The following is a 54,967-nucleotide window of genomic DNA, read 5'->3' as shown; positions in this document are numbered from 1 at the left end:
CCACGCCCACCCGCGGCGCTTACCACATCAGGTCGTCGGGAACTTGATAGGCGGCGTATGGATCGTCGGCATCCGGTTCTTCGGTGCGGATGTTGAGCTGCACCACGCGCTTCGGGTCACGCTCCTGGATCTTCAGCGCCGCTTCGCGCGGAATGACCTCGTAGCCGCCGCCGTGCCGCACGATCGCCAGCGAGCCACTGGCCAGCTTTTCACGCATCAGCTTGTTGACCGAAAGGCGCTTGACCTTCTTGTCGTCGACGAAATTGTAGTAGTCCTCAGTGGTCAGCTTCGGCAGGCGGCTGGTCTCGATCAGCTGTTTGATCTGCGCGGCGCGGGCCTTCTGCTCCGCCTTCTCCTGCTGCTGACGGTTGAGTTCCTGGTCGCGGGCGAGCTTCTCGGCCTGGGCCTGCAACGCGGCCTGGCGCTGGGAGTCGTCCTTCTCGACCTGCCCCTTTTTCTCCAGGCGCTGCTGCTTCTGCTTCTGCTTGACGGCCTGCTTGGCCTGCTTTTCGTTGACCAGCCCGGCTTTGAGCAGCTGGTCACGGAGGGAAAGACTCATGTTTCGGCTCGTCTTTTGGGTGAATTCAAATGGGCGCGGTGGCTGCGAATCCTCGCGGCGCCGAGCGGCATTGTGGTGGATGCGCAAGACGACATCCACCTCTGCGCGCCGTCTTCAGCCGCAGGACGGCGACCGCTCGGCCTTCTTGGCTTCGCCCCAGAGGGCGTCCAGCTCTTCGAGGTCGCAATTCTCGATGGGTCGTCCCGCGTCCCGCAAGGCCTGTTCGATGAAGCGGAAGCGCCGCTCGAACTTGCCGTTGGCCGCACGCAGGGCGTTTTCCGGATCGACCTTGAGATGGCGCGCCAGGTTGACCACCACGAACAGCAGGTCGCCCAGCTCTTCGGCGATGGCCTGCGGATCGTTTTCGCTCATCGCCTCCAGCACTTCGTCCAGTTCTTCGCGCACCTTGTCCACCACCGGCAGCGCCTCGGGCCAGTCGAAGCCCACCTGGGCGGCGCGCTTCTGCAGCTTCGCCGCGCGACTGAGCGCCGGCAATGCGCTGGGAACGTCATCGAGAAGAGACAGCTGCTCGGGCGCGGCGGCTTTCTCGGCGCGCTCCTCGGCCTTGATCTCCTCCCAGCGCCGCTTGATCGCCGCCTCATCGAGCCGCGGAAGTTCCGGCGAGCCGTACAGGTCACCATCCGGAAAGACATGCGGGTGTCGGCGCACCAGCTTGCGGGTAATGGCATCGACCACCGTGGCGAAGTCGAAGCGCCCCTCCTCCCGGGCCAATTGGCTGTAGTAGACGACCTGGAACAGCAGATCGCCCAGTTCGCCGGGGAGATGCTCGAAGTCGCGACTTTCGATGGCATCGGCCACCTCGTAGGCCTCCTCCAGCGTGTGCGGGACGATACTCGCGTAGTCCTGTTGCAGATCCCAGGGGCACCCGTGCTGCGGATCGCGCAGCCGGGCCATCAGGTGTAGCAGGTCGGGGAGTTGGTACATGGGATTCCTCAAGGAGACTTGGCTATCGACGGTCGCTCAGCACCGGGCGTCGCGAGCGAAGAGCCGGCCCGGCGAACGCCTACCGAAAAGCGGAGTTGGCTATTGCCAATGCGCATTTTTCGGTAGGCCTTCAACTACACCGGATCGAGCGCAGCCGTTCGGAATGATCAGGAAGCGCGCTGACGCTTGGCCTCGATGATATTCGGCAGCTGCGAAATACGGCTGAGCAGGCGCCCCAGGGCATTCAACCCCGGGATCTCGATGGTCAGCGTCATCTGTGCGGTGCTGTCTTCCTTGTTCGAACGGGTGTTCATCGACAGCACGTTGATGCGTTCATTGAGCAGCATCTGCGAGATATCACGCAGCAGACCGGCACGGTCGTACGCGCGGATCATGATCTCGACCGGATAGGTCTTCTCCGGCACCGGGCCCCAGCTGACCTGGATGATCCGCTCCGGCTCGCGACCGGCCAGCTGCAGCACCGACGGGCAGTCTTGGCGGTGGATGCTGACACCGCGGCCCTGAGTGATGTAGCCGACGATCGGGTCGCCCGGCAGCGGCTGGCAGCAGCCAGCCATCTGCGTCAGCAGGTTGCCGACGCCCTGGATCTGCACATCGCCACGCTTGCCGGGCTTGTGTGGCGCGGAACGCCGCGGGATCAGCTCCAGCTGATCGTAACCGCGCTCCGGCTCGACCAGCTGCTGGGCCATGTTGACCAGATGCGCCAGGCGCAGGTCGCCGGCACCAAGGGCGGCGAACATGTCCTCGGCGTTCTTCAGGTTGGCCTTTTCGGCCAGCTTGTCGAAATCCACCGGCGGCAGGTCCAGGCGGCTCAGCTCGCGTTCCAGCAGCGCCTTGCCGGCGGCGACGTTCTGGTCGCGCGCCTGCAGCTTGAACCAGTGAACGATCTTTGCCCGCGAACGTGACGTGGTGATGTAACCCAGGTTGGGGTTCAGCCAGTCGCGGCTCGGCGAGCCGTGCTTGCTGGTGATGATCTCCACCTGCTCACCGGTCTGCAGGCTGTAGTTGAGCGGGACGATGCGGCCGTTGACCTTCGCCCCGCGGCAGTTGTGGCCGATCTCGGTGTGCACCCGGTAGGCGAAATCCAGCGGTGTCGCGCCCTTGGGCAGGTCGATGGCATGGCCATCCGGAGTGAACACATAGACGCGATCAGGCTCGATGTCGACGCGCAACTGGTCGGCCAGGCCGCCGATATCGCCCAGCTCTTCGTGCCATTCGAGTACCTGACGCAGCCAGGCGATCTTTTCCTCGTAGTGGTCCGAACCGGAATTGACGTCGGTGCCCTTGTAGCGCCAGTGCGCGCAGACCCCCAGTTCGGCCTCCTCGTGCATGGCGTGGGTGCGGATCTGCACCTCCAGCACCTTGCCCTCGGGGCCGATCACCGCGGTATGCAGCGAGCGATAGCCATTCTCCTTGGGGTTGGCGATGTAATCGTCGAATTCCTTGGGAATGTGCCGCCACAGGGTGTGCACGATACCCAGCGCGGTGTAGCAGTCACGCACTTCCGGAACCAGCACACGAACGGCGCGAACGTCGTAGATCTGGCTGAACTGCAGGCCCTTCTTCTGCATTTTTCGCCAGATGGAATAGATGTGCTTGGCGCGTCCGTCGATTTCCGGCTGAATGCCGGCCGCGGTCAGTTCGTCCTTGAGCTGCTGGACGACATTGGTGATGTACTGCTCGCGGTCGAGGCGACGCTCGTGCAGCAGCTGGGCGATCTGCTTGTACTGCTCCGGCTCGAGGTAGCGGAAGGACAGATCCTCCAGCTCCCACTTGATGTGGCCGATGCCCAGGCGGTGGGCCAGCGGTGCGTAGATGTCGAAGACCTCGCGGGCGACACGCTGGCGCTTCTCGTCGTCGGCCAGCTTCACCGCGCGGATGGCGCAGGTGCGCTCGGCCAGCTTGATCAGCGCGACGCGGACGTCGTCGACCATGGCCACCAGCATCTTGCGCAGGTTTTCCACCTGCGCCTGGGACCCGAGCACCAGCGATTCGCGCGGGTTGAGGCTGGCGCTGATCGCCGCCATGCGCAGCACACCTTCGATGAGCTTGGCCACCACCGGCCCGAAGCGCTGGTGCACATCGGCCAGCTGAATCTTGCCCTCACGCACGCCGCGGTAGATGACCGCAGCGACCAGGCTGTCCTGATCCAGTTTGAGGTCAGCGAGGATCTCGGCGATCTCCAGGCCGATCTGATAGCTGGAGGTGCCTTCGCTCCAGAGGTTCTGCGCGGCATTGGCCTGCTGTTCCGCTTCGCGGGCGAACTCGCAGGCCTCCTTCAGCGCCGCACGGTCGAGTGCCGGGTCCATCCCCAACACATGATCGAGCCAGCCATCCAGGTTGATGCTGCCGTCCGTATTGATCGGCTGAACCGCTCTGACCTGTACCATCTACCTTCCCTTCTGCGCAGCATCTGCGCCATGAACGCCGGCATTCTGCGTGCCGGTCGGTTGAACCACAGGCCAGTCGCCTGTCAAAAAATACTGCGCCGAGCGTCAATCCCGCTCGAACAACGCCATGGCCTCGGCGTGGGCCGTCTGCGGGAACATGTCCAGCAGCCCGGCACGCTTGAGGCGGAAGCCCTGGCTGGCCAACTCGCGCGCATCGCGCGCCAGGGTGGCCGGATTGCATGAAACATAGACCACGCGGCGCGCCTGGAGCTGCGTCATCTGCCGGACGATCTCCAGCGCACCGTCACGGGGCGGATCAAGTAGCACAGCATCGAACCCGCTGCGCGCCCAGGGTGCGTCGGCAAGCGGCTTCGACAAGTCCGCCCGATAAAAGTGCACCTGTTCGAGGCCGTTGCGCTGCGCGTTGTCCTGCGCCCGCGCCACCATCGCCTCGACACCTTCCACCCCCACCACCTGCGCGCCCTGACGCGCCAGCGGCAGGCTGAAATTGCCCAGCCCGCAGAACAGGTCCAGCACCCGCTCCCCCGCGCTGGCGCCCAACCAGCTCAGCGCCTGGGCGACCATCGCCTCATTCACCGGCGCATTGACCTGAACGAAATCTCCCGGCCGCCAGGCCAGCTCCAGGTCCCAGGCCTCAAGGCGGTAGCCCAGCGCCTGCCCGGGCACATCGGCTTGCGGATCGCCCTCGCCCTGCAACCAGAGCTGTGCCTGATGGGCGCGGGCAAAGGCCCGCAGGCGCACCAGGTCGATCTCCGGCAGCGGCGCGGTATGGCGGATCAGCACGGCCTCGGCGGTGCCGCTGAACAGCTCCACATGGCCGATGGCCTGCGGCTTTGTCAGCCCGTGCAAGGCCTCGAGCAACCCCGGCAGCAGCGTCTGCAAGGGCTGTACCAGAACCGGGCACTGGTCGATGGCGACGATGTCCTGGCTGGCCGTGGCACGAAAGCCCACCTCCAGGCGCTTGTCCCTGGTGTGCCAGCGCACCGCCAACCGGGCTCGACGTCGATAGCCGAAAGCCGGACCGGTCAACGGCTCGGCCCAGCGTTCCGGCTCGAGCTCGGCCAGGCGAGCGAGCTGCTCGCCCAGGGTGCGTTGCTTGAGTGCCAGCTGATCGTCGATGGCGGCATGCTGCAGGGTGCAGCCGCCACAACGGCGAGCGAAGGGGCATGGCTCGTGCTGGCGCACCGCACTGGGTTCGAACACCCGCTCACAGCGGGCATCGACGATCTGGCTGCGCGCGTTCAACACGCGCGCTTCGACGGTTTCACCAGGCAATGCGCCTTCGACGAACCAGGTGCGCCCCTCGACGAAGGCGATGCCACGGCCGTCATGGGCAAGCCGCTCGATGCTCAGCCGTTGCTTCTTGCCAACCGGCACCTGGGGCTTGCGCTCGCCGCCGCTGGGTTGAAAGCGCAGAGCGCCGCTACGTTTGGCCATCAGCGGCCCCCTGCGTTATGGGAATGCCGGCCAGCAAGCCGTTCAATTGGGTGCGTCATAAACGCCGGTCGACAGATAGCGGTCACCGCGATCGCAGATGATCGCCACGATCACCGCGTTCTCCACCTCCTGCGACAGACGCAGAGCCGCGGCCACCGCGCCGCCGGAGGACACACCGCAGAAGATGCCCTCCTCGCGCGCCAGGCGGCGCATGGTTTGCTCAGCCTCGTCCTGGGACATGTCGACGACGCGATCGACCCGCTCGGCCTGATAGATCTTCGGCAGGTATTCCTGCGGCCAACGTCGGATGCCGGGGATCGCCGCGCCTTCCATCGGCTGCAAGCCGACGATCTGCACCGCCGGGTTCTGCTCCTTGAGGTAGCGGGACACGCCCATGATGGTGCCGGTGGTGCCCATCGAGCTGACGAAATGGGTGATACCGCCAGCGGTCTGCTGCCAGATCTCCGGGCCGGTGCTGCTGTAGTGGGCTTCCGGGTTGTCGCCGTTGGCGAACTGATCGAGCACCTTGCCGCGCCCCTCGGCCTGCATCTGCAGCGCCAGGTCGCGGGCGCCTTCCATGCCCTGCTCCTTTGTCACCAGGATCAGCTCGGCGCCATAGGCGGTCATCGCCGCCTTGCGCTCGGCGCTGGAGTTGTCCGGCATGATCAGGATCATCCGATAGCCCTTGATCGCGGCCGCCATGGCCAGGGCGATACCGGTGTTGCCGGAGGTCGCCTCGATCAGCGTATCGCCCGGCTGGATATCACCGCGCAGCTCCGCCCGGTTGATCATCGACAGTGCCGGGCGGTCCTTGACCGAGCCGGCCGGGTTGTTGCCCTCGAGCTTGACCAGGATGGTGTTGCTGGTCTTACCCGGCATCCGCTGCAGGCGAACCAGCGGGGTGTTGCCGATGCAGTCGGCAATGGTCGGATAGTGTGTAGTCATGGCGTCGCACGGCATCTGAGAAGGTCGACATGATACCGGCAACACTCGACGACGGGCAGACGTATCGGCCACGCGGCGTCGCGCCCGCAACAGACGAACCCGCTCAGGGTCGCGCCAGGATCTTCGGCGCCGCCTCGATGATCTGCCGCGACAGATGTTCCATTCGCGGCGATTGCACCTTCCAGGTATGCCAGTAGAGCGCGATCTCCAGCGGTTCGTCGGCGGCCAGATCGACCACCTCGCCAGCGCGTAGCGCCTCATGCAGCAACAGTTCGGGAACCATGCCGTAGCCCAGGCCGTAGCGGATCGCGCTGAAGTGGGGCTCGGCACCCGGTACGTAATGACAGGGATAGGCACCTTCGGGCAGGCCGAAGCGACGCAGCAGGAACGACGACTGCAGGGTGTCCTTGCGCGTGTAGGCCACCACCGGCGCCTTGCGCGCGGCGTTGCGGGTCAGCCCGTTGGCGAAGTGCTTCTGGCGAAACTCGCTGGAGGCCACCAGGCGGTAGCGCATGCTGCCCAGCGGGCTGGCGCTGCAGCCGCGCATCGGTTTGGGCTCGGTGCTGATGCAGCCGATCGCCAGGCCGGTCTCCAGCAGGCTGTATGTGTGATCCTGGTCCTCCACCGTCAGGTCCAGCAGCACCCGCTCGCGGATCAGCACCTCGGCGAGGGCCGGGAAGAACCAGGTACCCAGGCTGTCGGCATTGAGCGCCGCGACCACCACCAGCGGGGCATCGCTGCGTTCGGCCAGATCGGCCAGCAGGTCGGCTTCCAGCAACGAGGCACGTTTGAGGTACTGCAGCAGACGCTGCCCAGTTTCGGTGGGCCGACATGGCCGGCTGCGCACCACCAGCGCGCTGCCGAGCGCGCTCTCCAGCGCGCGAACCCGCTGCGAGATGGCCGGCGGGGTCAGGTGCAGACGCTGCGCTGCCTGCTCGAAGCTGCCGGTACGGATGACGCTGCGAAACGCCTCGGTCTGCTTTGGGTCGAGATTCATGCCGTCCGCCAGATAAGAAAATGTTTGTATGGCCTAAAAATACTTAGCCACGTCAAATAACGCCATGCTTGCCCCATAATCGCGCACATCGAGCTGCCCCGCCCCAACCGCGGGCAGCGTAGCCTCGGAGAGTCGTCGTGGAACTGCTGCACACCATCTACCTGATCGCCATCACGGCTGAAGCCATGTCCGGAGCCATCATGGGCATGCGCCGCGGCATGGACCTGTTCGGCATCTGCCTGCTCGGCACGGTGACGGCACTGGGTGGCGGGACGGCGCGCGACGTACTGCTCGGCCACTACCCGGTCGGCTGGATCGCCCACCCGGAGTACCTCACCTTCACCATCGGCGCGGCGATCGTCACCGGCTTCATCGCGCGCCACCTGCATCACCTGCGCATGGTCTTCCTGCTGGTGGACGGTCTGGGCCTGGTGGCATTCACCGTGATCGGCTGCGATGTCGCCATGGGCATGGGCGCGCATCCGTCCATCGTGGTACTGGCCGGCGTGATCACCGGCATCTTCGGCGGCCTGATGCGCGACGTGCTCTGCAACCAGGTGCCGATGGTGCTGCAACGCGAGCTGTATGCCACCGTGGCGCTGTTCACCGGGGTGTTCTATGTCGGCATGCTCTGGCTGGAGATCAACACCACCCTGGCCACCCTCGCCGCGCTGGGCAGTGGCTTCCTGTTCCGCGTGCTGGCGATGACTTTCAGCTGGAAGCTGCCGGACTTCAACGGCAAGGACATCCGCGGCCTGGAATGATCGAAGGTGCGGCGACCGGGCTTGATCGCACCAGCAGATTCGCCACGTCCGAGCCGCTACACTAGCGCGCTCGCAATCCCGGATCGGTGAATGGATGTGCTGAAAGACCTAGGAATTCGTGGCCGCGTGCTGATGCTTACGCTGCTGCCCAGCACCCTGCTGGCAGTGGTACTCGGCGCCTACTTCACCTGGATGCAATTGTCGGAAATGCGCCTCCAGCTCGACGAGCGTGGCCAACTGATTGCCGAGCAGCTCGCGCCGCTGGCCGCCCCGGCGATGAACCTGGGCTACGACAAACGCCTGCAGCGCATTCTGACCCAGGTGCTGGACCAGGCCGACGTTCGCGCAGTGACCATCCTCGACCCCGAGCGCGTGCAGCGGGTGCATGCCGGGCCGCGCATGCTGACCCCGCCACCACCGGGCGATCCGGAAGGGCTGACCCGCGTCAGCAGCATGGACCATACGCGCATCCTGATGCCGGTGCTCAGCCGTCACCTCAACCTAGCCGACGAAGCCCGCGGGCCGGAAGAAAAGCTCATCGGCTGGCTGGAGCTGGAACTGTCACACCACAACACCCTGCTGCGCGGCTATCGCAGCCTGCTGACCAGCCTGTTCCTGGTCGGCACGGGGCTGATCATCACCGCGCTGCTCGCGCTGCGCATGAGCCGCGCCATCAGCCTGCCGCTGCAGCGCGTCAAGGCCGCGGTCGCCCAGCTCAAGGACGGCCATCTGGAAACCCGCCTGCCGCCGTTGGGCAGCCATGAAATGGATGAGCTGGCGTCCGGCATCAACCGCATGGCCGAGGCGCTGCTCAGCGCCCGCGAAGAACTGCAGCAGAGCATCGACCAGGCCACCGAGGACGTGCAGCAGAATCTCGAAACCATCGAGATCCAGAACATCGAGCTGGACCTGGCACGCAAGGAGGCGCTGGAGGCCAGCCGTATCAAGTCCGAGTTCCTGGCCAACATGAGCCACGAGATTCGCACCCCTCTCAATGGCATCCTCGGCTTCACCCAGCTGCTGCAGAAGAGCGACCTGACGCCGCGCCAGCAGGACTACCTGGGCACCATCGAGAAATCCGCCGACAGCCTGCTCGGGATCATCAACGAGATTCTCGACTTCTCCAAGATCGAGGCCGGCAAGCTGGTGCTGGATACCATTCCGTTCAACCTGCGCGACCTGATCGAGGACACCCTGACCATCCTCGCACCGGCGGCGCATACCAAGCAGCTGGAGCTGGTCAGCCTGGTCTATCGCGACACGCCGCTGTCGCTGGTCGGCGACCCGCTGCGCCTCAAGCAGGTGCTGACCAACCTGATCAGCAACGCCATCAAGTTCACCAACGAAGGCACCATCGCCGTGCGCGCCATGGTCGAGGACGACAATGCCGAGCGCGCCCAGCTGCGCATCAGCGTGCAGGACACCGGCATCGGCCTGACCGATCAGGACCTGCGCGCGCTGTTCCAGGCCTTCAGCCAGGCGGACAACTCCATGTCGCGCCAGCCCGGCGGCACCGGCCTCGGCCTGGTCATCTCCAAGCGGCTTATCGAGCAGATGGGTGGCGAGATCGGTGTCGACAGCATCCCGGACGAGGGCTCCGAGTTCTGGATCAGCCTCAGCCTGCCCAAGGCCCGCGATGATGCCGAAGACCTGCCCCACCCCGCCCTCCAGGGACGCCGTATCGCCCTGCTGGAGCAGCACCCACTGGCTCGTCAGGCCCTGCAGCACCAGCTGCACAGCCTTGGCCTCGAGGTGCAGACCTTCGACACGCTCGACCAGATGCAGAGCACCATCAGCGCCCGCCGCCAGAGCAGTGAACTGATCGATCTGGCCGTGCTCGGTGTTACCAACCGAGAGATCGAGCCGCAGGCGCTCAGCCGCCGACTGGCGGAGATCGAGGCGCTCGGCTGCAAATGCGTGGTTCTCTGCCCGACTACCGAACAGGCCAGCTATCACGATGCGCTGCCCGAAGCGCACAGCTACACCCAGCTGCAGGGCAAGCCGGCCTGCACACGCAAGCTGCAGCGCGTGCTGGTGGAGCTGGTGCGGCCCAACCAGGCCTACGCCGAGCCCGCCGCTGCCGCGCCCAGCCGCGCCGCCCAGGTGCTCTGCGTCGACGACAATCCGGCCAACCTCCTGCTGGTCAAGACTCTGCTCGGCGACATGGGTGCCGACGTGGTGGCGGTGGACAACGGCCCTGCCGCGCTGGAGGCGGTCAAGCAGCATGCGTTCGACCTGATCCTGATGGACGTGCAAATGCCCGGCATGGACGGCCGACAGGCCACCGAAGCCATTCGCCACTGGGAGCACACCAACAACAGCGCGCCGTTACCGATCATCGCGCTCACGGCTCATGCACTGGCGAACGAGAAACGCTCGCTGCTGCAGAGCGGCATGGACGACTACCTGACCAAGCCGATCAGCGACCGGCAGCTCGCCCAGGTGGTGCTGAAGTGGACCGGCCTGGCCCTGCGCAGCCAGCCGCAGCGTGCAGCGGAGCCGCCGCAGCAGGCTGAACCGAGCCTGAAAGTGCTGGATGAGGAAGAAGGCCTGCGCCTGGCGGCAGGCAAGGCCGATCTCGCCGATGACATGCTCGGCATGCTGCTGCAGTCACTGGAAGGCGACCGCCGAACCATTCGCGAAGCCCGCCAGGCAGGGGATCGCCAGGCGCTGATCGAGCGCGTGCACCGCCTGCATGGCGCCACCCGTTATTGCGGCGTGCCGCAGTTGCGCAACGCCTGTCAGCAGAGCGAGACCCTGCTCAAGCAGAACCATCCGGACAGCGAGGCCGCGCTCGACGAGCTGGACGCCGCCATCAGCCGCCTGGAGCAGGAAATCCAGGTCGACAGCTGATCGACCGCGCCGGGTGCCTCATCTGCGCCCGGCGACGCCCATCGCGTTGCACCGTTCTTTCAGGAACCAGCATGAACGACCACCCCGCTTCCGACGCCTTCCAGCATGCCGAACTCGACTGGGACGAGAACGGCCTGCCGCAGTCCCGCCAGTACGGCGACGTGTACTTCTCCCGCGCCAGCGGCATGGCCGAGACCGAACATGTGTTCCTCACGCAGAACGATCTGCCCCAACGTTTCGCCGCGCTACAGGACAACCAGCGCCTGGTGATTGGTGAGACCGGCTTCGGTACCGGGCTGAACTTTCTTTGTGCATGGCATCTGTTCGAGCGCGTAGCCCACCCGCAGGCGCGGCTGCACTTCATCAGCGTCGAAAAGCACCCGCTGACCCGCGAGGACCTGCAGCGCGCACTGGCGCTGTGGCCGGAGCTGCGAGAGCAGTCCGAGCAACTGCTGCAACAGTACGTGGCGCTGAACCCGGGCTATCAGCGTTTCGTCTTCGCTGGCGGCCGCGTTGTGCTGACCCTGCTGATCGGCGACGTGCTCGAATGCCTGTCGAGCCTGGATGCGCAGGTCGATGCCTGGTTCCTCGACGGCTTTGCCCCGGCGAAGAATCCGCAGATGTGGCAACCGATGCTGTTCGCCGAGCTGGCCAGGCTTTCCGCGCCCGGCGCAACGCTGGGCACGTTCACCAGCGCCGGCTTTGTGCGGCGCGGCCTGATCGAGGCCGGCTTCGACATGCAGCGGGTGCCCGGCTACGGCCACAAGCGCGAGATTCTGCGCGGGCGCCTGCGAGCCGCCAACGTCAGCATTTCGGACAAGCCCTGGTTCGCTCGCCCGGGCTATACGACGGCCGAACGCCACGCGGTAATCGTCGGCGCCGGCCTGGCCGGCTGCGCGACGGCTGCATCGCTGGCCGCCCGCGGCTGGAAGGTGACGGTCCTCGAGCGCCACGCCGCGGCGGCACAGGAAGGCTCGGGCAACCCGCAAGGCGTGCTCTACCTCAAGCTTTCTGCCCACGGCACCGCACTGTCGCGGCTGGTGGTCAGCGGCTTCAGCTACACGCGCCGGTTGCTGAGCAATCTGCAAGCAGGCCAGGACTGGCAGGCGTGCGGCGTACTGCAACTGATCTACGACGAAAAGGAGCGCGAACGCCAGGCCGAGCTGGCGGCAGCCTTCCCGGCCTCGCTGGTCCATCCGCTGTCGCGCGAAGCCGCTGAGGCGCTGGCCGGAGTGGCCCTGGCCGAGGGCGGATTGTTCTACCCCGAAGCCGGCTGGGCCAACCCACCGGCGCTATGCCAATGGCTGCTGCAGCGACCGGGAATCGAGCTGCACAGGCATCATGAAGCGCTCGAACTGCGCCGTAATGGGCGATCCTGGCAGGTGCTGGGCGGCCAAGCGTTGTTGGCCGAAGCGCCCGTGGTGGTCCTGACCGGCGCGGCGGACGCCGCGCGCTTCAGCCAGAGCGCCTGGCTGCCGCTCAAGCGTATTCGCGGGCAGATTTCCTGCCTGCCGGCGAACACCCAGAGCGGCCAGCTGCGCACCGTGCTGTGCGCCAAGGGCTACGTCGCGCCACCCCGAGATGGCACGCACACGCTGGGTGCCAGCTTCAACTTCCAGCAGACCGACGATACCCCCAGCGTCGCCGAACACCAGGCGAATCTGGAAATGCTCGAGCAGATTTCAGCGGATCTGTACCAGCGTCTGCAGGCGGACCCGCAACGTACCGAGGAGCTGCACGGGCGCGTGGCATTTCGCTGTACCAGCCCGGACTATCTGCCGCTGATCGGGCCACTGGCCGAGCCCGAGGCCTTCGCCGAAACCTATGCGGCGTTGGGCAAGAACGCCCGTCAGTCGCTACACGCGCCCTGCCCGTGGCTCGACGGGCTCTACGTCAATACTGCACATGGCTCGCGCGGAATGATCAGCGCCCCGCTGTCCGGCGAGCTGCTGGCCGCTTGGCTGGACGACGAACCGTTGCCGTTGCCTCGGGACGTCGTCGAAGCCTGCCACCCCAATCGTTTCCTGCTACGCAAGCTGATTCGCGGCACCTGAGACGCTCCGATGCCCGAGCCGCTGCCTACCGCAGGCTGTGACTTGCATCGTGCGTCGCCCGCACGGATACTCCCCCCACTATATTTCACATCCTGGGAGGAATCATGAAATCACTGTCTTTGCTGACGCTCGGCTGGTTTGCATTGCAGGCCCACGCCGCGCCTGACGTCGATACCGAGCAGCTGCGCGGCGAGGCTGCCAGCCTGATTCCACCGTTCCAGCAGCAGTTGCTTGGCACGGTCAAGCAGGCGATGGCAGACGGTGGCCCGGCGGAAGCCGTCAAGGCATGCCGTCTTCTCGCGCCGGAAATCGCCAGCCAGCATAGCCAGGCGCCCTGGAAGGTAGGCCGCACCGCGCTGAAGCTGCGCAATCCGGACAACGCGCCAGACACCTGGGAGCGCTCGGTGCTGGAGCAGTTCGCCAAGCGTTCGGCTGCAGGTGAACCGATCGAACAGCTCAAGCATGGTGAGATAGTGGCAGGCGAGTACCGCTACATGCAGGCGATCGGCACCGCTGAGGCCTGCCTGGGTTGTCACGGCGAAAAGTTCAAGCCGGAGCTGGTGGAGCTGATCGACCGGCACTACCCGCAGGATCAGGCCCGCGGGTTTCGCGAGGGCGATCTGCGCGGCGCCTTCACCCTCAGCCGTGCCCTGCCACGCTGATAGGCCTTACACTCCGTCGGCGGGTGCGTGGCACCGCTGCGACCCGCCGTTCATCCAAGGAACGCTCGCCAGCGCGAGCGTACCAACGATGGACGATGGAACGCTGACGACGGAGCACGCATGCAAACCGATACGGTCCCTACCATTCCCCTGGCATCCGGCAGCCTTGCCTGATGGACGTTCTACTGCTGGAAGCACTGGGAATCGGCCTCATTCTCGGCCTGTTGCTTGGCCTCACCGGCGCCGGTGGCTCGTTGGTCGCCCTGCCCCTGCTACTCAGCCTGCACCTGCCATTGCGCGATGCCATCGGCGTCAGCCTCGGTGCGGTGGCCATGTCCGCACTCATCGGCGCGATTCCGCGGGCGCGGCTCGGCCAGGTCGCCTGGCGCCCGGTCATGCTGCTGGCTGTCTGCGGCTTGCCGGGCAACGCTGCCGGTCAATGGCTCGGGCAGTTCATACCGGAGCGCGCACTGATCATCGGTTTCTGCCTGTTGGTGCTGTGGTCCGCCTGGCGCATGTGGCGCGGCGCCAACCTGCCGGCCAAGGAGAACGTCGAGGATCGACAGCTGGCGCTGCTGGGCATCGGCGTTGGCGTTGGCCTGCTCTCCGGGCTGATGGGTGTCGGCGGCGGCTTTCTCATCGTCCCGGCACTGCTCTGGTTCACCTCGCTATCGCTGCTCAGCGCCATGGCCACCTCGATGGCGGTGATCGCCGTCGTCAGCGGCGGTGGTTTCCTGCTCTACCTTACCGATGCCGAGCCACCACTACCGCTGCTCGGCGGCCTGGCGCTGGGCGGTGCCTTCGGTGTGCTGGCCGGTAACCGCCTGGCGCAATACCTCAACAGCAGTCTGCTGCAGCGCCTGTTCGCGCTCATGTTGGTCACCGTCAGCCTGTCGCTGGGGATTCAAAAGCTGGTGCTGGGTCACTGACGATCAGGGTCGTCCCAGAACGGCCGGTTCGCTTCCCATTCGATGTCGGCACGGCTGCGGCCGATGTCCTTGAGCATGTCGTCACCGAGCGCGGCCAGCTGGCGCCGTTGGCGTGCCAGTTCGTTCCAGCGCTGCAGCTTGTGCCAGGCCTGCAGCAGCAATCCCGGCGCGGGTGCCCGAAGTGCCTTCGGCAGGTGGAAAGATTGCAAAGCGACTTTGTGCATGTTCATCACGACGCCCTCCAGTTGGATTGGCGTCAGTCTCGCGCCCGGATTAAGATCAATCCAACGAATGTTCCTGATGCCTTGCATCTCGAGGATTGATGAATGGCCAACTACCCGAATATCGACACCGAGCTGCTGCGCAGCTTCGTGGCCATCGCTGACCACGGCGGTTTCACCCGTGCCGCGGCCGCGGTGAACCGCACCCAGTCGGCGGTGAGCATGCAGATGAAACGCCTGGAAGAGGATGTGTTGCAGCGTCCGCTATTCGAGCGCAATGGTCGGCAGGTCAGGTTTACTGCCGAGGGCCAGATACTGCTGGGCTACGCGCGGCGCATTCTCAAACTGCACGGCGAAGTCATGACCACCCTGCGCCAGCCACACATGGTCGGCGCGGTGCGCATCGGCACGCCGGACGATTACGTCATGCGTTTTCTACCCGGCATTCTTTCGCGCTTCGCCCAGGCGTATCCGCTGGTGCAGGTCGAGGTGCATTGCGAGCCATCGACCCAGTTGTTGCAGCGACGGGATCTGGACCTGAGCATCGTCACCCGCGAACCGGGAACCGAGATTGGCCAGTTGCTGCGCCAGGAGCACGTCGTCTGGGCCGCCGCCCCGGGCTTCGACCTGCATGAGCATCGCCCCCTGCCGCTGGCAACGTTCAATACCGATTGCTTCTGTCGCGCCTGGGTATGCAACGCGCTGGATGCGCGGGAAATCGAGTACCGGATCGCCTATAGCAGCCCGAGCCTGTCGGCGATCATGGCGATCGTGGGTGCAGGATTGGCGCTGACCGCACAGCTGCAAAGCCTGATTCCTGCCGATCTGCAGATACTCGGTGAAAAGGAGGGCCTGCCGCGCCTGCCTCAGACCAGCATCGTGCTGCTGCGCAACCCGCAGCAGCAGTCGCCGGTCAGCGAAACGCTCGCCGGCTACATCGCCGATGGCTTTCGCCTGTAACGACAACGCCGGTCATGGGCGACCGGCCGCCATCTCGTCGAACACTTCCGGCACCAGCGCCGCATCGCCCTTGTCCGCCAGGTGCTGGCGCTGCGTCTCCTGCGGATCGTCGAGGATCGCCAGCAAGCGCGAGCCGCGCTCGGTCAGGACGAAATTCTCGCCATTGCCGCCCTCCTCCTCGGGCCGCGAAACGATGAAGCCACCTTCGAATAGCAGACTTTCGTAATCGGCCGCTTCGGCACGCAGGCTGTCAAGATTCGGCATCGGCTGACCTTCACTTTCCATCTGCGTCGCATGTTCTTCGGCGTAGTGGCGCGGCTTGAAACTGTCATTGGCGCCGCGTTGAACTTCATGCAACAGGCGCTGGATAAGGCCCCAGTTATAGCTCATGGTCGTTCTCCCTCAGCAGATGTTCGCCTCGCGAATGAGGCGCCTACTGATTGGGACCGTTCACCATGGCGACCGGTTCGTTGTCTGAACTAAAGCGGCTGTGCTGCGATCCACCGTTCAGACCGATTGAACGAGGAGCGAGCCATGAAACTGCTGATGATTGCCCTGACCGCCGCCGCGCTGGCCAGCCCGACTGCGCACGCAGCGTGCACCCCGGACGAAGTGAATGCCAAGGCCGAACAGCTGGCTGAGCGCGTCAACCAGCTCACCGAGAGCAATCCGGAGCGCGCCAAGGAGATAAATGAGGAGATTCGCCAGATGGAAGCCAAGCGCACCGCCGACCAGTTGGGCGACGAGTGCGAGGCCTATGACAAGCGCCTGAAGCAGATCGAGGAAGCGGAACGCGAGGCAGATATGCCGGCTGACGCTCAGCGCTGAGGCTGAAGGCCGACGGTTACTCGGCCGTCGGCTTCTTGCGCTTGAGCGGTGCCATTCCATCCTGGCTCACCACCGGCGATGGTGACTCGCGCTTGGCGCCGTTCGGGCGCTTGCCGGCAGGCTTGGACTTCTTCTCTACGCCCTTTTTCTTGTCGATCTTTTTCTTCTTGCTGCCAGCGGCCTTGCCCGAAGCCTTGAGGTTCTTCGGCCCCTGATAGGTGCCTTTCAGCCCCTTGATCACCCGCTTCTCGAAGCGCTGCTTGAGGTAGCGCTCGATGCTCGACATCAGGTTCCAGTCGTTATGGCAGATCAGCGAGATCGCCAGGCCCTCGGCGCCGGCGCGTCCAGTACGGCCGATGCGGTGCACGTACTCGTCACCCGAACGCGGCATGTCGAAGTTGATCACCAGGTCCATGCCCTCGATATCCAGGCCGCGCGCAGCCACATCGGTGGCCACCAGCACCTTCACACCGCCCTGTTTGAGCCGCTCGATGGCGAGCTTGCGCTCCTTCTGGTCCTTCTCCCCGTGCAACACGAAGACCTTGATGTCACCTGCCACCAGATGACCGTACAGACGATCGGCCTGGGCGCGGGTGTTGGTGAAGATGACCGCCTTCTGATAGGTCTCGTTGGCCAGCAGCCAATGCACCAACTTTTCCTTATGCGCCGGATCGTCGGCGGTGATGATCTGCTGCCGGGTCGACTCGTTCAGCTCGCTGACGCGGTTGAGCTGAAGGTGCAGCGGATCATTCAGCACCTTGGCGACCATCTCGCGCAGCCCGGCGCCCCCACTGGTGGCAGAGAACAGCAGCGTCTGCTGACGCTTTTCGCATTCGCCTACCAGACGCTGCATGTCTTCGGCAAAACCCATGTCGAGCATGCGATCAGCCTCGTCGATCACCAGAACCTCGACATCCTTGAGGATCAGGTTGCCCGCGTTCAGATGCTCGATCAGCCGGCCCGGCGTGCCGATCAGCACGTCCGGCACCTTGCGCAGCATCGCGGCCTGGACCTTGAAGTCCTCACCACCGGTGATCAGGCCGGACTTGATGAAGGTGAACTGCGAGAAGCGCTCGACTTCCTTGAGGGTCTGCTGGGCCAGTTCGCGGGTCGGCAACAGGATCAGCGCGCGCACGTCGACCCGCGGCTGGGCATCGCCGATCAGACGGTTGAGCATCGGCAGCACGAACGCAGCCGTCTTGCCACTGCCGGTCTGGGCCGTTACACGCAGATCGCGCCCTTCCAGCGCCGGCGGAATCGCCGCCACCTGCACCGGGGTCGGCTCGACGAATTTGAGTTCGGCGACGGCCTTGAGCAGGCGTTCGTGCAGGGCGAATTGGTCAAACAAGGGAGCTACCTCGGAGGTCGAAAAGAACGATGGCATAGGTTACCCGGTCTGCCCGGCAAAGGCGCGTTCTGTAACAGCCGGCATGTTTTCTCTGGCAAACACAGGCTAAGCTGACAAAGCGAAGCGGCTTAATGCCCAGGAGGTTCGCATGAACTCGATGAAGCGGATCGCGCTGCTGGCCGGCGCGCTTTCACTGGCACTCTCCACGGTGACGGCGGCGCAGCCGAACAACGATCACCCCGGCAACAGTAAGTACAAGGCTCAGCGCGGCCAGGGGCAGGCGCCGGCGCAGCAATATCATCACCAGGGGCCGTCCGTGGATATCGGCGCGGTTCGCATCACGCTGCGCAACCACCGCGAGCTGCTCATGCCGCCATCGTCCCTGCCCCCTGGCATCCAGAAGAACCTGGCGCGCGGCAAACCACTACCGCCGGGCATCGCCAAGAACCTGGACAATCGCCTGCTCGGCCATCTGCCACGCTACGAAGGCTATGAATGGAAGCAGCTGGGGCGTGACGTGATCCTGGTGGCCATCGCCACGGGCATCGTTTACGAAATCCTGGAGAACGTACTGGATTGATCCCGTACGGCTGGCGCCTTGGCGGCCGAGCTACTTCGGTTCGCAGGTCAGTTTGATGCGCAACCGGATCACGTCGCGCTTGAACTTCGACGTCAGCGCCTTGCGCTCACCGGGTTGCAGCTCCGTGCGCCGGGTACGCGGTGCCTCCGGACCGTTCCGGAACACGGCAGTGCAAACGGCTGCCATTTCCCCGTAGTTGTGCAGCAGAAGGCCGGCGAGATCGCGATCGATGACCTGCGGCGTCACGGTGACTTCGGCGCCGTTGAGCTGCTGGTCGATGTCCACGGGATAGGAGGCGGCGCTGGCCGCAGAAGGCAGCAGGGCAAAGAGTAGGTAACCGATTGTTTTCATTTTGACTGGGCTCCTCTACAGAGTGGCCAGCCTAACAGACCTTGCTAAAGGAACCGAAGGAATGAAAGTGCCCCGTGTGACCCTCGATCAGTGGCGCACCCTGCAGGCGGTCATTGATCACGGCGGCTTCGCCCAGGCGGCCGAAGCGCTGCATCGGTCGCAGTCGTCGGTCAGCTACACCGTGGCACGCATGCAGGAACAACTGGGCGTGCCGCTATTGCGCATAGACGGGCGCAAGGCAGTGCTGACCGAGGCAGGAGAAGTGCTGCTGCGCCGGTCGCGACAGCTGGTCACACAGGCCAGTCAGCTGGAAGAACTGGCGCACCACATGGAACAAGGCTGGGAAGCCGAGGTGCGCCTGGTTGTCGATGCCGCCTACCCCAGCGCCAAGCTGATCCAGGCCCTCACCGAGTTCATGCCGAAGAGCCGCGGCTGCCGGGTGCGCCTGCGCGAGGAAGTGCTCTCCGGGGTCGAGGAAGTGCTCAAGGACGGCACCGCGGACCTCGCCATCAGCGGCCTGGACATCACCGGCTATCTGGGCAGCGAGCTCAGTACCGTGGAGTTCGTCGCCGTGGCACACGCCAACCATGCCCTTCACCAGCTCGGACGCAAGCTCAGCGTGCAGGACCTGCAGAGCCAGATGCAGATCGTGGTGCGTGATACGGGCCTGCGCCAACCTCGTGATGCCGGATGGCTGGGTGCCGAACAGCGCTGGACGGTGGGCAGCCTGGCGACGTCCGTAGCCTTCGTCAGCAGCGGTCTGGGCTTCGCCTGGCTGCCCCGGCATCTGATCGGGCGCGAACTGGCCGAGGGCATACTCAAGCCGCTGCCACTGGTCCAAGGCAGTATTCGCCGGCCACTGTTCTATCTCTACACTAACCACGACAGACCGCTCGGGCCGGCTACCCGGATTCTCATCGAGCTGATCAAGACGTACGATGCTGGCCAGGCCACTCCACTGGCCGGCTGACAGCTTCCCCAACATCAGGAAAGACATCATGTTGAAACGCATTGCCCTCGCCGCCTGTACCGTACTGCTGGCCGGCAACCTGCTCGCTGCCGAAAATCCTCGCGTGCTGCTGACCACCAGCCTGGGTGAGATCGAACTGGAGCTCGAGGCGGAAAAGGCGCCGGTCAGCGTCGAGAACTTCCTCGGCTACGTCGATAGCGGTTTCTATGACGGCACCGTGTTCCACCGCGTCATCCCTGGCTTCATGGTCCAGGGTGGCGGCTTCGGCGAAGGCCTGAACCAGAAGCCGACCAAGGCCCCGATCAAGAACGAGGCGGACAATGGGCTGCACAACGTGCGCGGCACCGTCGCAATGGCCCGGACCCAGAACGTGAATTCGGCTACCAGCCAGTTCTTCATCAACCATCGCGACAACGATTTCCTCGATCACGGTGGCCGCGACTTTGGCTACGCGGTGTTCGCCAAGGTCGTACGCGGCATGGAGGTGGTCGACCAGATCGCCCAGGTGCCCACCGGCAACCGCGCCATGATGCAGAACGTGCCACTGACTCCGGTGAAGATCATCACCGCGAAGAAGCTCTGATCCCCGAAGGGCCGGTTCACCGGCCCTTCGCATTTACGGCGGCGCGTACCCCGCTGCCGCCAACGTGCGAAACCCTCAACCGACAGGAGATCGCGATATGACTACCCCGCAAAGCCCGCTGAACACACCGGAAGGCGAAGCCCAGCTGCTGCAGGACCTGCTCAGCGCCGAACGCGCGGGCGCCAAGGTTGCCGGCGAATCGCTGCAACAGGCCACGGACCCGGAACAGCGGCAGCTACTGGAGCAGATCCGCCAGGGCGAGATCGAGAGCTGCAAACTGTTGCTCAACTGTCTGCAGCATCTGGGCGTGGAGCCCAACAAGGACACCGGCGCCTTCTACGGCAAGGCGATGGCCATCGAGTCGCTGGACGACCGTCTGCCGTTCGTCGACAAGGGGCAGCAATGGGTGATCCGCAAGCTGCGCGAGTACCTGCCGGGTTGCCAGGACCCCCTGCTGCGCAGCGAATTGCAGCGCATGCTGGATATCCACGAGGAAAACAGCGCCGCGTCCCACGCCTGACGCAAGTGGCTAGCTGCCGGCCTGCCGGTACGGCAGCGCCTGCCGCGCCGCCTCGGCATAGGCCAGCACACCGACGCGCTCCTGCTGCAGAAAATCCGTCACCGCGGCTCGCAAACCGGGGTGCTGCAGGTAATGCCAGGAGCGCGTGATCACCGGTTCGAAGCCACGAATGAGCTTGTGCTCGCCCTGCGCGCCGGCATCGAAGCGCTGCAGGCCGTCCGCGATGGCCTGGTCGATGCCCTGGTAAAAACAGGTCTCGAAGTGCAGACGGTCAAACTCCGCCAGGCAGCCCCAGTAACGGCCGTATAGCCCGCTGTCGTCACGCAGGCTGAAAGCCATCGCCACCGGGCGCGCACCCTGCTGGGCCAACACCACCCGAATCGCCTGCGGCATGCGTTCGGCCAGCAGGCTGAAGAAGGCGCGGGAGAGGTACGGTGCCTGCCCGCGCACCTGATAGGTATTGGCATAGCACGCGTAGACGAAATCCCATTCCGCCTCGCTGAGCTGATGGCCTTCGCGCCAGTCGAAGACGATGCCCTGCCCCGCCACCTGCTCGCGTTCCTTGCGCAGCTGCTTGCGCTTGCGTGAGGTCAGCGCATCGAGAAAGTCCTGAAAGTCCCGATAGCCCCAGTTATGCCAGTGAAACTGACAACCGATGCGCTCCAGCCAACCCTCCCGGCCAGCCAGCAGCTGATCGGCCTGTGGCTCGGTGAAGTTCACATGGACTCCGGACATTTCCTGGGCATCCAGCTGCTCGGTGAGCCCATCGAGCAGCGCTGCCGCCGCCTCGACATCGCCGAGCAGACGCTGGCCTGCGACCGGTGTGAAGGGTACGGCGCACAGCAGCTTGGGGTAATAGCGGATGCCGGCCCGCTGGCAGGCATCCGCCCACGCCCAATCGAACACGTACTCGCCGTACGAATGAAACTTGCGATACAGCGGCAAGGCTGCCTGCAACGCGCCCTGCGGGTCGCGCAGCAGGAGATGGGCAGGTTGCCAGCCGCTACGCCCACCCACGCTGCCGCTGTCTTCCAGCGCGCAGAGGAAGGCGTGACGAAGGAAGGGCTGATCATCGCTCAGCAGCGCATCCCATTCGGCGGGAGGCAGTTCGGCGAGGCGGTACAGGGTCTGGATAGGCATGCGCGCAGTCTGGCCTGTCCCGCAGGCGAAAAAAAAGGTTCATCGCGCTTTCCCGGGGAAGGCGGCCTTGATTTTCAGAAAGAAGTATTCCGAGTCCCGAAATCCATAGGCCATGCGCTTGATCACCTTGATGCGGTTGTTAACACCCTCAAGGACGCTGGTATGCATGTGGAAGTGAGCACTGGCAAGGATGCCTCGGGCGTATTTGCGCAGGTTGCGAGCGAAGCGTTGCAGCGGCGCGAGGCCGCTCTCGCGAGCATGTCGCAGCCAGGTTCGCCAGCGTCGCCAACCCTCTCGTACGCTGGGGGCGTACCAGACATCCTTCAAGGCATCCTTGAGTACATAGACCGTAGCCAGCGGCTGGTTCGCTGCGAGCAGTTCCTGTAGCTGCACGGCCTGTCCGTCCTTCAGGTTGTCGCGATTTCGCAGCAGCAGCCAACGACTCTGCTTGACCGCCTTTCGTGCCGGCTTGTCTTCGCGCAGGAGGTTGGCCTGGTCGACCCGGATACGGTCGATCACATCCCGGCCGTAGCGCGCGACGACGTGAAACAGGTCGTACACCACTTCGGCCTGCGGGCAATGTTGCTTTACCTCCAGGCCGAAAGCCGTGTTCATGTCCATGGCCACCGCCTCAATCTGCTGGCAGTGCTCGCCGAGCAATTCAAAGAACGGGCGGATCGCCTCACGGCTGTTGCCGTGGCCGACCCACAGCACCCGTGTTCGCTCGGCATCCATGATGACCGTGGCATAGCGATGCCCCTTGTGCAGGGCGAACTCGTCCATCACCAACCGGCGGACACCGCTTGAATCGAAGGTGCCTACCTCGGCTTCCAGGCGTCGTTTATCGAGCGTCTTGAGGGTGTGCCAGTGCAGGCCGGTGAGCCGGCTGACGTGGCTGATCGGCAGCAGCCGCAGCAGGCTTTCGAGCCAGACCCGTAACCGCCGGGTCAGGCGAGATGCAGGCTCCAGCCAGTCGATCCGCTCGGTCACCCGACCACAGTTCAGGCAATCGACTCGGCGCACGGGTAGTTGAAGCAGGACGCGCTGATCGAACAGATCGCGATCACGCACCAGACGAATCCGGCGCTCGTGAATCAACGGGCTGAGCTGACCACAACGCCCGCACCTGGGCACTGAACCGGCTTGAGGCTCAAGCTCAATCAGAAGGGAGTTGTTGGCAGATGAACGGCAGGCAACGACGTCATAGCCTGGCCAGAACGAGGCAAGATCAATAGGATGCACGGCGACAGCAGGGACAGGTGAAGGGTGTGTTTGGCGACTGCCAATTTACCTGCTTCCCTGACTGTCAACTCGCTCTTCCCCCAGAGTCCGCGAAGAACCAAAAAAAGCCCCGCCAGGGCGGGGCTCAATGGAGCATCACGGATGAGGTGATGTTTTAGAACACGTACTGTGCGCGCAGACTGATGGCATCGCCATCGTCGTCGCCATTTGCGTTTACCACGTCATCTACACTTGTCTTGAGATAGTTAGCAGAAATCTTTACTGCTTCGTTGGCGTACCAGTTCACACCAACAGTGTGGGTCTTGGCGCCGGCTTTAGCGCTGTCCAGCGCACCGACATAACCGCTCGGTAAAACACCGGTTTTATCGACGGTGATGTCCTCGAAGCGGTAGAACACTTCCCAGGCGCCGGTGCGCTTGTTTTCCGGCTTGATCTTGTCGAACTTGCCGCCATCGAGCTTGTAGGAGCGCGACTCACCGGTGAGGGTGTATGCCAGCTGGACGTTGTAGCCGGTGGCTTCGAGGTCTTCGAAACCTTCCATGGCGTCGACGGTACGGGTCCGGTATTCGCCCTGCACCGAGAACGGGCCGATCATGTAGGCCGCCTCCAGGCCCCAGACCTGATCGGTGCCGTCGGTGCGAGTGCCGCCGAAGGTGGCGCGGTTGCCGTTGGCACTGTCTTCGGTGGTGCCACGCACGGACAGGCGCGGACGAATGCGTTCCAGGTAACCTTCTTCCAGGTCACGCTGACCGAAGCTCGCGCCCAAGTGCAGCACCTGGTCCTTCTCGACGATCGGGGCGATCACGCCACGCAGCACGAAGCTGGTGTTGTTGGCGCCATCTTCGTCCTCGAGCATGTCGACGCCGTCGCCACCATCCTGACGATAGGCACCGGCCTCGCCGTGGAACATGCCGACAGTGGTACGCACGCGGATGCCTTCGCCGTCTTCGCTGTTCACCCAGGGCGCCAGGTCATAGAGCGCCGAGCGCTCGATCGCAGTGATCCACTTGGAGCTGGTCGCCCATTCCAGGCCGAAGGTCGGCCTGATGCGGCCAACCGAAATCTGAACCGGCTCCCAGCCGTTGTAATGAATGGCCAGCTCGCGCCAATTGCTGGAATCGTCGCCAAAGTTGCGCTGGAAGGTGTAGCCCCAATCGGTGAAGGCAACACCGGAAATCTCCAGACGCGCACGACGTAAGTAGGTCTCATCTGCGCGCTCGCCGTTCTGGGTGTAGAAACCATCGAAGCTGTCGGCATCAGCCTGCAGACGGCCATTGATCTTGAACGAGAACTCCTTGTCGGTGGTTCCGACCTCCAGGCCGCCCTTGGTCTTGATAACGAGATCGGCGCCGTCGGTGGTGACGGTACCGGCGAAAGCCTGGGCGGAAACGGCCAGAGCCAGGGCGCTGGCAGCGAAACCGGCGAAGTGCTTACGGATCATCAAAATTCCCCTTTATGTTTAGCGTCGGAAACACACGAGATGGGCTCTTTGTGTTGGGGGCAATCTTGGCGACGGCGTATGTCAGCCAAATGACTGATATGTAAATCTTTTGTGACAGCGGAACTTTCCGGGGAGCCGCATCGCAGAGCGGCTGCGGCACGTTTTCATCAGCTGCGGGCGTTGCGCTCGCTAGGCCGCCGGGCTCCGGCGACCAGTTTGTCGACCGCCTTCGCGGCGGCGACCATGCCGAAGGTGGCGGTGACCATGGTCACCGCGCCGAAGCCACCGGCGCAGTCGAGCTTGACGCCCTCGCCGACGAAGCTCTTGCTCTGGCACACGCCGCCGTCCGGCTTCGGGTAGCGCAACTGTTCGGTGGAGAACACACAGGGCACGCTGTAGGTGCGCCCCGGCGTGCGTGAGAAGTTGTATTCGCGACGCAGCAGCGAGCGCACCTTTGCCGCCAGCGGATCGTTGAAGGTCTTGTTCAGATCAGTGACCTGGATTTGTGTCGGATCGACCTGCCCGCCGGCGCCGCCGGTGGTGATGATCTGGATCTTGCGGCGCTTGCACCAGGCGATCAGCGCCGCCTTGGCCGGCACGCTGTCGATGCAGTCGATGACGCAGTCCATGTCTTCGGTGATGTACTCGGCCATGGTTTCGCGGGTGACGAAGTCGGGCACGGCATGAACCCGACATGCCGGGTTGATGGCACGGATGCGCGCGGCCATTTCGTCCACCTTCGGCTTGCCCACCGCACCGTCCAGCGCATGGATCTGCCGGTTGGTATTGGTGATGCACACATCGTCCAGGTCGAACAGGCTGATCTCACCGACCCCGCTGCGTGCCAGCGCCTCGGCCGCCCAGGAGCCGACGCCGCCGATGCCGACCACCGCCACATGCGCAGCCGTGAGCCGCTCGAGCCCGATACGGCCATACAGGCGGGCAATACCGCCGAAACGCTGTTCATCGATAGACATGCCGACTCCCCGGAGAAAAACCTGGCGATTATAAGACCTCACCGCGTGCCGACCACTGCATCCGGCCGTCACCGCCACCCCGGCTTTGCTTTAATATGACGCCCTTTCCCCCGCCGTACCGGAGCCGTGATGACCGCCCCCGCCCTCTCCCCGACCCTCGCACTGGCCTGCGAGCTAATCAACCGCCCCTCCGTGACGCCGCTGGACGAAGGCTGCCAGCAGCTGATGAGCCAGCGCCTGGCGGCTTGCGGCTTCGCCATCGAGCCGATGCACATCGAGGACGTGGAGAACTTCTGGGCCATTCGCGGCAACGAAGGCCCGGTGCTGTGCTTCGCCGGCCATACCGACGTGGTCCCTACCGGCCCGCTGCAGGCCTGGCAGAACCCGCCGTTCAGTGCGCGCATCGACGAGCAGGGCATGCTCCACGGCCGCGGCGCGGCAGACATGAAAGGCAGCCTGGCCGCCATGGTCGTGGCAGTGGAGCGCTTCACTACCGATCATCCGAATCACAAGGGACAGATCGCCTTCCTGATCACCAGCGATGAGGAAGGCCCGGCGCACCACGGGACCAAGGCGGTGGTCGAACGCCTGCGCGAGCGTGGCCAGCGCCTGGACTGGTGCATCGTCGGCGAACCCTCGAGCACCAGTCTGGTGGGCGACGTGGTGAAGAATGGTCGCCGCGGCTCGCTGGGCGGCACGCTCACCGTTCGCGGTCAGCAGGGCCATGTGGCCTACCCTCATCTGGCGAAGAACCCGATCCACCTGGCCGCGCCGGCACTGGCCGAGCTGGCTGCCGAACACTGGGACGATGGCAATGCGTTCTTCCCGCCGACCAGCTTCCAGATCTCCAACCTGAACGCCGGCACCGGCGCCACCAACGTCATCCCCGGCACGCTGGAAGCGGTATTCAACTTCCGCTTCTCCACCGAGTCGACCGTCGAAGGCTTGCAGCAACGCACCGCGGCGATCCTCGACAAGCACGGTCTGGACTGGAGCGTCGACTGGGCGCTGTCCGGCCTGCCGTTCCTCACCGAGCCGGGTGACCTGCTCGACGGCGTGGCCAAGGCGATCCGCAGCGTCACCGGCCGCGAAACCACGCCGTCCACCAGCGGCGGCACTTCGGACGGACGCTTTATCGCCACCCTGGGTACCCAGGTGGTCGAGCTCGGCCCGGTCAATGCCACCATCCACCAGGTCGACGAGCACATCCTGGCCAGCGATCTCGATGTGCTGACCGACATCTACTACCAGACCCTGGTGAACCTGCTGGCATGCTGATCTGCCCGATCTGCCAGGCGCCGCTCAGCGCGGTGGAAAACGGCGTGGCCTGCCCGGCCAACCACCGTTTCGACCGCGCGCGCCAGGGCTACCTGAACCTGCTGCCCGTGCAGCACAAGAACAGCCGCGATCCGGGCGACAACCAGGCGATGGTCGAGGCGCGCCGGCGCTTTCTCGATGGCGGTCACTATGCGCCGCTGGCCCGACGCCTCGCCGAGCTGGCCGCCGAGCGCACGCCGCAACGCTGGCTGGACATCGGCTGTGGCGAGGGCTACTACACAGCCCAACTGGCCGCCGCGCTGCCGGATGCAGAAGGCTATGCACTGGACATCTCCCGCGAGGCGATCAAGCGCGCCTGCAAACGCGCCCCGCAACTCGAGTGGCTGGTGGCGAGCATGGCCCGCGTGCCGCTGGCCGATGCCAGCTGCGACCTGCTGGCCAGCGTGTTCAGCCCGCTGGACTGGCAGGACGCGCGACGCCTGCTCCCGCCCGGCGGCGGACTGCTGCGCATGGGGCCGACCCGCGAGCACCTCTGGGAGCTGCGCGCGCGGCTCTACGACGAGGTACGCGACTACGACGACGAAAAACACCTGTCGCTCATTCCGGACGGCATGCGCCTGACCCACAGCGAAACAATCAGCTATGAACTGCAGCTGGACGACGCCCAGGCCCGCGCCGACCTCCTGGCGATGACCCCGCACGGCTGGCGCGCCAGCGCCGAGCGGCGCGCCGCCGTCATCGACACGCCGCTGGCGGTGCGGGTTGCGATACGCTACGACTGGATCGAACGAATTTCCTAAGGCAAACGCCTCGATAGCATGCGAGGCAGGCCAAGGCACAACACAGAAGGCAGTCGCCCATGCGTCAACCCGATATCGAGATCTACCTCAGGGATGCCAGCCAGGAAGCCATCGGCGAGTGGCTGGCCGAGGCCATCGGCCCCTGCTCCGCCTGGCAGCAGAAAGGCCAGACCTTCAAGTGCAACGCCGCCGGGATTCCCGTGACCTGGCTGCCCAAGGCGGTCGGCAAATGGCACTGCCTGCTCTTGGAAAGCGACGCCACGCCCTGGACCGATGACCTGGCCTGTGCACGCGCGGCGCATCAGGCGCTGGGCGTGGAAATCCGTTGCGCCCCGGGCGGCTGGCAGGAAGAGGAAGCCGAGGAAGAGGCCGACCGCTGGATACGCGTCAGTGCCGACGGCGAAGAAGAGATCGTCTGGCGCACGGGTTGATCGCACCTGGGTCGTGAAACACCCACCAGGAACCAGCAGATTGGCCCTTGGTGGCCTGCCGCGGAGCGTCGCCAGGCTCAAAAAACAAAGCCCGTCATCAGGACGGGCTTCGTTGTTCTGCGACCGGAGTCAGAGGCCGGCGACGTCCTCGGCCTGCAGGCCCTTCTGGCCCTGGATCACCGAGAATTCCACCTGCTGCCCCTCGGCCAGCGAGCGATGGCCGTCGCCACGAATGGCGCGGTAATGCACGAACACGTCGGCGCCATTACCCCGCTGAATGAATCCATAGCCTTTTGCATCGTTGAACCACTTGACGGTCCCGGTTTCGCGCTCAGCCATTACCACTTCTCCAACTCGCTTTTTGTTATTCCTCGGAAGAGGGTTTCCACAGCCTGACCCTCGTGCATTCGTCAGCTTGCGAATGCGACTCGAAAGCAGCCGTCGCCGGAGTATAAGCCAAGGATTTCTGCTGTCAGCCCCTTTTCCGCCTCGCGTCGTCTGCCCTGCACGGCAGCCATGGCTGCCGTGCAGGGCCAGCATCAGGCGCTACGGCGGCGCCGCCACAGCCACAGCGCGAGCACGCCCAGCGTCAGTACCAGCGGTACCAGGGCGATATTGACGAATTTCAGTGTGCGCCCCAGCGCCTCGATATCGGCGTTGAGCTGGTAGCGTACCTCGCGCAGCTCTTTGCGGATGCGCACCTTTTCCTGGAGGAACTGGCGCAACGCCTGCTCCTGCTCGCCGGAGAGCTCCAATGCCTGTTCGGGGTCCGGGCTCTGCAGCTCGGCCAGCTTCTGCTCGGTATCGGCCAGGCGCTGTTGCAGCACCTCCTCCTTCTCGCGGAAGCGGTTCTCGGCCTGTCGCTGCAGCGCTTCGACCACCACGAACGGCCGGGTGAAGCGCCCGCGCGAGCGCACGCTGATCAGCGCATCGGTCCCGGAGAGGTTGTCCAGCGCATTGATCACGAAGGCGCCATTGTCGGCCCAGGGCTGGGGCACGCGCTGACCGAAAAAGTCCTGCACCTGCACCCACATGCGGTCAGCCAGCATGTCGGTATCAGCCACCGCGATGACGTTGATGTTCTGGCTCTCCTGGATGCCCTTCTCGCGCCCTTCGATACCATTGGGGAATGCCGTCTTGGCCGGGCCCTGAATGCGCGCTGCCAGGGTATAGCGCTCGCCGGTGGGCTCGAAGCCGAGCAGCAGGGTCTCCGGGTTATCCAGTGTGGCGAAGCGTTCGGCATCCACCGGCATGGCGTATTCGGAGCTGCGCATCAGCGGGGTGAAACGCGTGGTCGCCCCTTCCAGCGGCTCGAGAATGCCGGCACTGCCAAGCGTGATGTTCTCCAGCGCGGCGATGCTCACGTCATCCTGGTCCAGCGCGGCGCGCGGCAGGCTCAGCCAACCGGCATGCCGCACCGGCCGACGCTCGGCGCCCATGCCCACCGACATGCCGTAAGCGGCATCGGCGACCGCCTTCTTCGGCACCATACGCACGCCCCAGGCCTTGAACAGCGGTTCCAGATCGGAGACACGCTCCTCGCCGAACTCGCCCGGGCCGATGCCCATGCCCGGATCGATCTCGCTATGTGGATCGAGGAACACCAGGAGCTTGCCGCCGCGCAGGACGAACTGGTCGATGGCGAACAGCGTCTGCTCGGGCAGATCCTTCGGATGGATCAGCAGCAGCACCGATACATTGGTGGGGATCAGATCGACATCGCGCTGCAGGCTCTCGATATGGAACAGCTGGCGGACCTCCTCCAGCACCATCCACGGCGGCGTCGCCTGCTGCGTGCGCATGTCGAAGCCCCCGGTCAGCTGCAGGCCGGAAAGCACACCCACCACCGGCAGCTCGGCAGTCGCCAGGCTCTGCACCAGGCGGCTGACCTCGTACTCGAGAAACTCCTCCTGATCCAGCGGGAAGAACGGGATGATCTGCGTGTTCCCCTCGGCATTGGTGCCGGCCAGCCCGAAGTAGACCTTGTCACCGCCCTGGTTGAGCGGTACCGCCTGCAGGCCGAACTCGGCGGCGCGGTCTTCTTCCTCGGAGAACGGCTGCGGATCGATCACGTGCAGCTTGAGCTTGCCGCCAGAGGCGCGCTGATAGGCACGCAACATCTCCTCGACCCGACGCGCGTAGTTGCGCAGCGCGACCAGGTCCTTGGCGGTCTCGTCCGAATAGAAGAAATGCAGCTCGATGGGTGACTGCAGCCCCTCGAGGATGCGCTCGGTACCCTCGGAAATGGTGTAGAGCTTCTGCTCGGTCAGGTCCAGCCGGGCATTGGTCAGCAGCGTGCCGGTCAGCCCGTTGAACAGCAGGAATGCCAGCGCGATCAGCAGCAGCCCGGCACCGGAATAGATGACTCGTTTCATGGTGACTCCTCAGGCGGCTTTCTTCAGGTCGACGACCACGGCAGTGGCCGCCAGCCAGGCGACGATCAGCGTGACGAAATACAGCAGGTCACGCAGGTCGATCACGCCCTTGCTGATGGAGTCGAAACGGATCAGGAAGCTCAGCGAAGCCACCGCGTCGATCAGCCACTGCGGCGCCCAGGCGAGAGCGTCGAGCACCATCGGCAGACCGCTGACGATGAACAGGAAACACACCGCCACCGAGAGGATGAAGGCGATCACCTGGTTTTTCGCCAGCGCCGACATGCACGAGCCAATGGCCAGGAAGGCGCCGGCCAGCAGCCAGCTGCCGAGATAGCCGGCGACGATCACGCCATTGTCAGGCTCACCCAGGTAATTGACGGTGATGACCATCGGGAACGTCAGCAGCAGCGCGATCCCGGCAAAAACCCAGGCGGCGAGGAACTTACCGGCTACCGCCTCGAAACGGGTGATCGGCAGCGTCATCAAGAGCTCGATGGAACCGGACTTGCGCTCCTCGGCCCACAGGCGCATGGCGATAGCGGGTACCAGGAACAGGTAGAGCCAGGTATGAAAGCTGAAGAAGGGCGTCAGGTCCGCCTGGCCGCGCTCGTAGAAACCGCCCAGGTAGAAGGTGAATACCCCGGACAGCACCAGGAAGATCACGACGAACACATAGGCGAGCGGCGTGGCGAAATAGCTGCCCAGCTCGCGCTTGAAGATGACCGGCAACTGGCTCATAGCGCTTCCCCTCGCGTCAGGTTACGGAACACCTCATCCAGCCGGCCGCGCTCCACGTCCAGCTCGGTGACGGCCCAGCCCTGCTGGGCGATCAGCGCGTTGACCTGCGGGAAGATCACGTGCCCGGGCTGCGCCAGTACGGTCAGGCTGTGCTCGCGCTCGTTGCGCTCGACGCCGGCGACACCCGGCAAGGCCGCCAGGGCGACTTCGTCCAGCGGCGCATCACTGACCAGCGTGACCGCCTGGTGATGCTTCGAGCGGCTTTCCAGCTCCAGCGGCGTGCCATCGGCCACCAGCCGGCCATTGGCGATCACCACCGCGCGGGTGCAGACCGCACTCACCTCTTCGAGAATATGGGTGGAAATGATGACGATCTTGTCCTGCGCCAGCCCCTGGATCAGCTGGCGCACCTGATGCTTCTGGTTCGGATCGAGCCCGTCGGTGGGCTCGTCGAGGATCAGCACGTCAGGGTCGTGCAGGATCGCCTGGGCCAGACCGACACGCCGCTTGAAGCCCTTGGACAGCGTCTCGATGCTCTGCCCCAGCACCTTCTGCAATTCCACCTGGGCGACAGCTGCATCGACCCGCTGACGCTTGTCCGCACCGCGAAAACCGCGCACTTCGGCGATGAACTCGAGAAAGCCACGCACCGTCATGTCGCCATAGCAAGGTGCGCCTTCGGGCAGATAGCCGATCAGCCGCTGGGCCTGGAGGGTCTGGGTGCGGATGTCGTGACCGAGGATGCGGGCAGTGCCGGATGTCGGCGCGAGAAAGCCGGTCAGCATCTTCATCGTGGTGGACTTGCCGGCCCCATTGGGGCCGAGGAACCCCAGCACCTCTCCGCGCTGGACCTGGAACGACAGGTCGTCGACCGCGGTGTGCTGGGCAAAACGCTTGGTCAGGTTGCTTATTTCGATCATGGGCTCTCACCAGTGCGCACAAGGCCTGGCGTGCCGCCGCGCGACCCGAGCCAGGCCCTGCAAAAATGCCGGCGGAACTATAAGAACAGCTACTGGACGAATGCAACCACGCGGCTTGGCGGCAACGTTTGCCGGACGTTGCCGCCAAGCCTCCAAGCGATGCAATGGACCCCGCACAGGGCTTGGAGTACGTTCTCGAATCCATGGAAAGCGGCGATCGATCTGCCTGATCACGCCGCCTCTCAAGGTGGTTACCGACACATGTCCCTACGCTTCGGAGAAATTCCTGCCTCACTGGCGCCAATGGAGCTGTTGCTGCTCGCCGATCCTTCGCCGAGCAAGGTGCGCTCGTATCTGGCGGACTCGACGTGCTTCGCCGCATCGCTCGACGGGACGGTCGTCGGCATCGGTGTCGTGCGGCCGATCGGCGAAGGCGCGCATGAGCTGATGAATATCGCGGTACGACCCACCCGGCAGAAAGCGGGCCACGGCACGGCACTGCTGGAATGGATCATCGAGCACTACCGCAGGCTGGGCACCGGCCGGCTCGAAGTAGGCACGGGGTCGTTCGGCTATCAACTGGCGTTCTATCAACGCCAGGGCTTTCGCGTAACGCGAATAGAACGTGACTTCTTCGTCGAGCATTACCCCGAGCCGATCATCGAGGACGGGATCCGCCACATGGACATGCTGCGCCTCACGCTCAGCTATTCAGGTGATTCCGGTTAGCCGCGGCCAAGTCGCCGCCCTTGCTGCAAAAGGAGCGGCGAGCAACAGCCTCCTCCTTTGATCCGAGAACACTGCAATGCCGAACCCGATCGAATTCGAAACCGAACGCCTGTTCATGCGGCAATGGCGCCCGAGCGACCGGGCGCCCTTTGCCGAACTGAACGCAGACCCGCGGGTCATGGACTATTTCCCTGCTCCGCTCGAGCGCGACGAGAGCGATGCGCTGGCCGATCGCTGCCAGGCGCTGATCGAGCAGCGAGGATGGGGTTTCTGGGCCGTGGAGCTGAAGGCATCCGCCGAGTTCATCGGCTTTCTCGGCCTGCATGTACCAATCGCCGAGCTGCCCTTTTCGCCCTGCGTGGAGATCGGCTGGCGCCTGGCCTTCCAGCACTGGCACAGAGGTTTGGCAACGGAGGCAGCGCGCGGTGCGCTCGAGGTGGGCTTCGACAGGCTGGATTTGGCGGAAATCGTCTCTTTCACCACGCTCGGCAATCAGCGTTCGCGCGCGGTCATGCAACGAATCGGCATGCGCGAGGCGAGCCGCTTCGAGCATCCGAGCATACCCATCGGTCATCCACTTCGCGCACACTGCCTGTACCGTCTTTCGCAGGTGGACATCGGGCGCAGCGGATTGCAGGCGACTGAGCCCCGTCCGAACACGCTCCCACCTACAACCTGGTCCTGGTCATGCCCGTCCTGTTGCTCTCCCTGTTACTGCTCGCTGCTCCCGGCTTCGCCCATGCGGAGGACGGGGCAATTGCCCGTCTGTTCGAACGCGCGGGGGTCGAGGGGGCACTGGTCATCGAGTCCGTCGCCACGGGCCAGCGCTTCGTCCACAACGATGAACGCGCCGGCACGGCTTTTCCCGCAGCGTCCACGTTCAAGGTGCTGAACACCCTGATCTCACTGGAGGAAGGCGCCATCACCGGGGCGGACGAGATCATCCCCTGGGACGGCACCCGTTACGAGATCGAGGACTGGAACCGCGACCAGACCTTGAAGAGCGCATTCAGGGTCAGCTGCGTCTGGTGCTACCAGAGGCTGGCCCGGCGGGTGGGCACGGCGGCCTATCTGCGCCACATCCGCCAGGCGCATTACGGGCAGCTGCACGAACCTGTCATCGTCACCGAGTTCTGGCTCGATGGCTCGCTGCGGGTCAGCGCCGAACAACAGGTGGGCCTGCTGCGCCAGGTGGTCACGCGCAGCCTGCCGTACCGGGCGAACAGCTACGACATCCTCAGGACCATCATGCGCGTCGACAGCACGCCGGCTTATCGCCTGTATGCCAAGACCGGCTGGGCGGCTCGCGACAATCCTGGCATCGGCTGGTACATCGGCTATGTTGAAGCCGGCGCCGACACCTGGCTGTTCGCGCTTAATCTGGACACCCGCGATGCGACCGATCTGCCCCTGCGCCAGCGAATCGCGCTGGATGCGCTGCGGGCGAAGGGCATACTCCCGGCCCAGTGATTCTTCCAATGGTCCGCGGCAGCAACCCGGCGACGCCGCGTTCCACACCACACCAAACGGAGCCACCATGCGCAGCGACGAGATCAAAGCGGTATTCGATCAACAGGCCGCCAGCTACGACGAGCGCTGGGCCAGAACCGCGCCCATTCGCAATGCCCTGCATTTTCTTCTGGAGGCGGTGTTCGCACCGCTGCCGGCCGAGGCGCGGGTACTGTGCATCGGCGCCGGCACCGGCGAGGAAATTCTGCACCTGGCCCAGTGCCGACCCGGTTGGACCTTCACCGCGGTGGAGCCATCGGGCGCGATGCTGCACGTCCTTCGCGACAAGGCAATCCGAGCCGGAATCGAACAGCGCTGCCAGTTCCATGAGGGCTACCTGGAGACACTGCCTGAGCAGGCCCCCTTCGACGCGGCCACCTCCCTGCTGGTATCCCAGTTCATTCTCGAGCGCGACGTACGCATCGGTTTCTTTCGTGACATAGCCGCCCGACTCGGCCCGGGAGCGCTATTGGCCACCTCTGACCTGGCAGCGGACGTCACCACGCCAGCGTATGCGGCGCTGCTGGAAACCTGGCTGAACATGATGACCCTCGCCGGCATTCCCGCGGCAGGCCTGGAGCAGATGCGTGCCGCCTATGACCGTGACGTGGCGATACTGCCCCCGGAGCAGGTCGCGTCCATCATCGAGGCCGGCGGCTTTGCCTGCCCCGTGCCGTTCTACCAGGCCGGGCTGATCCATGCGTGGTACGCGCGGCGAGCCGATGCGCCCTAGCGCCCGGCCGGTCGTGCAGGCGCTGCTGATAGCCTCTCTCGCCGGCGCTTTCATCTGGGCATTGTCGCCCTGGGCCAGTGGTCAGGCCGAACCCTGGGACGGCGACGGCCTGTACTACAGTGGTGCGCTGTTTACCGCCGGCGTGCTGTCCGGTTTTATCGTGCCGCGACCGCTCTGGGCACAATACCTGGGGGTCGTCGTCGGTCAGGTGCTGTACCTGCTCCTGTTCCTGCCGCTCAGCCCGTTGCTCGCCGTGGGCCTCGCGTTTCTGCTGCTCTGGTCGCTGCTGTTTCTCGCCGGGGCCTATGCCGGCGCGCGTCTTCGTAGCCGCTGACGCGCTTCGAAACGGCTGCCTAGCGAGCCATCGCAGGTCACGAGCCGGGCAGTTGCCGGTCCGATCGGGCCCCAACCGAGCAGCGCAGGTTTTGCCCGCCCACCTCGCTTGGGGCACACTTGCCGCCTTCGAGGGCCCGCCCCTTCCACAGTCGAATCCGCCGTATGACCCGCTCCCCCGTTCGCCGTCTGATCTTCTCCCTGGTGCGCCGTGTGCTGTACACCTGGGTGCGCTCGGAGACCATCAACCAGTCCGCCTTCACCCTCAAGCTGGATCGCAGCAAGCCGGTGTTCTATGTGCTGCAGCAACCCTCGCTGAGCGATCTCGCCGTGCTCGATGCCGAGTGCAGCAAGGCCGGGCTGCCACGCCCGGTGGCCGATGTGGCGGTGGGCGAACTGGTGGAGCCGGCCGCCTTCTTCTTCCTCAATCCGGCACCCAGCTGGTTCGGCCGGCGTACCCGCCTGGTCGCGCCACCGGCGCTGGTGCGGCTGGTCGGCGCGCTGGAACACAACGCGGTAGAGAACGCGCAGATCGTTCCGGTCAGCGTGTTCTGGGGGCAGTCGCCGAATCGCGAGACCAGCGCCTGGAAGCTGCTGTTCGCCGACAGCTGGGCGGTCACCGGGCGCCTGCGCAAGCTGCTCAGCATCCTGGTGCTGGGGCGCAAGACGCGCGTGCAGTTCTCCGCGCCGATCCAGCTCAACGAACTCATCGCCCAGAACAAGGGGCACGAGCGCACACTGCGCATGGTCCATCGCATGCTGCGGGTGCACTTCCGTAACCAGAAGACCGCGGTGATCGGCCCGGACCTGTCGCACCGGCGCAATCTGGTGAAGGGCCTGGTGCACGCTCCGCAGGTCCGCCAGGCAATTCGCGAGGAAGCCGAACGCGAGAAGATCACCATCGAGAAGGCCGAGGCCAAGGCGCTGCGCTATGGCAACGAGATCGCCTCGGACTACGCCTACACGGCGGTGCGCTTTCTCGAGGTTGTGCTGTCCTGGTTCTGGAACAAGATCTACGACGGCATCCGCGTCAACCATATCGAGCCGTTGCAGGACGCCGTCCGCGGCTACGAAGTGATCTACGTGCCCTGCCACCGTAGCCACATCGATTACCTGCTGCTCTCCTACCTGCTGTTTCGCAACGGCCTGACCCCGCCGCACATCGCCGCCGGCATCAACCTCAACATGCCGGTGATCGGCAGCCTGCTGCGCCGCGGCGGTGCCTTCTTCATGCGCCGCTCGTTCAAGGGCAACCCGCTGTACACCTCGGTGTTCAACGAATACCTGCACAACCTGTTCACCCGCGGCTTCCCCGTCGAGTACTTCGTGGAAGGCGGGCGTTCGCGTACCGGCCGCATGCTGCAACCCAAGACCGGCATGCTGGCGCTGACCCTGCGCAGCTACCTGCGCTCGTCGCGCCTGCCGATCCTCTTCGTGCCGGTCTACATCGGCTACGAGCGGGTGCTGGAGGGCCGCACCTACCTCGGCGAATTGCGCGGCGCGGCGAAGAAGAAGGAGTCGATCTTCGACATTTTCAAGGTCATCGGCGCCCTAAAGCAGCGCTTTGGGCAGGTCTGGGTAAACTTCGGCGAGCCGCTCAAGCTCAACGAATTCCTTGAGCAGGAGCAACCCGGCTGGCGCCAGCAGGCCTATGCGCCGGACTATCGCCCGCAGTGGCTGAACGACGCCACCAACCACCTGGCCGAGCGCATCGCCCAGCGCCTCAACGAGGCGGCGGCCGTCAACCCGGTCAACCTGGTGGCGCTGGCGATGCTCTCCACCAGCCGTCAGGCGCTGGACCAGCAATCCCTGGCACGCATCCTCGATCTCTACCAGGCGCTGTTGCGCGCAGTGCCCTATTCGCCGCACACCACGCTGCCGGAGGGAGACGGCAACGCACTGATCGCCTACGTGAAGAGCCTCGACCTGCTCGCCGAGCAGAAGGACGCACTGGGCAACATCCTCTATCTGGACGAGCAGAACGCCGTCCTGATGACCTACTACCGCAACAACGTGATGCATATCTTCGCCCTGCCCGCACTGCTGGCGAGCTTCTTCCAGAGCAGCTCACGCATCAGCCGCGAGCAGATCCAGCGTTTCACCGAGGCGCTGTACCCCTATCTGCGTGCCGAGCTGTTCATGCGCTGGGAGGTCGAGGAGCTGGAAGCTGTGGTCGATCAGTGGCTGGCAGCCTTCGCCGAGCACGGGCTGCTCAAGGTGGACGGCAACCACTACGTGCGCCCGGCGCCAAGTTCGCGGCAGTTCGTCCTGCTCACCCTGCTGGCGCGGGTGGTGATGCAGACCCTGCAGCGCTTCTACATGGCCACCTCGCTGCTGCTCAACAGCGGCCAGCACAGCCTGAGCGCCGAGGAGCTGGAGAATCTCTGCACGGTCATGGCCCAACGCCTGTCGATACTCCACGGGCTCAACGCGCCCGAGTTCTTCGACAAGACGCTGTTCCGCCACTTCATTCAGAGCATGCAGGAACAGGGTGTGGTCAGCACGGATGCCAATGGCCGCCTGGGCTACCACGAAAAGCTCGCGGAGCTGGCCGAGGGAGCCGCCAAGCGCGTGCTACCGGCGGAGATTCGGCTGTCGATCCGGCAGGTCGCACTGGAGCGCCATCACGACGACAGCGAGGCGACGCCGCCGCCGACCGACGCCTGACGCTGCCAGGTCATCAGGCGTTCCGGGTGGCCGGTGTGTGCGTCCAGTTGCTCGCCTGCGACCTGGAAGCCGTGACGACGATAGAAGGCGATGCTGGCGTTGTTGGCGGCGTAGACGGTCAGGCTCAGCTGCTCGCGCAGGCGCTTGGCGTGCTCGAGCAGGGCCGAGCCGATCCCTGCGCCCTGCTCCGCTGGTGCCACGAAGATCGCCGCCAGGATGTCATCGAGCAGCGACACGAAGCCGACCAGCGTGCCATCCCGCTCGTAGACCCAGGTCTGCGCAGCGGGCAGATAGAGGTTGCGCATGTCATCCAGCCGCGCCTCCCAGAAACTGCGCGCGACGAAGTCATGGGCCCGGCTGGATGCCTCGAGCCAGATGCTCAGCAGCGTTTCCAGGTCATCGGGGCGGTAGGGGCGGATCATGTGAAACGTCTCCAGAACTGCGGGGGCACGACGGTAGCGCATCGTCGCCTGGATGTCGCGCCGCCGGGAATCCACTAGCATCAACGTCAGTATCCACCGGCGCTCTAACGCCAGACACGCCCCATCTGCCAGCAAGGTAATCACCATGTATCGCATCACCACTCTCGTCGCCGGCCTGGCCCTCTCCGCCAGCGCCTTCGCCCTATCTCTCGCCGACCTGACCCAGAGTGACGCCAGCGCCGGCCTCAAGGATGCCTTGAGCCAGGGCGCCAAGGTCGCCGTGCAGCAGCTCGGCCGCCCTGGCGGCTTCAGCAGCTATCCGGACGTGCGCATCGAGCTGCCGGGCAACATCGGCAAGGCTTCGCGGATGCTGAAGATGCTCGGCATGGGCGCGCAGGTCGAGCAGCTGGAGAACAGCATGAACCTCGCCGCCGAGAAGGCCGTGCCCGAGGCCCAGCAGCTGCTGCTCGATGCCGTGCGCAAGATGACCGTGCAGGACGCCAAGGCGATTCTCGCTGGCGGTGACGATTCGGCTACCCAGTACCTGAACAAATCCAGCCGCGAACAGATCCGCGCCAGGTTCCTGCCCATCGTCAAGCAGGCCACCGACCAGGTCGGCCTGGCGCAGCAGTACAACGCGGTGGCGGCCAAGGTTCCGGCGGGCCTGAACGGCAACTACGCCAATATCGAAAGCTATGTGACCGAACAGGCGCTGAACGGCCTGTTCACGGTGATCGCCGAGCAGGAAGCGAGCATTCGCAAGAACCCGGCCGCGGCAGCCACCAGCCTGGCGAAGAAAGTCTTCGGCGCACTCTGACGCACGGGTGCGCGTCTGCGCAGCTGGCGGCGGGCCGGAGCGGAACGCCCCCGCCGGGGGGGCGCTTGAATCGCTGAGAGGGCTTCAGGCCAGGGACTGTCGTCAGCGCGGCCCCAGGATGGTTTCCAGCGCCTCGGGGCGTGGCGCGCCCTGATGCTGCTGCAGCCGATCGTTGTCGTCGAGATAGAAGATCGCCGGCGTAGCCTGGGCGCCCAGCTCACTCATCAGCATCAGGTTGTCGGTGAGCTGTTTTTCCAGCGCTGCCGGGATCTGCTCCAGCGCCTTGAGTTTGCTCGCCTTGCCGGCCGCCTCGTGCGCGTTGAGCGCCGCCTGAGGATCCTTGGCGCTGAGCAACGCGGCGGACTTGCCGGCACTGTCGGCGCGCAGCATGCCGACCATGATGTGACGCAGCTGTACCTTGCCCGCCTCCACCCATGGCCGCGCCTGCTTCCAGAACATGTTGCAGTACGGGCAGTTCGGGTCGCTGAACAGATAGACGATACGTGGCGCGTCGCCCCTGCCATCGGCGATCCAGCTGCTGCCCGCCATGCGCGCCCACATCTCCTTGCCCAGCGGTTCGTACACCAGTTTTTCCAGCTGTCCGCGGGTCAGGTCCTCGCCCTTGGCGTCGAGCAGGCTGCCGATCAGCACGTGCTCGCCATCCGGCGTGAGGTACAGCGCCATGCCCTGCCCGTTGTAGCGCGCCGCGAACCCCTCCAGACCACCCGGCGCATCGAAGCGGCCGACGATCTCGGCGCCGCGCGCTTCGACGGCCTTGATCGCCGCTGGCAGCTCGTCGGCCTGAACGGCGGGAAATGCAAGCAGGCTGATGCCGGCCAGCAGGCAGGATATTGGCTTGGTTCGAATCACTGCGTAGATGCCTCTTTCAGAGTTTCCAGCGCACGCGCCAGGCTGGCGTGCGAGAGTTCGCCGAGATGGCTGCCGACCTGGCGCCCCTCGGCGTTGTAGAACAGCGTGGTGGGCAGCGCCGTGGAGCCGACGTGCTGGCCGAGCCGGCCGCCGCTGTCGAGCAGCACGTTGTCCAGTTCCAGCCCGGCCTGCTCCATGAAACGATTGATTTCGCCCTCCCCCTCGCCCTGGTTGACGAACAGGAACAGGGTATCGCTTTCCCGCGCCTGGGCCTCGGCCAGCACCGGCATTTCACGCCGGCACGGCGGGCACCAGGTCGCCCAGAGGTTGATCACCAGTGGTTGGCCGGCGTAGTCCTCCAGCGCAACCGGCCGTCCCTGACTGTCGCGCAGGGCCATTTCCGGCAGGCGGGTGCCCTGCTCGAAGGAATACCAGGCCAGGTTGCCGAAGCCCCAGCTCAGCACGCCGACCGTCAGCGCGATGCCCAACGGCCTGCGCAGTCCGCTGTCACGCCAGCCCCACCAGATGCCCAGCGCCAGCGCAGCGACCAGCCCTGGCCAGGCAATGAAGCCGCCGTCGCGAATATCGATGACGCTCAGCCAGTCGTCGCGGTAGTACGCCCAATAGGTGGCGACGAAGGCCAACCGGGCCACCAGCACGGCGACCAGCAGGAGGCGAAACAGCTGCCGCTCGGGATTACGACCGCTGCGCCGGCCGACCCGCCAGCCGACCAGACTGGCCAGCAGCAGGCTGCCGAGCAGGATCACATGGGGCATGGCCAGGGTCAGCGGGCCGATATTCAGTGTCAGCATCTACTCTCCGTTGGTTGATTCGTGTCGGTCTGGGCCGCTCGGAACATCAGGCGCGACATCAGACGGGAAACTGCAGACAGAAGGTTGTCCACCCTTGTTCCGAACGGCAGCTGATGTCGCCACGGTGTGCCTGGATGATGGAACGGGTGATCGCCAGCCCCAGCCCGGCGTTACTCGGGCTGCCTTCACGACGTGCCGGGTCGACCCGGTAGAAGCGGTCGAACAGCCGCTCCAGGTGCTCTGGCGCGATGGTCACCCCCGGGTTGGTCACCGCCAGCGTCACGCATTCAGCGCGGCGCTCGATGGTGACCCTGACCAGCTCGCCGTCCGGCGTGTAGCGCAGCGCATTGGACAGCAGGTTGGACAGCGCGCGGCGCAGCATTGCCAGGTCGCCCTGGATGGTACCGGCACCGGTCAGCTCGAAGCGCACGCCGCGCTCGTCCGCCGGCAGCTGGTAGTAGTCGAGCAGTTGCGTACAGAGCTGCTCCAGCGCCACCGGCTTGGCATCGGGAACGATCAGGCCGTTGTCGGCCTTGGCGAGGAACAGCATGTCGTCGATCATCCGCGACATGCGCTGCAGTTCCTCAAGGTTGGAATGCAGGTTGTCCTGGTACTGCTCCAGCGAACGCCCGCGCGTCAACGCCACCTCGGTGTGGGTCATCAGGTTGCTCAGTGGCGTGCGCAGCTCGTGGGCGATGTCGGCCGAGAAGTTCGACAGTCGCACGAAGGCGTCTTCCAGACGCGCCAGCATCGCGTTGAAGGCCTGTACCAGCTGCTGCAGCTCTGCCGGCGTCGAGTCATCGGGAATGCGCTCGCGCAGCGACTTGGCCGAGACCGAGGCCGCCACCTGGGTGACCTCGCGCAGCGGCCGCAGCCCGCTGCGCACCAGGAGCCAGCCGAGCAGCCCGCTGAGCAGTGCGCACAGCACCAGCGCCGCCCAGAGCCAGCCGCTGAAGGTATGGAAGAAGGCCTTGTGCGCGGTCACATCGAGCATGACCAGCAGCGTCAGGCGCCGCCCTCCCACCTCGACATGCCCCGCTTCGCCCCGCCAAACGCGGCCCTCCAGGGTCAGTTCACCCTCGTTCTCGCCGATCAGCATGAGCAGCGACGGCTCCGCCGCCTGCTGCTCCGGTCGGGGGAAGAGCTGCGTGCCGGCCTCGTCGAAAACGAAGCCGCGCATCTCGCTATGGCCATCCAACAGCACTTGCAGCTGCGGCCGCACGCGCTCGAAGTGCTCCAGGTCGTCCAGGCCGGTCAGCAGACGTCGGCTCGCCTCGAGTTTCTCGTGCAGCGTGTGGCGGTCCAGCTCATCGAAGTGATGCTCGCTGAGCTGGCCGAAGAAATAGCCGGCCGCCGCCAGCACGCCGGTGACCGCAAGCATGAACATCAGGCTCAGCCGCGCGGTGAGCGACAGCCGGATCATGGCGCGTCCGGCTCGTCGAGCATGTAGCCCATGCCGCGTGCGGTATGGATCAGCTTGGGTTCGAAGCCGTCGTCGATCTTCGCCCGTAGCCGGCGGATCGCCACCTCGATGACGTTGGTGTCGCTGTCGAAGTTCATGTCCCACACCTGCGAGGCGATCAGCGATTTGGGCAGCACCTCGCCGCGCCGGCGCAACAGCAGTTCCAGCAGGGCGAACTCCTTGGCGGTCAGGTCGATGCGCTGACCGGCGCGCGTGGCGCGACGCTTGAGCAGGTCGACCTGCAGGTCGGCCACCTGCAGCTGGGTCTGCAACGCCGTCGCACTGCCGCGCCGCAGCAGGGTGCGTACCCGCGCCAGCAGCTCGGAAAAGGCGAACGGCTTGACCAGGTAGTCATCCGCTCCCAGCTCCAACCCCTTGACCCGGTCCTCGACACGATCCCGCGCGGTGAGGAACAGCACCGGCACCTCGTTGCCCGAGGCACGCACCAGTCGCAGCACTTCCCAGCCGTCCAGACCCGGCATCATCACATCAAGGATCAGCAGGTCGTAGGGCACGCTCAACACGTGCTGCAGCGCATCGGTGCCGCTGGTGACGCGGTCGACGGTGAAGCCGGCCTCGCTCAGCCCCTGCTGCAGGTAGGTGCCGGTTTTCGGCTCGTCTTCGGCGACCAGCAGTTTCATGCGGATATTCCATCGGTGGTGGACGGTGCAAGTGTGGCAGCGCCGCACACCGCTGCGCCACGAAGCTGACAGAAAAGTAATCTTGCGCTCAGCCTCCCGTCAGGCCGCTCGCGTTAGCGTGAGGCCCAGCACATCAGGCTTGACCTTGCCATGGCGTCAAGGTCGAGCATCGCGCCAGCTCCCTGGAACTGGCAAGCGAGGAACCACCCATGAACAGTATTCGACTCAAGGTCACCGGCATGAGCTGCGGTGGCTGCGTCAGGCATGTCACCGCGGCGCTGCAGGCGCTGGAGGGTGTCGAACGCGTCGAAGTGGACCTGGCCGGCGGCCTGGTTCGGATCGACGGCAGTGCCGATGACGCGAACCTGGTCGCAGCGCTCGCCGAAGCCGGATACCCCGCCGAAACCCTCGACCGTCGCAGCGCCTCGGCCGCCCGCACAGGTGGATGTAGCGGCGGTTGCTGCTGCAGCTGAACTCAGATCTGGAGAAACGCATGAAACCTCATCTCACCGTACTCGCCGCACTGCTGATGTCCGGGGCGGCTCAGGCCGCCGAGGTCATCGATGTACACCGGGACGCCAACTGCGGCTGCTGCAAGGACTGGATCAAGTATCTGGAAACCAATGGGTTCGAGGTGCGCGACCATGTGGAAGTCAACATGCTGCCGGTCAAGGAGCGCCTCGGCGTGCCGCCGCGCCTGGGCTCGTGCCATACCGGCGTGATTGGCGGCAAGTTCGTCGAAGGCCACGTGCCGGTGGCGGCGATCCGCGAGCTGCAGCAGCGCGACGATCTGGCCGGAGTCGCCGTACCGGGCATGCCAGCCGGCTCGCCGGGCATGGACTACGGCCAACCGCACCAGCGCTATCAGGTGATCGGGCTGACCAGTCAGGGCCATGACCTGGCGCTGGGCGACTATCTCGGCAGCCAGCCACTTCGCTGAAAGAAGCTCGCCTGGCGGGCGGCAGCGCGCGGGCCGCCCCTCCGCAGGCCCCCTGCCTGCCGATGGTCGCTGCAGGTGTCGTCGCCAGGCGCGGTGACAGACCAAACGGCCCGCTCGCTTACCCTGTCAAGCTGCCGTCAAAGCCTCCCGGCCAGCAAGCTGACAGAACCGTAATGTTCGGCTCAGCTTGTCGTCAGATGCGGCGCGCTATGGTGAGCGACAGGACTGCTGCGACTGTTTGTCCAGCGCAGCCACATCGCACATGAACAGGACCAGCATGCACTCGACCAGCTCTCGGCGCACCTTCGTCAAAAGCCTCGCCGCCGGCGGCGCCTTCGCCGGACTCGGGCTGTGGCGCCAGCCCGTCTGGGCGCTGACCAGCCCCGGCCAGCCGACGGTACTCAGCGGCAGCCAGTTCGACCTGACCATCGACTCCATGAGCGTCGACTTCACCGGCCGCCGGCGCACCGCCATGGCCATCAATGGCAGCATTCCCGGCCCGCTGCTGCGCTGGCGCGAGGGTGACACCGTGACCCTGCGCGTGCGCAACCGCCTGCCGCAGGACACCTCGATCCACTGGCACGGCATCCTGCTGCCGGCCAACATGGACGGGGTGCCCGGCTTCAGCTTCGCCGGCATCGCGCCGGACGGCATGTACGAGTACCGCTTCAAGGTCAAGCAGAGCGGGACCTACTGGTATCACAGCCACTCGGGCTTCCAGGAGCAGCTCGGCGTCTACGGCCCGCTGATCATCGATCCCGAGGAGCCCGAGCCGTTCGCCTACGAGCGAGACTATGTGGTGTTTCTCTCCGACTGGACCGACGAGAGCCCGGCGCGCGTGCTGGCCAAGCTGAAGAAGCAGGCCGACTACTACAACCAGGGCCGCCGCACCGTCGGCGACTTCATCAACGATGTCGCCGACCAGGGCTGGCGCAAGACCTTCAGCGACCGCTGGGCCTGGGCGAAGATGAACATGTCGCCCACCGATCTCGCCGACGTCAGCGGCGCGACCTACACCTACCTGCTCAACGGCCAGGCCCCGGACGCCAACTGGACCGGGCTGTTCCGGCCGGGCGAGCGCATCCGCCTGCGCCTGATCAACGGCTCGGCGATGAGCTACTTCGACTTCCGTATTCCCGGCCTCAAGCTCACCGTGGTCGCCGCGGACGGGCAGAACATCGAGCCGGTAACGGTCGACGAGATTCGCCTGGCGGTGGCGGAAACCTATGACGTGATCGTCGAGCCGGACGGCAGCCAGCACGCCTACACCCTCTTCGCCCAGGCCATGGACCGCAGCGGCTACGCCCGCGGCACGCTGGCCGTGCGCGAAGGCCTGCAGGCCCCGGTGCCCAACCCCGATCCGCGCCCCGAACTGACCATGGACGACATGGGTCATGGCGATCACGCCGCCCATGGCCAGGCTGCCGCAACGCCCGCGCAGGACCATGGCGCCCACGCCGGACACGGCGGCCATGGCGCGATGGATCACGGCCAGATGAACCATGCCGCCATGGGCCACGGCTCGGATGGCAGCGGGATGCAACCACATCCGGCCAGCGAGACCAACAACCCTCTGGTGGACATGCAGACCATGATGCCGGTGGCCAAGCTGGACGACGCAGGCATCGGCCTGCGCGACAACGGCCGGCGCGTGCTGACCTATGCCGACCTGCGCAGCGCCTTCGCCGACCCGGATGGCCGCGAACCGGGCCGCACCATCGAACTGCACCTGACCGGCCACATGGAGCGCTTCTCCTGGTCGTTCGACGGTATTCCCTTCGCCGACGCCGAGCCGATCCGCCTCCGGTACGGCGAGCGGGTGCGCTTCGTACTGGTCAACGACACCATGATGCACCACCCCATTCACCTGCACGGACTGTGGAGCGACCTGGAGGACGAACACGGCGACTTCCTGGTGCGCAAGCACACCATCGACATGCCGCCGGGCTCGAAACGCAGCTACCGGGTCACAGCAGACGCCCTCGGCCGCTGGGCCTACCACTGCCACATGCTGATGCACATGGACCTCGGAATGTTCCGTGAAGTCCGCGTAGAGGAATGACGGAGAAGCCTATGAAAACCCTCAAGCACACCACCCTGCTCGCCCTCGGCCTGGCCGCCTCCCTCGGCCTGAACGCGGTCCAGGCGCAGCAGAGCGAAAACGACGGTCATCATGCCGAGAACGACCCGGCCGAACAGGCCACCCCGCAGACCACGCAGCCCAAGACTCAACAGGGCGGCATGATGCAGGGCATGGACCACGACAAGATGAAGGACATGCACGAGCAGCACATGGGCAACGGCCACATGGATCATGGCGGCATGGGCGGCGGATCGGTGGACAAGGACATGCCCAAGGACGCCGAGCAGGGCAATCCGCATGCGCATTAAGCCGCTCCCCGGCGCCGTCGCGCTGAGTCTGGTCACGCCGGCGAGCCAGGCGCAGCAGAACATGGACCACTCCGGCCATGTCGGCCACACTGCGCCGGCAGCGCACGAGCACAGGGATCATGGGCGAACCGACGGCCACATGGACCACGGCTCGATGGCGCACCCGCCGGGACAGGAGCCGCGCACGCCCATCCCAGCCATCAGCGATGCGGATCGCGCCGCGGCGTTCCCCAGCCTGCCGGCCCATCACATGCACCAGGGCGGGACGAATTTCCTGTTTCTCGCCGACCAGCTGGAGTGGCAGGACGCCGACGAGGGCAGCGCACTGGCCTGGGACATTTCCGGCTGGGTCGGTGGCGACATCGACCGTCTGGCGTTCCGCTCGGAGGGCGAGCGTACCAATGGCCACACCGAGGAAGCGGAACTGCAGCTGCTGTGGAGCCACGCCATCGGTCCCTGGTGGGAAACCGTCGCCGGCGTGCGCCAGGACTTCAAACCAGGCTCGCCGCAGACCTGGGCGGCCTTCGGCGTGCAGGGCATGCCGTTGTTCGGCCTGGAAACCGAGGCGACCGCCTTCATCGGCGAAGGCGGCCAGAGCGCACTGCGTCTGGAGGCCGAGTACGACATCCTGCTGACCCAGCGCTGGGTGCTGCAGCCCACTGCCGAGCTCAACCTGCACGGGCGCAACGACGAGGCGCGCGGCGTCGGCGCAGGGTTCAGCGACGCCAGTCTAGGGCTGCGCCTGCGCTACGAGATCAGCCGCCAGTTTGCGCCTTATATCGGCGTGACCTGGAACCGTGCCTACGGCAACACCGCCGACCTGCTGCGTGCCGAAGGCGAGGATGTCAGCGACACCCGCCTGGTGGCCGGCATCCGCTTCTGGTTCTGAGGGGTACGGCATGAGAACAGTCCTGGCGACGCTGGCGCTGAGTGCCCTGGCGGTGGTGACCGGCGCGGCGCTGGTGCTGTACTCCGGCATCATCGACGTCGGCGCTGACGACCCGCACAGCGCACCGCTGCATGCCGTGCTGGAGACGGCCCGCGAACGCGCCGTAGCCGTGCGCGCCCGGGACATCGAGGTGCCGCCGCTGGGCTCGGCGGAACAGATGCGCTCCGGCGCGGGCAACTACGCGGCGATGTGCGTCGGTTGTCACCTGGCGCCGGGCGTCGCGCCAACCGAGCTGAGCCAGGGCCTCTACCCCGCCCCACCAGCGCTGGCCGAAGCCACCCGCGACGGCGACCCGGCCGCGACCTTCTGGGTCATCAAGCATGGGCTCAAGTCCACCGGCATGCCGGCGTGGGGCCGATTCATGGAGGACCACTACATCTGGTCGCTGGTCGCCTTTGTCGAGCAGTTGCCGTCACTCACTCCCATGGAATACCAGGCGCTGGTGGCCTCCAGCGACGGCCACCAGCACGGCGGCGGCGAAACGGACATGCATGATCACAGCGGCCAGCATTCCAGCCAGACCGGCGATCACCACGGCGCTTCCGAGCAGGGCGAGACAGATGCGAAGGTGCATCGGCATTCCGACGGCAGTCGTCACCAGCACTGACGCACACCTGGCTCAGCGTTTCGCCTCGATCCTGCCGACCCGTTCGAGCCACTCGGACTCGAGCCGGTTCTGTTCGATGTCCATGCCCAGCGCCTCCATCGCCTCGCGGTGACGGTCGATTTCGGCGACCGAATCACTGAGCCCGGTGAGATTGCCATCGAGCTGGTGCATCTGCGTCAGCCCAAGATGATAGAAGCGCAGCAGCTTGATTGCCGCGGGATCGCCCGCGCTCACGCCGGCCCTGACCTGATGCATCATGTTGGTCACCCGCATCAGACTGCGCTTGAGCCGCCAGCCATAGGCCGCCGAAGCCATCCACGGCTGTTGCCAGTACAGCAGCCGCACCAGCGCGACGGTCAGTGCCAGCCCCGCGACGACCCCGCCAATGTTCAGCCGCAGGTTGTCGCCGCCCGGCTCGCCGAACAGCGCGACCGCCAGGCCCGACAGGCCCATGGCCAGAATGGCGAAGGTGGCCGCGACGATCAGCGTGCTGCGGCGGGTCTCGCGACGGTAGGTTTCGGGGCTGCGCGGAACGATCTCGAATAGCACCACGGGGCGTTGTCCTCGGCTGAAATGGATGGCAGGCGCCGCGCATTATCACCCCATTGGCCCACGCGCGGCTGACGCAGCGCAGCGCTTCGCACGCTCTCGCGAATCGCCCTACGCCAGACATCGCCCCGTCGCCGGTTCAGCCGCTATGCTGCAGCCACCGCCCCACGGGAACTGTCCATGCGCCGCCTCGCCATACCCGCCGACCAGCAACGGGTCTACGACATCTACATGCACCCGGATGTGGTGCCCTACCTCGGTTTCGACCCCATGCCACGCGAAGCTTTCGGCAAGGTGTTCGAGCCGCTGTTCGAAAGCGGCAGCTTCTACGTGTTCGAGGAGCATGGGCAGGTACAGGGCTTCTACAAGGTGCAGCGGCACCTCGGTCGCGCGGCTCATGTCGCCTACCTGGGCACGCTGGCGGTCGCACCGCAGGCCAAGGGCAGCGGACTGGCCCGACGGATGATGCAGGACGCCCTCGACCGGCTGGCCGCCAGCGGCATCCGCCGCGTGGAGCTCAGCGTGGAGGCCGACAATCCGCGGGCGATCGCCTTCTACCAGCGCTTCGGCTTCGTGCACGAGGGAACGCAGCGGGCGGCCTACAAGCGCGCCGGCGAGGATGGCTATGTCGATGAACTGATGTACGGCCTGCTGCTGGAGGCCTGACGGGATGCCGGACGGCGGACGCCGTCCGGCCGGGGGATCAGCCGGCGAGCTTGCTGGTGATCTTCGCCACGTGCTCGCCCTGGAAGCGCGCAATGGCCAGTTCCTTCTCCGATGGCTGACGCGAGCCGTCGCCGCCCGCGATGGTCGAGGCGCCATAAGGCGTGCCACCGTTGGTCTCGGAGATGTCGAAGAACTCGCTGATACCGTAGCCGGTCGGCACGATGACCATGCCGTGGTGCGCCAGAGTGGTCCAGGTGGAGGTGATGGTCATTTCCTGCCCGCCACCGGTGCCCGTGGAGGTGAATACGCTCGCGACCTTGCCATGCAGTGCGCCCTTCGCCCACAGGCCGCCGGTGCGGTCGAGGAAGTTGCGCATCTGTCCGGACATGTTGCCGAAGCGGGTAGGCGTGCCGAAGATGATCGCATCGTAGTTCGGCAATTCGTTCGGATCGGCGATATCAGCTGCCTGATCGACCTTGCCGCCAGCGTTGCGGAAGGCATCTTCCGGCATGGTCTCCGGTACGCGCTTGATGACCACCTCGGCGCCCGGCACACGGCGGGCGCCTTCTGCCACCGCGTTGGCCATGGTTTCGATATGGCCGTACATCGAGTGATACAGCACGAGAATCTTCGCCATCTTGTCTTTCCTCTTTTGGTGAATGTGTGCGGGTAAACCTTGGGTTGTGATAGCCGAGCGTCGGCGGCGTTCAGCGCGACTCGACCAGCACGACTTCGCTGTTCTCCAGCGCGCGGACGGTCAGCCGTGCCTCATCGCGCACGGCCACGCCATCCCCTGCGGAGACGGTGACACCGTTGACCTCGATCTGCCCGCTCGCGGGCACCAGGTAGACGCGGCGCCCTTCGGCGATCTGGTAATCGGCGCTCTGCCCCTGTTCAAGCGTAGCCGCTGCCAGACGGGCCTCGGCACGAATCGGCAAGGCCTCGTCGTCGCCCGGCAGGCCGCTGGCCAGGGTGACGAACGCCCCGGCACGCTCGCCGCTGGGGAATCTGCGGGTGCCCCAGGTCGGCGGCAGACCGGTCTGCTGCGGGTGAATCCAGATCTGGAAGATGCGTGTCTCCTCGTCTTCCAGGTTGTACTCGCTGTGGACGATGCCGCTGCCGGCGCTCATCACCTGCACGTCGCCGGCAACGGTGCGCCCGCGATTGCCCAGGCTGTCTTCGTGAGTGATCGCGCCCTGGCGCACGTAGGTGATGATTTCCATGTCGCGATGCCCGTGGGGCTCGAAGCCCGAATGCGGGGCGATACTGTCGTCGTTCCAGACACGCAGCCGGCCCCAGCGCATGCGCTGGGCATCGTGATACTCGGCAAAGGAAAAGTGATGACGGGCGTTCAGCCAACCGTGCCGGGCGTGGCCGAGTTCTGCATGGGGACGACGTTCGATCATCTGAGCCTCCGAATGAGTGGGTCGGCCGGGCTGGCCGGCGGAACCGAATGAGCCCGATAATCTATTGATTCTTCATCGGCATGTACGCAAATTTGCGCCAATAAAAATCGAATTAATCGATCTATCTCGCTGCACTTCTCCAACGCGCGCCCTGCACTCACGCAAGCGGTTGCGCGCAATCGGTTTACCTGCCAAAACGGCGCCCTGTTTCAACTAACCAGGGCGGAACATGAACCAGGAACTGCAAATCGAGGACGTGCGACTCGGCGAAGGCAAGGCGGTCGTAAAAGGCGCGCTCATCACGACGCAATACCGCGGCACGCTGAGCGACGGCACGGAGTTCGACAGCTCCTACACGCGTGGCAAGCCGTTCCAGTGCGTGATAGGCACCGGGCGCGTGATCAAGGGCTGGGATATCGGCCTGATGGGAATGAAAGTCGGCGGTAAGCGCAGGCTCTTCGTTCCGGCTCATCTGGGCTATGGCGAGCGGCAGATCGGCGCGCACATTCCGCCGAATTCGGACCTTCACTTCGAGATCGAGCTGCTCGAAGTGCTGACTCGGGACGACTGATCAGCAGCGCCATGCGGCTTGCGCACCGCATGGCGCTGCGATTTCAGCTCGCGCTGGCCGGCGCCTGGTGAGGAACGCCTTGGGGGTACTCCTCCCGATAGCGCGCCAGCCAGTTGGCACCTGCCGGGTCGTCCCACACATGGCGGTGCAGCAACGCCATGCCATCGGGATCGTTGAGCAGGCGCCAGCGCGCCGCCTCGCCCTTCGCAGCCGCCGGCCCCGCCGCCAGTACCTCCGCCAGACGCTGCTCGCGCAGGTGCTCCGCGGCCGGCACCACCTTGGCGTGACGAGCGCGCGCCATGGCGCAGACCAGGGCGTTGTACAGCGGGTCGACGACGGCGACGAGGAAGCCCTCGCGCAGCGCGTTCGCCTGATTCTGCTGCTGGTAGCGGTCAGTGTTGGCCAGCTCGGTAGGCGGCGCGTACTCCTCGGGAATCAGGAACAGCTTGCACCGACGGGCGGCCAGGCCCAGGCCGGTACGGCTGGTGATCACCGACACCGGCGCCGAGAGGATCAGCGACACCACGATCGGCGCCAGCCACCAGAGGAAGGCCGCATCCAGCCAGGCAACCAGTGCCGTCCAGAGCACGCCGATGACGATCTGCGAACCATGCCGGCGCAGCGCCTCCCCCCAGGGCGTCGCGTCATCGCCGCGCTGCGGCGATTTCCACTGCACCGACCAGCCGAGGAATGCCGCGGTGACGAATACGCTGTGAAAGAGCATGCGCACCGGCGCCAACAGCACCGAAAACAGCGTCTCGATCAGCATCGACAGCACCACCCGCAACCGACCGCCATAGGCCTGCGCGCCCTGGATGCAGACCAGCAGCACGCTGAGCAGCTTGGGCAGGAACAGCAGCGTAATGGTCGCCGAGAACAGCGCGATGGCCTCCTCCGGATGCCAGCGTGGCCACAATGGATAGAGCTGGTTGGGCTGCAGGAAATACTCCGGTTCCATCAGCGTATGGATGGCCAGCAGGCCGGTGGACAGCAGCAGGAAGAGGAACCACAGCGGCGCCGACAGGTAGGACATCACCCCGGTCAGAAACACCAGACGATGCACCGTGTGCACGCCGCGCACCATGAACAGACGGAAGTTCATCAGGTTGCCATGGCACCAGCGGCGGTCGCGCTTGAGCTCGTCGAGCAGGTTGGGCGGCAGCTCCTCGTAACTGCCCGGCAGATCGTAGGCGATCCACACGCCCCAGCCGGCACGTCGCATCAGCGCCGCCTCGACGAAATCGTGCGAGAGGATCGCGCCGGCGAAGGAGCCGGTGCCGGGCAGCGGGGCCAGCGCACAATGCTCGATGAAGGGTTTGACCCGGATGATCGCGTTGTGACCCCAGTAGTGCGACTCGCCCAACTGCCAGAAATTGAGCCCGGCGGTGAACAGCGGCCCGTAGACGCGGGTAGCGAACTGCTGCAGGCGCGCATAGAGGGTGTCCATACCCGAGGCCTTGGGGGCGGTCTGGATGATGCCGGCGTTGGGGTTGGCCTCCATCAGCCGCACCAGGCTGGTCAGACATTCGCCGCTCATCACGCTGTCGGCATCGAGCACCACCATGTAGCGGTAGCTGCTGCCCCAGCGCCGGCAGAAGTCGTCGATGTTGCCGCTCTTGCGCTTCACCCGACGCCGGCGGCGGCGATAGAAGATATGGCCGAAACCATCCACCGCGCGACACAGCTCGACCCAGGCCTGCTGCTCGGCGACACAGGTGTCCGGGTCGTTGCTGTCGCTGAGCACGAAGATATCGAAATGCTCCAGCTCACCGGTGGCCTTGAGCGACTCGTAAGTCGCGCGCAGACCGGCGAACACCCGCGGCACGTCCTCGTTGGCGATCGGCATCACCAGCGCGGTGCGCGCCTCGGCTGGAATCGGCTCGTTGCCCGGACTGCTGGCCGAGATGCTATAGCGGTCCTTGCCACGCAGCAGCTGGAAGAAGCCCATCAGCGCGGTCCAGAAGCCCACCGATACCCAGCAGAACAGCAGCGCGAACAGCAGCAGGATGCTGGTCTGCACCACGTAGGGCAGGATCTGCCGTGCCGATTCGGCCAGCGGCTGCACGAAAACGTCCTGCAGGTCCACCAGCGACCAGCCCTGGTACGGCAACACCGCCTTCATCTGCCAGGTGGCGAACGCGGTCTGGCCGAGCATCAGAATCAGCAATGCGCTGCGCCGCAGCGCCGCGACGCGCCGCCAGCGTGCTTCGTCGAGCGGCTGCGGGCTGGGTTCGAAGGTGCGCCGCGGAGTCTTGCGCCCCAGCAGCCGGCGCCAACCGCGACGCAGGATGTTGGTGTGCCAGGGCTCCGGCACCATCCGCGTGCGAACGATCGGCGGGGTGGATTGCAGATAGGGGCGGCCCTGATGGTCCTCACGGATGATGCCGGCGCGGTCGAACAGATCGCCCCAGCCCATGCGCAGCCGGGTCACCACGGAGTCCAGCAGACGCCGCGACGGGCCGCGCTCGGCGGTCGTCGCGGCGGACATTTCGTCATGCAGGGCGAGCAGACCGCCCTGCTCCGCGGCCTGCCGGTATCTGGCCGGGTCCTCGACGTCGGTCAGCGCCAGGCCATCGCAATAGCCTTCAGCCATGCGGTTCATTGCGTCCTGCTCATTCATGGGGAGGAATCTGGTAGGTCCAGGTTTCGGAAAGGGTCTTTTCAACATCGACCAGCGCCGCACGCATTTCCACCGGCCGGCGCGGATCACGCACCTTGAGCCGCAGAGTCATGCGCCAGCCCTTGCTGACCGGGTTGTAGCGCAGGTTGTTCTCCACCAGCTCGGCGTTGTCATCGACGCTGACGCGAGTGGTGACCGGCGCATCCTCGGGCAGCTTGGCCAGCACCGGCCCGACGAAGTCCACCACCAGAGCGGTGCTGCCATCGGCCTGGCGAATCAGGTTGGCCTGCTTGACGTCCCCGGCCGACACGCGGGTCTGCTGTGCCCAGGCCAGTTGCGGATCGTGCAGACTCGGTTCGTCCATGGAGAAATGCAGGCGATACTCCAGGTCCAGCGGCTGACCGGGCTCCGGCTGCTTCTCGGGCGACCAGAAGGCGACGATGTTGTCGTTGGTTTCGTCGGGCGTGGGGATCTCCACCAGCTCGACATGTCCCTTGCCCCAGTCACCGCGCGTCTCCACCCAGCCACTCGGGCGCAGCTCGTAGCGGTCGTCCAGGTCCTCGTAGCGGTTGAACTCACGGGTACGCTGCATCAGGCCGAAGCCACGCGGGTTCTCCACGCTGAACGCGCTGACCGCCAGGCGACGCGGGTTGTTCAGCGGGCGCCAGAGCCACTCGCCGTTGCCGGCGTGGATCGCCAGCCCCTCGGAGTCGTGCAGCTGCGGGCGGAAATTCAGCGAATCGCTGGGTTGGTTCGCTCCGAACAGGTACATGCTGGTCAGCGGTGCGATGCCGAGCTTGCCCACCGGCTCGCGCAGGTACACCCGGGCCTGCACGTCCAGCGTGCTGTCCTTGCCCGGCGTCAGCACCATGCGGTAGGCGCCGGTGGCACGCGGCGAGTCGAGCAGCGCGTAGATGACCAGGTTGCGCCGGTCGGGCTGCGGCCGTTCCACCCAGAACTCGCGGAAGCGGGGAAACTCCTCACCCACCG

Annotated in this window: 56 protein-coding genes and 1 pseudogene (1 of these 57 running past the window's edge); 29 read left to right on the top strand and 28 right to left on the bottom strand. The window is 65.3% G+C overall.

Annotated elements, in window-relative coordinates:
• Positions 1-19 precede the first annotated feature (19 nt).
• The 6 genes from P5703_RS06645 to P5703_RS06620 form a co-directional block, all read right to left on the bottom strand.
• The gene (locus tag P5703_RS06645; RefSeq protein WP_125853802.1) at positions 20-559 is read right to left on the bottom strand and encodes a DUF2058 domain-containing protein; all 540 of its coding nucleotides are present in this window, start codon (positions 557-559) and stop codon (positions 20-22) included.
• Between the two features lie 114 nt (positions 560-673).
• Entirely contained in the window at positions 674-1,504 is an 831-nt protein-coding gene (gene mazG, locus P5703_RS06640) for a nucleoside triphosphate pyrophosphohydrolase (RefSeq protein ID WP_285585910.1), read from the bottom strand.
• Between the two features lie 167 nt (positions 1,505-1,671).
• On the bottom strand, positions 1,672-3,915 hold the full coding sequence (relA, locus tag P5703_RS06635) for a GTP diphosphokinase (RefSeq protein ID WP_011913776.1): 2,244 nt from the start codon (positions 3,913-3,915) through the stop codon (positions 1,672-1,674).
• Between the two features lie 105 nt (positions 3,916-4,020).
• Positions 4,021-5,373, bottom strand: coding sequence for a 23S rRNA (uracil(1939)-C(5))-methyltransferase RlmD (gene rlmD, locus P5703_RS06630; RefSeq protein ID WP_279644894.1), 1,353 nt, complete (start codon positions 5,371-5,373; stop codon positions 4,021-4,023).
• A gap of 42 nt (positions 5,374-5,415) precedes the next feature.
• Positions 5,416-6,318, bottom strand: a complete 903-nt coding sequence (gene cysM / locus P5703_RS06625; protein ID WP_041755916.1) for a cysteine synthase CysM — start codon at positions 6,316-6,318, stop codon at positions 5,416-5,418.
• A gap of 103 nt (positions 6,319-6,421) precedes the next feature.
• Positions 6,422-7,315, bottom strand: a complete 894-nt coding sequence (locus P5703_RS06620; RefSeq protein ID WP_011913779.1) for an HTH-type transcriptional regulator ArgP — start codon at positions 7,313-7,315, stop codon at positions 6,422-6,424.
• Positions 7,316-7,452: 137 nt separating this feature from the next.
• Between P5703_RS06620 and P5703_RS06615 the strand changes: the two genes are divergently transcribed.
• From P5703_RS06615 to P5703_RS06595, 5 genes are all read left to right on the top strand, one after another.
• Positions 7,453-8,079, top strand: coding sequence for a trimeric intracellular cation channel family protein (locus tag P5703_RS06615; protein WP_013983289.1), 627 nt, complete (start codon positions 7,453-7,455; stop codon positions 8,077-8,079).
• Between the two features lie 96 nt (positions 8,080-8,175).
• The gene (locus tag P5703_RS06610; protein WP_285590100.1) at positions 8,176-10,932 is read left to right on the top strand and encodes a response regulator; all 2,757 of its coding nucleotides are present in this window, start codon (positions 8,176-8,178) and stop codon (positions 10,930-10,932) included.
• Positions 10,933-11,003: 71 nt separating this feature from the next.
• The gene (gene mnmC / locus P5703_RS06605; protein WP_234493261.1) at positions 11,004-12,986 is read left to right on the top strand and encodes a bifunctional tRNA (5-methylaminomethyl-2-thiouridine)(34)-methyltransferase MnmC2/FAD-dependent 5-carboxymethylaminomethyl-2-thiouridine(34) oxidoreductase MnmC1; all 1,983 of its coding nucleotides are present in this window, start codon (positions 11,004-11,006) and stop codon (positions 12,984-12,986) included.
• Positions 12,987-13,090: 104 nt separating this feature from the next.
• Positions 13,091-13,648 (top strand): Tll0287-like domain-containing protein, encoded by a 558-nt coding sequence (locus tag P5703_RS06600; RefSeq protein WP_234493260.1) that lies wholly within the window; start codon positions 13,091-13,093, stop codon positions 13,646-13,648.
• A gap of 173 nt (positions 13,649-13,821) precedes the next feature.
• Positions 13,822-14,577 (top strand): sulfite exporter TauE/SafE family protein, encoded by a 756-nt coding sequence (locus P5703_RS06595; protein ID WP_014820023.1) that lies wholly within the window; start codon positions 13,822-13,824, stop codon positions 14,575-14,577.
• Here P5703_RS06595 and P5703_RS06590 read toward each other — a convergent pair.
• Positions 14,571-14,807 (bottom strand): DUF1127 domain-containing protein, encoded by a 237-nt coding sequence (locus P5703_RS06590; RefSeq protein ID WP_042928001.1) that lies wholly within the window; start codon positions 14,805-14,807, stop codon positions 14,571-14,573. The genes P5703_RS06595 and P5703_RS06590 overlap by 7 nt on opposite strands.
• A gap of 96 nt (positions 14,808-14,903) precedes the next feature.
• Between P5703_RS06590 and P5703_RS06585 the strand changes: the two genes are divergently transcribed.
• Positions 14,904-15,758, top strand: coding sequence for a LysR substrate-binding domain-containing protein (locus tag P5703_RS06585; RefSeq protein ID WP_003303972.1), 855 nt, complete (start codon positions 14,904-14,906; stop codon positions 15,756-15,758).
• 12 nt (positions 15,759-15,770) lie between these two features.
• Here P5703_RS06585 and P5703_RS06580 read toward each other — a convergent pair whose 3' ends face one another.
• Positions 15,771-16,148 (bottom strand): transcriptional regulator, encoded by a 378-nt coding sequence (locus tag P5703_RS06580; RefSeq protein WP_101274139.1) that lies wholly within the window; start codon positions 16,146-16,148, stop codon positions 15,771-15,773.
• A gap of 144 nt (positions 16,149-16,292) precedes the next feature.
• On the opposite strand from P5703_RS06580, the gene P5703_RS06575 reads away from it, so the two are divergent.
• Complete coding sequence (locus tag P5703_RS06575; protein ID WP_014820020.1) at positions 16,293-16,586, top strand: hypothetical protein; 294 nt, start codon at positions 16,293-16,295, stop codon at positions 16,584-16,586.
• Positions 16,587-16,602: 16 nt separating this feature from the next.
• On the opposite strand, the gene P5703_RS06570 is transcribed toward P5703_RS06575, so the two are convergent.
• Complete coding sequence (locus tag P5703_RS06570; RefSeq protein WP_285585897.1) at positions 16,603-17,934, bottom strand: DEAD/DEAH box helicase; 1,332 nt, start codon at positions 17,932-17,934, stop codon at positions 16,603-16,605.
• A gap of 148 nt (positions 17,935-18,082) precedes the next feature.
• On the opposite strand from P5703_RS06570, the gene P5703_RS06565 reads away from it, so the two are divergent.
• Complete coding sequence (locus P5703_RS06565) at positions 18,083-18,514, top strand: anti-virulence regulator CigR family protein (protein ID WP_014597136.1); 432 nt, start codon at positions 18,083-18,085, stop codon at positions 18,512-18,514.
• 30 nt (positions 18,515-18,544) lie between these two features.
• On the opposite strand, the gene P5703_RS06560 is transcribed toward P5703_RS06565, so the two are convergent.
• The gene (locus P5703_RS06560) at positions 18,545-18,865 is read right to left on the bottom strand and encodes a 3-phosphoglycerate kinase (protein ID WP_108241982.1); all 321 of its coding nucleotides are present in this window, start codon (positions 18,863-18,865) and stop codon (positions 18,545-18,547) included.
• Between the two features lie 61 nt (positions 18,866-18,926).
• Between P5703_RS06560 and P5703_RS06555 the strand changes: the two genes are divergently transcribed.
• The 3 genes from P5703_RS06555 to P5703_RS06545 all read left to right on the top strand — a co-directional run bounded on the left by P5703_RS06555 (position 18,927) and on the right by P5703_RS06545 (position 20,938).
• Positions 18,927-19,835, top strand: coding sequence for a LysR family transcriptional regulator (locus tag P5703_RS06555; protein WP_014820018.1), 909 nt, complete (start codon positions 18,927-18,929; stop codon positions 19,833-19,835).
• 28 nt (positions 19,836-19,863) lie between these two features.
• Complete coding sequence (locus tag P5703_RS06550; protein ID WP_279645023.1) at positions 19,864-20,418, top strand: peptidylprolyl isomerase; 555 nt, start codon at positions 19,864-19,866, stop codon at positions 20,416-20,418.
• Between the two features lie 97 nt (positions 20,419-20,515).
• Positions 20,516-20,938 (top strand): DUF6306 domain-containing protein, encoded by a 423-nt coding sequence (locus tag P5703_RS06545; protein WP_014597140.1) that lies wholly within the window; start codon positions 20,516-20,518, stop codon positions 20,936-20,938.
• A gap of 9 nt (positions 20,939-20,947) precedes the next feature.
• Here the strand turns inward: P5703_RS06545 and P5703_RS06540 are convergent, their stop codons facing one another.
• The 4 genes from P5703_RS06540 to tcdA all read right to left on the bottom strand — a co-directional run bounded on the left by P5703_RS06540 (position 20,948) and on the right by tcdA (position 25,738).
• Positions 20,948-22,078 carry a GNAT family N-acetyltransferase gene (locus P5703_RS06540; protein ID WP_151320597.1) on the bottom strand — a complete coding sequence of 377 codons (1,131 nt, stop codon included), beginning with the start codon at positions 22,076-22,078 and terminating at the stop codon, positions 20,948-20,950.
• Positions 22,079-22,117: 39 nt separating this feature from the next.
• Positions 22,118-23,320 carry an ISL3 family transposase gene (locus P5703_RS06535; RefSeq protein ID WP_285585726.1) on the bottom strand — a complete coding sequence of 401 codons (1,203 nt, stop codon included), beginning with the start codon at positions 23,318-23,320 and terminating at the stop codon, positions 22,118-22,120.
• A 154-nt stretch (positions 23,321-23,474) separates the two neighbouring features.
• Positions 23,475-24,761, bottom strand: a complete 1,287-nt coding sequence (locus tag P5703_RS06530; RefSeq protein ID WP_014597142.1) for an OprO/OprP family phosphate-selective porin — start codon at positions 24,759-24,761, stop codon at positions 23,475-23,477.
• A 167-nt stretch (positions 24,762-24,928) separates the two neighbouring features.
• Positions 24,929-25,738 (bottom strand): tRNA cyclic N6-threonylcarbamoyladenosine(37) synthase TcdA, encoded by an 810-nt coding sequence (gene tcdA, locus P5703_RS06525; RefSeq protein ID WP_014597143.1) that lies wholly within the window; start codon positions 25,736-25,738, stop codon positions 24,929-24,931.
• Positions 25,739-25,867: 129 nt separating this feature from the next.
• Between tcdA and dapE the strand changes: the two genes are divergently transcribed.
• The 3 genes from dapE to P5703_RS06510 are packed head-to-tail and all read left to right on the top strand — an operon-like array spanning position 25,868 to position 28,247.
• Entirely contained in the window at positions 25,868-27,016 is a 1,149-nt protein-coding gene (gene dapE / locus P5703_RS06520) for a succinyl-diaminopimelate desuccinylase (RefSeq protein ID WP_151320595.1), read from the top strand.
• Positions 27,010-27,816 carry a putative RNA methyltransferase gene (locus tag P5703_RS06515; RefSeq protein WP_125912031.1) on the top strand — a complete coding sequence of 269 codons (807 nt, stop codon included), beginning with the start codon at positions 27,010-27,012 and terminating at the stop codon, positions 27,814-27,816. Before dapE ends, P5703_RS06515 begins: the two co-directional genes overlap by 7 nt.
• A 59-nt stretch (positions 27,817-27,875) precedes the next feature.
• Positions 27,876-28,247 carry a hypothetical protein gene (locus P5703_RS06510; RefSeq protein WP_151320594.1) on the top strand — a complete coding sequence of 124 codons (372 nt, stop codon included), beginning with the start codon at positions 27,876-27,878 and terminating at the stop codon, positions 28,245-28,247.
• A 129-nt stretch (positions 28,248-28,376) separates the two neighbouring features.
• Here the strand turns inward: P5703_RS06510 and P5703_RS06505 are convergent, their stop codons facing one another.
• The 4 genes from P5703_RS06505 to P5703_RS06490 form a co-directional block, all read right to left on the bottom strand.
• Positions 28,377-28,586, bottom strand: coding sequence for a cold-shock protein (locus tag P5703_RS06505; RefSeq protein WP_014597146.1), 210 nt, complete (start codon positions 28,584-28,586; stop codon positions 28,377-28,379).
• A gap of 200 nt (positions 28,587-28,786) precedes the next feature.
• Complete coding sequence (locus P5703_RS06500; RefSeq protein WP_285585885.1) at positions 28,787-30,622, bottom strand: GldG family protein; 1,836 nt, start codon at positions 30,620-30,622, stop codon at positions 28,787-28,789.
• 9 nt (positions 30,623-30,631) lie between these two features.
• Positions 30,632-31,363, bottom strand: coding sequence for an ABC transporter permease subunit (locus P5703_RS06495; RefSeq protein ID WP_014597148.1), 732 nt, complete (start codon positions 31,361-31,363; stop codon positions 30,632-30,634).
• On the bottom strand, positions 31,360-32,283 hold the full coding sequence (locus P5703_RS06490) for an ABC transporter ATP-binding protein (protein WP_013983312.1): 924 nt from the start codon (positions 32,281-32,283) through the stop codon (positions 31,360-31,362). Before P5703_RS06490 ends, P5703_RS06495 begins: the two co-directional genes overlap by 4 nt.
• Before the next feature lie 303 nt (positions 32,284-32,586).
• Between P5703_RS06490 and P5703_RS06485 the strand changes: the two genes are divergently transcribed.
• From P5703_RS06485 to plsB, 6 genes and pseudogenes are all read left to right on the top strand, one after another.
• Entirely contained in the window at positions 32,587-33,012 is a 426-nt protein-coding gene (locus P5703_RS06485; protein ID WP_014597149.1) for a GNAT family N-acetyltransferase, read from the top strand.
• Between the two features lie 76 nt (positions 33,013-33,088).
• Positions 33,089-33,657 (top strand): annotated as a pseudogene (locus P5703_RS06480) (GNAT family N-acetyltransferase).
• Positions 33,658-33,711: 54 nt separating this feature from the next.
• Positions 33,712-34,482 (top strand): class D beta-lactamase, encoded by a 771-nt coding sequence (blaOXA, locus tag P5703_RS06475; RefSeq protein WP_419723699.1) that lies wholly within the window; start codon positions 33,712-33,714, stop codon positions 34,480-34,482.
• A 67-nt stretch (positions 34,483-34,549) separates the two neighbouring features.
• The gene (locus tag P5703_RS06470) at positions 34,550-35,254 is read left to right on the top strand and encodes a class I SAM-dependent methyltransferase (RefSeq protein WP_017245813.1); all 705 of its coding nucleotides are present in this window, start codon (positions 34,550-34,552) and stop codon (positions 35,252-35,254) included.
• On the top strand, positions 35,220-35,588 hold the full coding sequence (locus P5703_RS06465) for a hypothetical protein (protein ID WP_151320591.1): 369 nt from the start codon (positions 35,220-35,222) through the stop codon (positions 35,586-35,588). Before P5703_RS06470 ends, P5703_RS06465 begins: the two co-directional genes overlap by 35 nt.
• Positions 35,589-35,752: 164 nt before the next feature.
• The gene (gene plsB, locus P5703_RS06460) at positions 35,753-38,254 is read left to right on the top strand and encodes a glycerol-3-phosphate 1-O-acyltransferase PlsB (RefSeq protein WP_200631961.1); all 2,502 of its coding nucleotides are present in this window, start codon (positions 35,753-35,755) and stop codon (positions 38,252-38,254) included.
• Here plsB and P5703_RS06455 read toward each other — a convergent pair.
• Positions 38,212-38,676, bottom strand: coding sequence for an N-acetyltransferase (locus tag P5703_RS06455; protein WP_061374341.1), 465 nt, complete (start codon positions 38,674-38,676; stop codon positions 38,212-38,214). The genes plsB and P5703_RS06455 overlap by 43 nt on opposite strands.
• Before the next feature lie 145 nt (positions 38,677-38,821).
• On the opposite strand from P5703_RS06455, the gene P5703_RS06450 reads away from it, so the two are divergent.
• Positions 38,822-39,493, top strand: coding sequence for a DUF4197 domain-containing protein (locus P5703_RS06450; RefSeq protein WP_014597153.1), 672 nt, complete (start codon positions 38,822-38,824; stop codon positions 39,491-39,493).
• A 102-nt stretch (positions 39,494-39,595) separates the two neighbouring features.
• Here the strand turns inward: P5703_RS06450 and dsbG are convergent, their stop codons facing one another.
• Genes dsbG through P5703_RS06430 form a run of 4 tightly spaced genes read right to left on the bottom strand, consistent with a single transcriptional unit; the run spans position 39,596 to position 43,278 of the window.
• Positions 39,596-40,363 carry a thiol:disulfide interchange protein DsbG gene (gene dsbG / locus P5703_RS06445; protein ID WP_020307119.1) on the bottom strand — a complete coding sequence of 256 codons (768 nt, stop codon included), beginning with the start codon at positions 40,361-40,363 and terminating at the stop codon, positions 39,596-39,598.
• Positions 40,360-41,175 (bottom strand): TlpA family protein disulfide reductase, encoded by an 816-nt coding sequence (locus P5703_RS06440; protein ID WP_014597155.1) that lies wholly within the window; start codon positions 41,173-41,175, stop codon positions 40,360-40,362. The genes dsbG and P5703_RS06440 overlap by 4 nt, the downstream gene beginning before the upstream one ends.
• A 58-nt stretch (positions 41,176-41,233) precedes the next feature.
• The gene (locus P5703_RS06435) at positions 41,234-42,598 is read right to left on the bottom strand and encodes a heavy metal sensor histidine kinase (protein WP_061374340.1); all 1,365 of its coding nucleotides are present in this window, start codon (positions 42,596-42,598) and stop codon (positions 41,234-41,236) included.
• Positions 42,595-43,278: a heavy metal response regulator transcription factor gene (locus P5703_RS06430; protein WP_017245804.1), complete on the bottom strand. Its 684-nt coding sequence runs from the start codon at positions 43,276-43,278 to the stop codon at positions 42,595-42,597. Before P5703_RS06430 ends, P5703_RS06435 begins: the two co-directional genes overlap by 4 nt.
• Positions 43,279-43,487: 209 nt before the next feature.
• On the opposite strand from P5703_RS06430, the gene P5703_RS06425 reads away from it, so the two are divergent.
• The 6 genes from P5703_RS06425 (at position 43,488) to P5703_RS06400 (ending at position 48,165) form a co-directional block, all read left to right on the top strand.
• Positions 43,488-43,751, top strand: a complete 264-nt coding sequence (locus P5703_RS06425) for a heavy-metal-associated domain-containing protein (RefSeq protein ID WP_125459826.1) — start codon at positions 43,488-43,490, stop codon at positions 43,749-43,751.
• Positions 43,752-43,771: 20 nt separating this feature from the next.
• Positions 43,772-44,218: a DUF411 domain-containing protein gene (locus P5703_RS06420; RefSeq protein ID WP_061374372.1), complete on the top strand. Its 447-nt coding sequence runs from the start codon at positions 43,772-43,774 to the stop codon at positions 44,216-44,218.
• A gap of 277 nt (positions 44,219-44,495) precedes the next feature.
• Positions 44,496-46,280, top strand: coding sequence for a copper resistance system multicopper oxidase (locus P5703_RS06415; RefSeq protein WP_285585873.1), 1,785 nt, complete (start codon positions 44,496-44,498; stop codon positions 46,278-46,280).
• 11 nt (positions 46,281-46,291) lie between these two features.
• Positions 46,292-46,609 (top strand): hypothetical protein, encoded by a 318-nt coding sequence (locus P5703_RS06410; protein WP_111481914.1) that lies wholly within the window; start codon positions 46,292-46,294, stop codon positions 46,607-46,609.
• Entirely contained in the window at positions 46,599-47,498 is a 900-nt protein-coding gene (locus tag P5703_RS06405; protein ID WP_151320586.1) for a copper resistance protein B, read from the top strand. The genes P5703_RS06410 and P5703_RS06405 overlap by 11 nt, the downstream gene beginning before the upstream one ends.
• A gap of 10 nt (positions 47,499-47,508) precedes the next feature.
• Positions 47,509-48,165, top strand: a complete 657-nt coding sequence (locus P5703_RS06400; RefSeq protein ID WP_011913825.1) for a c-type cytochrome — start codon at positions 47,509-47,511, stop codon at positions 48,163-48,165.
• A 12-nt stretch (positions 48,166-48,177) separates the two neighbouring features.
• On the opposite strand, the gene P5703_RS06395 is transcribed toward P5703_RS06400, so the two are convergent.
• Complete coding sequence (locus P5703_RS06395; protein WP_011913826.1) at positions 48,178-48,717, bottom strand: DUF3087 domain-containing protein; 540 nt, start codon at positions 48,715-48,717, stop codon at positions 48,178-48,180.
• A 177-nt stretch (positions 48,718-48,894) separates the two neighbouring features.
• Between P5703_RS06395 and P5703_RS06390 the strand changes: the two genes are divergently transcribed.
• The gene (locus tag P5703_RS06390; protein ID WP_011913827.1) at positions 48,895-49,380 is read left to right on the top strand and encodes a GNAT family N-acetyltransferase; all 486 of its coding nucleotides are present in this window, start codon (positions 48,895-48,897) and stop codon (positions 49,378-49,380) included.
• Between the two features lie 37 nt (positions 49,381-49,417).
• Here P5703_RS06390 and wrbA read toward each other — a convergent pair whose 3' ends face one another.
• Together wrbA and P5703_RS06380 are read right to left on the bottom strand one after the other, a co-directional pair.
• The gene (wrbA, locus tag P5703_RS06385) at positions 49,418-50,017 is read right to left on the bottom strand and encodes an NAD(P)H:quinone oxidoreductase (RefSeq protein ID WP_011913828.1); all 600 of its coding nucleotides are present in this window, start codon (positions 50,015-50,017) and stop codon (positions 49,418-49,420) included.
• A 70-nt stretch (positions 50,018-50,087) separates the two neighbouring features.
• A complete protein-coding gene (locus tag P5703_RS06380) occupies positions 50,088-50,786 on the bottom strand; it encodes a pirin family protein (RefSeq protein WP_011913829.1) in 699 nt (232 codons plus the stop codon).
• 229 nt (positions 50,787-51,015) lie between these two features.
• Here P5703_RS06380 and P5703_RS06375 point away from each other — a divergent pair, with 229 nt between their 5' ends.
• Positions 51,016-51,357 carry an FKBP-type peptidyl-prolyl cis-trans isomerase gene (locus tag P5703_RS06375; protein WP_020307110.1) on the top strand — a complete coding sequence of 114 codons (342 nt, stop codon included), beginning with the start codon at positions 51,016-51,018 and terminating at the stop codon, positions 51,355-51,357.
• Positions 51,358-51,400: 43 nt separating this feature from the next.
• On the opposite strand, the gene mdoH is transcribed toward P5703_RS06375, so the two are convergent.
• Together mdoH and P5703_RS06365 are read right to left on the bottom strand one after the other, a co-directional pair.
• Complete coding sequence (mdoH, locus tag P5703_RS06370) at positions 51,401-53,959, bottom strand: glucans biosynthesis glucosyltransferase MdoH (RefSeq protein ID WP_108241998.1); 2,559 nt, start codon at positions 53,957-53,959, stop codon at positions 51,401-51,403.
• Between the two features lie 10 nt (positions 53,960-53,969).
• Positions 53,970-54,967: the 3' portion of a glucan biosynthesis protein G gene (locus P5703_RS06365; protein WP_502989186.1), read on the bottom strand. 529 nt of this gene lie beyond the right edge of the window; 998 of the gene's 1,527 nt are visible here — the last part of the coding sequence; the start codon falls outside the window, past its right edge — the gene reads right to left on this strand; it ends in the stop codon at positions 53,970-53,972.

Origin of the sequence: Stutzerimonas sp. FeSN7 (assembly GCF_030263795.1) — a bacterium.
Lineage (GTDB): Bacteria > Pseudomonadota > Gammaproteobacteria > Pseudomonadales > Pseudomonadaceae > Stutzerimonas > Stutzerimonas stutzeri.
The sequence above is the reverse complement of the archived record's forward strand: the minus strand, read 5'-3'. Positions and strand labels throughout refer to the sequence as shown.

Bases quoted from the DNA above. Each gene is read 5' to 3' on its own strand.
- P5703_RS06645 (WP_125853802.1), bottom strand. From the start codon at position 559: ATGAGTCTTTCCCTCCGTGACCAGCTGCTCAAAGCCGGGCTGGTCAAC.
- mazG (WP_285585910.1), bottom strand. From the start codon at position 1,504: ATGTACCAACTCCCCGACCTGCTACACCTGATGGCCCGGCTGCGCGAT.
- relA (WP_011913776.1), bottom strand. From the start codon at position 3,915: ATGGTACAGGTCAGAGCGGTTCAGCCGATCAATACGGACGGCAGCATC.
- rlmD (WP_279644894.1), bottom strand. From the start codon at position 5,373: ATGGCCAAACGTAGCGGCGCTCTGCGCTTTCAACCCAGCGGCGGCGAG.
- cysM (WP_041755916.1), bottom strand. From the start codon at position 6,318: ATGACTACACACTATCCGACCATTGCCGACTGCATCGGCAACACCCCG.
- P5703_RS06620 (WP_011913779.1), bottom strand. From the start codon at position 7,315: ATGAATCTCGACCCAAAGCAGACCGAGGCGTTTCGCAGCGTCATCCGT.
- mnmC (WP_234493261.1), top strand. From the start codon at position 11,004: ATGAACGACCACCCCGCTTCCGACGCCTTCCAGCATGCCGAACTCGAC.
- P5703_RS06600 (WP_234493260.1), top strand. From the start codon at position 13,091: ATGAAATCACTGTCTTTGCTGACGCTCGGCTGGTTTGCATTGCAGGCC.
- P5703_RS06595 (WP_014820023.1), top strand. From the start codon at position 13,822: ATGGACGTTCTACTGCTGGAAGCACTGGGAATCGGCCTCATTCTCGGC.
- P5703_RS06590 (WP_042928001.1), bottom strand. From the start codon at position 14,807: ATGAACATGCACAAAGTCGCTTTGCAATCTTTCCACCTGCCGAAGGCA.
- P5703_RS06585 (WP_003303972.1), top strand. From the start codon at position 14,904: ATGGCCAACTACCCGAATATCGACACCGAGCTGCTGCGCAGCTTCGTG.
- P5703_RS06580 (WP_101274139.1), bottom strand. From the start codon at position 16,148: ATGAGCTATAACTGGGGCCTTATCCAGCGCCTGTTGCATGAAGTTCAA.
- P5703_RS06575 (WP_014820020.1), top strand. From the start codon at position 16,293: ATGAAACTGCTGATGATTGCCCTGACCGCCGCCGCGCTGGCCAGCCCG.
- P5703_RS06565 (WP_014597136.1), top strand. From the start codon at position 18,083: ATGAACTCGATGAAGCGGATCGCGCTGCTGGCCGGCGCGCTTTCACTG.
- P5703_RS06560 (WP_108241982.1), bottom strand. From the start codon at position 18,865: ATGAAAACAATCGGTTACCTACTCTTTGCCCTGCTGCCTTCTGCGGCC.
- P5703_RS06555 (WP_014820018.1), top strand. From the start codon at position 18,927: ATGAAAGTGCCCCGTGTGACCCTCGATCAGTGGCGCACCCTGCAGGCG.
- P5703_RS06550 (WP_279645023.1), top strand. From the start codon at position 19,864: ATGTTGAAACGCATTGCCCTCGCCGCCTGTACCGTACTGCTGGCCGGC.
- P5703_RS06545 (WP_014597140.1), top strand. From the start codon at position 20,516: ATGACTACCCCGCAAAGCCCGCTGAACACACCGGAAGGCGAAGCCCAG.
- P5703_RS06540 (WP_151320597.1), bottom strand. From the start codon at position 22,078: ATGCCTATCCAGACCCTGTACCGCCTCGCCGAACTGCCTCCCGCCGAA.
- P5703_RS06530 (WP_014597142.1), bottom strand. From the start codon at position 24,761: ATGATCCGTAAGCACTTCGCCGGTTTCGCTGCCAGCGCCCTGGCTCTG.
- tcdA (WP_014597143.1), bottom strand. From the start codon at position 25,738: ATGTCTATCGATGAACAGCGTTTCGGCGGTATTGCCCGCCTGTATGGC.
- dapE (WP_151320595.1), top strand. From the start codon at position 25,868: ATGACCGCCCCCGCCCTCTCCCCGACCCTCGCACTGGCCTGCGAGCTA.
- P5703_RS06515 (WP_125912031.1), top strand. From the start codon at position 27,010: ATGCTGATCTGCCCGATCTGCCAGGCGCCGCTCAGCGCGGTGGAAAAC.
- P5703_RS06510 (WP_151320594.1), top strand. From the start codon at position 27,876: ATGCGTCAACCCGATATCGAGATCTACCTCAGGGATGCCAGCCAGGAA.
- P5703_RS06505 (WP_014597146.1), bottom strand. From the start codon at position 28,586: ATGGCTGAGCGCGAAACCGGGACCGTCAAGTGGTTCAACGATGCAAAA.
- P5703_RS06500 (WP_285585885.1), bottom strand. From the start codon at position 30,622: ATGAAACGAGTCATCTATTCCGGTGCCGGGCTGCTGCTGATCGCGCTG.
- P5703_RS06495 (WP_014597148.1), bottom strand. From the start codon at position 31,363: ATGAGCCAGTTGCCGGTCATCTTCAAGCGCGAGCTGGGCAGCTATTTC.
- P5703_RS06490 (WP_013983312.1), bottom strand. From the start codon at position 32,283: ATGATCGAAATAAGCAACCTGACCAAGCGTTTTGCCCAGCACACCGCG.
- P5703_RS06485 (WP_014597149.1), top strand. From the start codon at position 32,587: ATGGAGCTGTTGCTGCTCGCCGATCCTTCGCCGAGCAAGGTGCGCTCG.
- P5703_RS06470 (WP_017245813.1), top strand. From the start codon at position 34,550: ATGCGCAGCGACGAGATCAAAGCGGTATTCGATCAACAGGCCGCCAGC.
- P5703_RS06465 (WP_151320591.1), top strand. From the start codon at position 35,220: ATGCGTGGTACGCGCGGCGAGCCGATGCGCCCTAGCGCCCGGCCGGTC.
- plsB (WP_200631961.1), top strand. From the start codon at position 35,753: ATGACCCGCTCCCCCGTTCGCCGTCTGATCTTCTCCCTGGTGCGCCGT.
- P5703_RS06455 (WP_061374341.1), bottom strand. From the start codon at position 38,676: ATGATCCGCCCCTACCGCCCCGATGACCTGGAAACGCTGCTGAGCATC.
- P5703_RS06450 (WP_014597153.1), top strand. From the start codon at position 38,822: ATGTATCGCATCACCACTCTCGTCGCCGGCCTGGCCCTCTCCGCCAGC.
- P5703_RS06440 (WP_014597155.1), bottom strand. From the start codon at position 41,175: ATGCTGACACTGAATATCGGCCCGCTGACCCTGGCCATGCCCCATGTG.
- P5703_RS06435 (WP_061374340.1), bottom strand. From the start codon at position 42,598: ATGATCCGGCTGTCGCTCACCGCGCGGCTGAGCCTGATGTTCATGCTT.
- P5703_RS06430 (WP_017245804.1), bottom strand. From the start codon at position 43,278: ATGAAACTGCTGGTCGCCGAAGACGAGCCGAAAACCGGCACCTACCTG.
- P5703_RS06425 (WP_125459826.1), top strand. From the start codon at position 43,488: ATGAACAGTATTCGACTCAAGGTCACCGGCATGAGCTGCGGTGGCTGC.
- P5703_RS06420 (WP_061374372.1), top strand. From the start codon at position 43,772: ATGAAACCTCATCTCACCGTACTCGCCGCACTGCTGATGTCCGGGGCG.
- P5703_RS06415 (WP_285585873.1), top strand. From the start codon at position 44,496: ATGCACTCGACCAGCTCTCGGCGCACCTTCGTCAAAAGCCTCGCCGCC.
- P5703_RS06410 (WP_111481914.1), top strand. From the start codon at position 46,292: ATGAAAACCCTCAAGCACACCACCCTGCTCGCCCTCGGCCTGGCCGCC.
- P5703_RS06405 (WP_151320586.1), top strand. From the start codon at position 46,599: ATGCGCATTAAGCCGCTCCCCGGCGCCGTCGCGCTGAGTCTGGTCACG.
- P5703_RS06400 (WP_011913825.1), top strand. From the start codon at position 47,509: ATGAGAACAGTCCTGGCGACGCTGGCGCTGAGTGCCCTGGCGGTGGTG.
- P5703_RS06390 (WP_011913827.1), top strand. From the start codon at position 48,895: ATGCGCCGCCTCGCCATACCCGCCGACCAGCAACGGGTCTACGACATC.
- wrbA (WP_011913828.1), bottom strand. From the start codon at position 50,017: ATGGCGAAGATTCTCGTGCTGTATCACTCGATGTACGGCCATATCGAA.
- P5703_RS06380 (WP_011913829.1), bottom strand. From the start codon at position 50,786: ATGATCGAACGTCGTCCCCATGCAGAACTCGGCCACGCCCGGCACGGT.
- P5703_RS06375 (WP_020307110.1), top strand. From the start codon at position 51,016: ATGAACCAGGAACTGCAAATCGAGGACGTGCGACTCGGCGAAGGCAAG.
- mdoH (WP_108241998.1), bottom strand. From the start codon at position 53,959: ATGAACCGCATGGCTGAAGGCTATTGCGATGGCCTGGCGCTGACCGAC.